Origin of the sequence: Claveliimonas monacensis (genome assembly GCF_014982975.1) — a bacterium.
GTDB classification, from domain to species: domain Bacteria; phylum Bacillota; class Clostridia; order Lachnospirales; family Lachnospiraceae; genus Claveliimonas; species Claveliimonas monacensis.
Genome location: NZ_JADCKL010000002.1, coordinates 339,238 through 396,432 on the forward strand (window position 1 = coordinate 339,238; position 57,195 = coordinate 396,432).

A 57,195-nucleotide genomic window follows, 5' to 3' on the forward strand; every position below is an offset into this window, starting at 1 on the left:
TTCACGGTTAAATAGGAAGCTCCAGATAGATATCCTTTCCTTCCTTGATAGAGATTACAACCTTACCGCTCTTGATGGTCGTAACTGCTCCCTGCACGCTGGCAGCTGCCTCCACTGCCGGTGCTGCTGACGTCCCTTCAGCTGTCTCCTCCTGCGGCGCTTCTTCCTCGCCGTTGTCATCCTTGTATCCTTCCACATTGTCAGGTGTAAGAGGACATAAGGAGTCGCTTGTCTTGGTCAGCTTTGCGCCAAGCACCTGTTTGATCTTCAGGCAGCCGTCCAGAGACAGCAGTCCGGAGTCAACCAGCTCATCAAAAATGGCGGGATCTTCAAGGTTGGCGGCCTCGATGGTGATTCCTGCCTCCGCCCTGCAGCAAAGCACTGCCGGATCATTTTCATGCTGTTTTGCGGTTTCCGCTGTAATTGACATTGCCATTACCTCCTAATGTTTTTTCTATCTTTAAGTATAGTAATTTCGGAGCGCAAAAGCCAATTGATTTTACAATTTTACTTATAGATGGTTTCTATCGCTCTGCCTGTCTGCCGCACAGTCTCTCCCTCATCTGATCTGCCTGGCGGGCGTCAAAATAGGGGAGCGCGTGGGTCATGTCCCCTGCCCCCGCCAGAAGGTGGAGCGTGCCCTTGCATATGCCGCAGGCCCGGGCGATGAAATTCTGCTCCAGGGTCACGTGCTGTACGTTCGCGTACCGCACCGCCACCACCCTGCGCCCAAAGCAGCCTGAGGCGGCCTTGACAAATCCATCGCTCATGACAAGGCCGGATGTGAGATAGCGAAGAGCCAGGGAGGCCGGGCCGGACAGTGCGAGAAGGATGAGGCCGGACAGCGCCGCCGGGTGATACAGCTGCAGGTGCTCCGCCGGCACATAGGCCGGCAACCAGAGGAGAGCCAGCGCTCCCGCCGCTGCCACGCATACCTCATACAGGAGGAGGGGCCAGAGCCAGGCAGCCCAGGCGGAACGGGGCTGCCTTTGCACCTGCCGGGCCGCGATAGCAGCAAACTCCGGTAAAATGACCCGCAGCCTCTCACACACCTCCTTCTCCGAACCATAGAGGATGAGGAAGGAGTTCTTCTCCCCCTTGTCGTCCCCCATGCCCACATTGACGATCTCCGCCATGTATTTCCCCAGCAGGCGGGCGATCAGCGTCTGGCGCAGCTTCAGTGCCTGTATCATGTCCACGGGGATGGTGTACTCCACCTTCTTCAGCACGCCGTAGCGGATACAGATCCGGTCCCGCTGCCGCTTCACCCGGAAATCCAGATACCGCACAAAGTCCTTCACAATGTCCCACACAGCGGACAGGATGATGGCGATGGCTGCCAGGAAGCTCACCGCGGACCGGAGGAGGGAGTCCAGGGCGTTCTCCCCTTCCAGGGCCTCCGCTGCCATGACCACAGCGCCCACAAGGCCCAGGATCACGACCAGGATGGGCAGCACGCTCATGGAGCAGACGCCGTGTCGGATAATGTCCCCGGAGCCGGCCCGGAAATCATAGGTCTCCTCCCGGCTTTCCTGCGGCGCAGCTGCAGCATCTGCCTCCTCCCCCTCCCCTCTCAGAAGGGACTCCACCCTGGCCTTAAATGCCTCCGCCTTCGCCCTTTTCAGGACAATGGTCACATCTGTGCTGTTGGCTGTGGAGAGGCTCCCTGTGTCCATCTTGACCTTGCAGGTTCCCATGAGCATCTCAAAGAGGTTCTGCTCCAGGTTGATGTTGGAGATATTTTTGATGCCAATGACATGCTCCGAGCCGTTGATCGTATGCTTCTCAATGACAATGGCCTGGTCCTGGACGGAGATCCATGTCTTTGACCAGGTCCACCAGGTCTTTCCAATGCTGAAAAGCAGAAGGCCGAGACAGATGAGGAGACCCAGCAGGACCCGTCTGTCCGCCAGAAGGGAGCCGCTCACCTCCAGCAGCTCGTCCGCGTTCTGGATAAAGATGCCCGCCAGCACTGCCAGCAGGGCGTAGGTCCCAGTCCCCACCCGCTCCGCCACCACGGATACATGATTTCTGAACTTTTTATTCTCTTCCATGGTCCATCTCCCGCCTCTCTTCTCTCTGCTCTGCCGCGATCGCGTTGATCCGCTTCCTGAGAGTGTCCGCAATCCTCTCCGCCCGCTCCGTGTCCAGGAAGGCGATGGTCACGTCCCCTCCCGCTGTGGTGACGATCACCTTTGCCACCCCGAAGGCCCGGTCCAGGGGGCCGGTCCGCATCTCCAGCTTGTGAAGCCTCTCGATGGGCACGATATGCCGTTTCACGAAGAGGTATCCCTCCTGGATGTCGATGCACTCCTCATTGATGCCGTACCGGTAGCGGCAGAAGCGGAACCAGGGGCTGACGCACACATCCGCCAGGATAAAGAGGGCCGCCCCGAGGGAGATCCATTTCCCTATGACAATATCCTCCGGAAATACCCAGAAATAATCCACAGCCCCGATGACAGCCAGCAGGATGACCCCTGTGACCGCCCCCGCCGCGTACATGCAGCGCAGGGCATTTTTTGACAGCTTCTCGTATACCATTTTCCTTCCTCCCTCTGTATTGTTTTTGTTGCTTTATACTATCACAATAATACAGACAGGTCAATCCATTCTCATTTCTTAAAAAAAATGTTAGAATTATGAAGAAAAAAACTCATATCCATCTGCTATACTGCATTTGAAAACAAAAACGGAGGGGATTTTCGATGGAACAATACAGCATTTTAGTGGTGGACGACGACCGGGAGATCGTCCGCTCCCTGGGCAGGCTCCTGGAGCTGGAGGGCTACCGGGTGCTGACGGCCTTTAACGGCATGGAGGCCCTGGACCGGCTGGAGACTGACACGGTCCACCTGATCCTCCTGGACGTGATGATGCCGCAGCTCAACGGGCTCTCCGCCCTCATGCGCATCCGCCAGAAGCACAACATCCCTGTCATCATCCTGTCCGCCAAGACAGAGGAGAGCGACAAGGTCTCCGGCCTCACCATGGGGGCTGACGACTATGTGACAAAGCCCTACAACACGGCGGAGCTGATGGCCCGGGTGCGGTCCCAGCTGAGAAGGTATTTCTCTCTGGGCTCGGCGGCAGGGGATGGCAATGTCTCCGGCAATGTGCTGAAAAACGGCGGTCTCCTGCTGGACCGGAACGCAAAGCAGCTCACCGTGGACGGGGAGCCGGTCCGGCTGACAGCCACAGAGTACAAGATACTGGAGCTCCTCATGGAGCACCCGGGCTACGTCTTCTCGGCAGAGCAGATTTACAGCCGGGTGTGGCAGGAGGACGCCTACGCCGGCGAGAAGACGGTGATGGTCCACATACGCAGGATACGGGAGAAGATCGAGATCACTCCGAAAAACCCAAAATATTTAAAGGTGGTGTGGGGAATTGGCTACAAGATTGAAAAATATGATTAAATCCGCAGCAGAAAAACTAAAATCTGTCTCTGTCTGGGCGAAGACTGCCTTTGTGCTCTGGCTGCTGGGCGGCGCTGTGTCCGCCTTCGCGGCGTACAGGTTTATCTACCAGCACAATTTTTACATCAGGTGGTACAGCATCTCCTACTCGTCCCCCCTCTGGGCGACATACGCCCTGAGCCTTGGACTCCTGGCGGGAGCGGCGCTGGCCGCTTATCTCTACCTGCATTTTTTCCGCTCCAGAGCGGATGGCTGGAAAAAGCTGAAGGTGCGGGCCCTGGACCAGCTCAACGCTGAGCTCTTGCTGGCCGCGGCCATCCTCACAGGATTTCTTTGGGTGGGGGAGCTAAGGTCCGTGGTCTTTCAGTCCGAGTCCCTGGCAGGCTTTTTCGTCTTTTACGGTCTGGAGAGCCTGACACTTGGCTGCGCGCTCCTCTTCTTCCCCCTGGCCCTCCTCTTTCTCGGCTGCCTCATCCTGCTGATACGGCGCCGTCTCCTGGGCATATGGGGGGACACCTCCTGGATATGCAGGCTGTACCGGAGGTGGCAGAAGTCCACTCCCTTTGAGAAGCAGCTGCGCACAAAATATCTCCTGTCCTTCACCCTGATGGCAGGGGGCATCCTCCTTGGCATCGTGTGCTTCTATCTTCTCTCCACCTGGTATGGCGCAGACGAGCTGATCATCCTGGGTCTTATCAGCGAGTTCCTCACCTTTCTGGCAGCCGCATGGGCCTTAAACAACCGGCTCTACACAGATCTGGGGCAGCTCCTCGGGCAGATAGGGGCCATGGCAGGCGGGGACCTGTCTGTCCGCACCTCCCTGGATGCCAGGTCGGACCTGTATCCCGCCTCCTGCCAGCTGGGAGAGATAAGCGAAAGCCTGCAGACCATCCTGGATAAGCAAATGCGGGCGGAGCGGATGAAGATCGACCTTATCACCAATGTGTCCCACGACCTGAAGACCCCCCTGACCTCCATGATCGGGTACGTGGACCTCTTAAAGCAGGAGCCCTTGAGCGACGCAGCACAGGATTACGTGGAAGTGCTGTCCTCCCGGATGGAGAGCTTAAAGGACATGATACAGGACATCTTTGACCTGTCCAAGTCCACCAGCGGCACCGCGGAGCTCCACCTGGAGACGCTGGACATGAAAAAGCTACTGGAGCAGACGCTGGGGGACATGGAGGACGCCATAAAGAGCAGCGACATGGTCATCCGTGAGGCTATGCCTGAGATGCCCCTCAAGTTCACAGGGGACGGCAAAAAAATGTACCGGGTGCTCCAGAACCTGATCGGGAACGCCCTGAAATACTCCCTTGCCGGGACCCGCATCTACATCATCGCGGAGCGGCGGGCCTCCCAGGTCCAGGTCACCATCAAGAACACCGCTGCCTACGAGATGGATTTTACCTCGGAAGAAATTATGGAGCGGTTCGCCAGGGGAGATAAATCCAGGAACACGGAGGGACACGGCCTGGGCCTTGCCATAGCGGAGAGCTTTGTAAAGAACATGAAAGGCGGGCTGCAGGTCACCGTGGACGGCGACCAGTTCAAGGTACAGCTCACCTTTCCTGTCGTGGAGGAGACGAGGGTGATAGCGTAGCGGAGGCTATGGCCTTCGCTTCACCCTGCTCGCCCTACTGCTTCTCCCATCCTTCTTTTATCATCTTTCTGAGCTCCTCAAAGGACCGGAGTCCCCCGAGAGCGTCATAGGCCTCCACACAGCTTGCCCCTGTGGCCGCTGCCAGATGGAGGCTTTCTTCGATGGAGCACCCGTCAAGCTGCGCCTTCAGGAAAGCCGCAATGCTTGTGTCGCCTGCCCCTGTGCCGGAGAGCACCTTCGCAGGCTTGTAGCTCCTCTCAAAGATCTCCCTGCTGCCGTCCGTGTAGTACATGCCCGGCGCGCCGCACTTGATGAGAAGGCTCCTGGCCCCCATGGCAAGCACTTTCTGCGCCAGGGGCCGGATGTCCGCCTCCACGCCGATGACAGAGGTCACATCCGCCCCGGCCGCCCGGGTCATCCACTCCTCATAGCGGGGCCTGTCCGCCATGAAGCAGAGCTCCTCCACACTGGGCACAAAGTAGTCCACACAGGGGAGGACGCGGCGCAGGATCTTCTCCCAGTCCGCCCGTCCCGCATCCGAGTCGGGGTCCACGGCCGCCATGTCGAGGGAGGTGGTAAGTCCCAGCTCCTTCACCCTCCGGAAGATCTCCTCCAGCTGTGCTCCCTCCGCCTCGTACATGTGCCGCATGATGGGCGGGTAGCCGAAGTGGAAGTGGGACGCCCCCGCGATCCGGTCAAGATCCAGATCCTCCGCACGGAAGGTGTCGTTGGCCCCCGGGTTGTGGAGGAAGATCCGGTCCGTGCCCGGCGGCGCGATGACGATGGAGTAGGAGGTACCGCTGTCCTCTGAGACGATCATGCCCTCCTCTGCCCCGTATCTTTTCAGGCGGTCCAGGACGATCTGCCCGAACTCGTCGTCCCCCACCTTGCCCATCAGCTCCACGTCCGCGCCGAGCACCTTCAGCGCCAGCCCTGTGTTGGCCACGGCGCCGCCGGTGCTGATGTTCACATCCTTCATCTGGACCAGTTTCCCGGGGATCAGGACGCTGGAGAGAGGCTGGGCCTTCTCCGAGGAGAACACAGGGGTGATATCCAGGCAGATGTGCCCTGCCACAATGATCTTTCCCGCCATAGGCTCACCTACCCTCTTCCCGCGCTTCCGAAGACGCGCATCTTCTTCATGGTCTCCTGCTTCACAGCCTCGGTGATCTGGTTCTGGATATCCGTAAGGCCAAATCCCTCCTTATACCCGTCGTGGGCCGCCTTTGCGGCCGCGCAGTTGATGTCCGTGAAGATGTTGACCTTGCTGATGCCGTTTGCCACGCAGTTCCGGAAATCCTCATCCGTCAGGCCGCTGCCGCCGTGGAGCACCAGGGGGGCGGGGACGATCTGCGCGATCCGGGCCAGCCGGCTGATGTCCAGCTTCGGCTTCTCCTTGTAGGCGCCGTGGGCTGTGCCGATGGCCACCGCCAGGGCGTCCACGCCGGTGCGCTGCGCAAAGTCCAGCGCCTGCTCCGGCTCGGTGTAGATGCTGTCGTCGCCGGCGCCCTCGTCGTTGGCCCCCACATGTCCCAGCTCCGCCTCCACGGACACGCCCAGGAGGTGGGCCGTCTTCGTCATCTGAGCCACCCGGGCAATGTTGTTCTCATAGGTGTCTGTGGAGCAGTCGTACATGATGGAGGAAAAGCCAAGACGCAGGGCCTCCCCGATCTTCTCCTCCGTCAGGCCGTGGTCAAAGTGGAGCACCACCGGCACAGACGCCTTCCTGGCCATGGGCAGGAGGAAGTAAGAGAGCTCCTCCAGGCTGGCGTAGGGCAGGAGCACCTCCGCCGTGCCGATGATGACCGGGCTTTTCAGCTCCTCGGCCGCCGCAAGGACGCCCTTGGCCATCTCCAGGCTGACCGTGTTGAAAAGACCCACGCCGTATTTCTTCTCGCGGGCGTCTTTTAAAACTTCCCTTAATGTCACTAACATATCGTTTCCGCCCCCTGTCTACGCAAGTCCCATCAGCAGGTTCATGACATACATCTCCAGGGCCTCGAAGTCGCGGTTCTCCACGCATTTCTTCTGGAAGTCGTAGTCAAATCTCTCCACCTTCTCCTCCAGGGCCTTGAAGATGTTCAGGCTGTTCTCCAGGTGCTTGTAGCTGTCCTCGTCCTTTGTGGTGCGCATTGCCTTCACATCCAGGCCCACGTACTCGCCGTGGCTGCCGTAGCCGTTCTCCTTGAGCACTTTTACCTGGTTGAAGGCGGCCCGCAGGTTCTCCACGCCGAAGCTCTTGTCCTGGTCGTAGCGGATGCCGTTCTGGTCGTTGAGGTGCACGGTCATGAGCTTGCCCATGGCCATGGCGAACCCTATCTCGTGAGCCGGGTCAAGGCCTGCCAGGATGGCGTGGGCGCTCTCCAGGTTGCCGCCCACCCGGGAGGGATCGATGGTCGCGGCGGAGATGGCCATCACGTGTCCCATGGTGCCGCAGATGCTCCGGTCGATGGGCTCGTTTGGCTTGGGCTCGATGCAGACGCGGATCTTCGAGTCATACTCCAGCATCTTGTTGATGGCCTCGATGAGCATCTTCGTGGCCCACACAGGGGATTTGCTCTCCGCGCAGAGGGTGCCCTCCCTCGCCAGCCAGAGAACGATCATGTCCGTCCCCAGCTCGTTGGCGATGTCGATGGAGCGGTAAGCCCTCCACATGGCGTACTCCCTGTCCTCAGCGGAGGTGCTCATGAAGCCGCCGTCCATGGTGTGCTCGTCCATCCAGAGGCGGGGTGCCACGAACTCAGCCTTCAGGTTGTACTTGTCCAGCATCTTCTTCAGCTCTCTTGCCTTCTCCTTGATCTCCTCCTCTGTGTAGTCGTTGATGTTCGGCACCGCGTCGTCGTCGTGGAACTGCACGGCGGAGAAACCCAGCTCCGCGAATTTCTTAAATTTCTCCTCGATGGGAATGGTCTGTCTTGTAGCCGGGCCGTAGGAGTCTGCCCCCTCGTGCACGTTCCAGGGTCCTACGGAAAATTTGAATTTTGTCATTGTCTTTTTCGTCCTTTCTTTTTCATGATAAGGGCGTGTCTGTAGAAGGCACGCCCACTGTTCTTTTTGCGTTACGTTCTTCTTTCTAATCTGTATCTAATCTGTCTTCAGGGCGTCGTCAAAGGCCACGTCGGAGGGCGAAAAGTTGATCTGCTTCGTGAACTCGCAGGCCTCCGTGCCGCCGAAGACGCGCTCCATGCCGCTGTCCTCCCACTCGATGGACAGGGGGCCGTCGTAGCCGATCTGGTTCAGCACCCGGATGATGTTGTCAAAGTCTACATCCCCGTGTCCGGGAGAGACGAAATTCCAGCCTCTCCTCTGATCGCCGAAGGTGATGTGGGAGCCCAGGATGCCGTTGCGGCCGTTCAGGTTCAGCTTGGCGTCCTTGATATGTACATGGTACACGCGGTCCGCAAAGTCATAGAGGAACATAGCCGGGTCCAGGCCCTGCCAGATCAGGTGGCTGGGGTCAAAGTTGATGCCCAGGGTCGGCCTGTAGTCAAAGATCTCCAGCAACTTCTTCGTGCTCCAGTAGTCGTAGGCGATCTCCGTGGGGTGCACCTCCAGGGCCAGCTTCACGCCGCACTCGTCATAGACGTCCATGATGGGGGACCAGAGCTCCCTGATCCTCTGGTAGCCTGCCTCCACCTGCTCCTCGCTTGTCTGGGGGAAGGAGTACCACATCTTCCAGATGGGAGAACCCATGAAGAAGGTGACCGTGTCCACGCCCATGTTCTTCGCCGCCCGGGCCGCGTACTTCATCTGCTGTGTGCCCCAGGCGCGGATCTCCTCCGGCTTGCCGGCCAGGGCGGAGGGAGCGAAGTTGTCCAGCCTCGGGTCGTAAGCCCACTGCTCCGCGTCGCCCACGCACTGTCCCGGCAGGTGCATGCCGATGGCCCAGCAGCCCAGGTCATACTTCGCCAGCGTGTCTTTCAGCTCCTTCACATAGCTCTCGTCCTTTGCGGCCTTCTCCACGTCGATCTGTCCCCAGGACGCGATCTCCAGCCCCTCATATCCCATCTTCTGCGCAGTCTGGCACATCTCCTCCATCGGAAGGTCCGCCCACTGTCCTGTAAATATCGTTACCGGTCTTGCCATATCGTTTCTCTCCTTTCACGTCCGGGTCTACAGTTCCACCCAGATATTTCCCTTCTCATTGCTCTCCAGGCACGCCTCCACGTACCGAAGGCCGTTCACGCCGTCCTCCACCGTCGGGTAGTCGATCATATCTTCTGTAAAGCTGCCTGCCTTCTTCGCGGCCACGCACTCTGTAAAGCTGTCGTACAGGTTGCCCATGGCCTCGATCCAGCCCTCTGTGTGGCCTGCCGGAAGGCGTCCGTACTTCGCGGCTCCCGGCGTCACAGTCCCGTAGCCCCGCTTGATGGTGCGGGCGATGCCGTCCTCCCCGATCAGGGTCATCTCCTCCGGGTTCTCCTGGAACCAGAGGATCGTCCCCCTGGACCCGTAGATGCGCACCCGCAGGCTGTTGTCGCAGCCGATGGCGAACTGGGAGGTCCAGTTCACCCCTGTGGCGCCGCCCTCGTACTCCACCAGGATCTGGTCGTTGTCGTCCAGCTTTCTGCCCGGCACGACCACGTCCATCTTGGCCAGGACTCTCTTGATCTTCAGGCCTGTCATGGTCGCCACCGCGTTCTCCACATGGGTACCCAGATCACCCAGGCAGTTCACTCTGCCGGAACGGGCGGGATCGCATCTCCACTCGCCCTGCTTGCCGCCCCAGTCGTTCTCATTGTAGAGCCATCCCTGGGGATACTCGGCCATGACGGTGCGGACAGTGCCGATCTCTCCCGCCTTGATGAGATCCCGGATGTACTTGGCCGTCACGTGGCCCATGTAGGTGTAGGTCACCATGAAGAGAAGGCCCTTCTCCTCTGCCAGGTCCGCCAGCTCCCGGGCCTGGGCGCTGTCTGTGGCCAGGGGCTTGTCGCAGGCCACATGGATGCCCGCCTCCAGGAAGGCTTTGCAGATCTCGTAGTGGGTGGCGTTCGGCGTCACCACGACCACAAAGTCAATGCCGTCCTCCCTCTGGCTCTCCGCCGCTGCCATCTCCTTATAGTCCGCGTAGCATCTTGCCGGCTCCAGGCCCAGCGCCTCGCCCTGCGCCTTCGTCTTCTCCGGGCTTCTGGAGAAGCATCCCGCCACAAGCTTGGCGGAGCTGTCCACTGCGATCGCTTTCCTGTGGGCGTCCCCGATAAACGCGCCGGGGCCTCCGCCCACCATACCGTAGGTTAATGTACTGCTCATGCTGTCAACCTCCTTTTTCATTCTGTCTTCACTATAGGACAACCGGCGCGTCCCGGCCCTGACAAGTTCAGGTTCAGACTATGACAAATTAGCTTTTTTATTTACAGGCTCCCGTCTGTCTTATATACTGGAAACGAGGTGAAACTGCGATGAGAGATGAATTTGAAATGATTTCCCACGAGGCGGGAAACTATAAAATGTTTGTTGTCAACATGCTGTACCGGACGCCCCACGTGCACAAGGACTTTGAGGTCTGCCTCCTGCTGGACGGGAGCCTCTCCCTCCTGTCCAGGGGGCGCACATTCACTTATAAAAAAGGGGACATGTGGGTGGTCAACCCCTTCGAGAGCCATGAGCTGGCGGCCTCCCGGCCGGCCCTCATCCTCTCCCTGCAGATCTCCCCCTCCTTTTTCGCGCCCGTATTCCCGCAGATGGAAAATCTGGAGTTTTCCCTGGAACCCCCGGCGGATCCCCGGGCGCTTCGCTCCTCCCTCCTGGAGATCGCGTCCGCCTACTTCCAAAAAGAGGGGGAGGACGCTCCCCTGCGGCTTGCCGGTCTTATTTTCCTTTTCTTCGACCGGCTCCTGTCCTCCATCCCCCATGTCCGCCTGCCGGAGAAGGAGCGGCAGATGACCGCCACCAAGGCGCGCCGGATCCGGATCATCAGCGACTACATCGACGCGCACTATTCGGAGAAACTGCTCCTCACGGACATTGCGGGCGAGCTGGGGCTGACCATGAGCTGGCTGTCCCACTTCTTCAAGGACGCCTTCGGCATGTCCTTCCAGGCCTACCTGATGAAGATCCGGTGCGAAAAAGCCCGCCAGCTTCTCCTGCTGACGGACTTCACGCTTCTGGATATCAGCATCGCCTGCGGCTTCTCTGACATCAAATATTTAAATAAAGGGTTTGCGCGGCAGTTCGGCTGCTCGCCGCGGCAGTACCGGCTGCACTTTGAGAGCGAGGATCTGGCCCTGCAGCAGCGGTCCATGCTCTCCACCCAGGAGGTGCTCTCAGCCTCCACGAGCCGGATCATACTGGAGGGCTATCTGGAATAACCTTACTTCTTCACCTGTTCCAGGGCAGCCAGGATCGTCTTCATCCCGCTTTTCTGGTCGATGCCTCTGGTTGTGAGCGTATTGTTGACAAGAGACAGCTTCAGCTTAACGCCCTCCGCCTTCAGTTTGATGATCCTCTGGGACGGCATCAGTCCATGTCCGATCTTCAGCTCCCGGATCTGGTCAAAGGGCAGACAGACTTTCCCGTAGATATGGGAGATGTCAAAGGTCTCCAGGATCGCGATCACCAGCGATCTCTCCGTGACGCCCACATAGCAGTACACATTGCTCAGGGCTCCCAAAGCCAGGATCTCCACCGCGCCTCCCATGATCGTCCCCCAGGCTTTTCCCGTGTAGGTCTCCCCTTCCGGACGGATCTCCTCAAGCATCCGGTCCATATCAGCCGCATTCATCAGCAGTGCCATAACCATTCCTCCCTTCCAAGAACTGAAATTCCCTGTTTCTGCTTTTATCTTAGCGCATGCCGGGACGATGGTTCCACCGCATCTGTGGTACATTTGTGTTAATTCCATGTAAAATGATCTACCCTTCCCTCCGGCACCAGCTCACTCCCGCCAGCACCGCAAGGAGGATACACTCCGCTGCCGCCGCCCCCAGCATCAGGTACGGGAGCCAGATGGCCGCGTTTTCCAGATAGGCAAAGCCCGTGTCCATGGCCGCGTAGGTAAAGCTGTTCATGAGCCCCACGCCGCCGGAGGGCAGCAGGCAGCGGACCCAGTTCCCTATATTTCCACCAAGGATCATGTACACCACCATGGGCAGGATGAGGAAGGCGAAGGCAGCGATGCTGGCTGAGGCCACTGTCTTCATTCTTCCCGACAGGAAGAGGGTGAAGGCGGCCGTAGCCAGCAGAGAGAGAAAGCCCGCCGCCCCGATGAGCAGCTCCATCTGTCCCACAGTCAGGGGCAGGAACACAGACACCGACACCAGAAGCTGCAGGGAGGTATCAAGCCCCCGGAAGTCAAAGGATGCGTTGAGGAGCAGAAGGAACAGGGCCATGCAGACCACATACAGGACGCCCGCAAGGAGGAGTCCCGCAAGGATCCGGCTCACGGCCAGACGCCCCCGCCCGTCCCTGGCGCACCGCAGGATCTGGTCCGCCCTGGTCTGGCAGTCGCTGGCAAAGACCGGCACCAGGATAAAGGTGCAGATCAGCACCAGCAGGAACACATAGATGCCCACGTACTCGATGGCATTGGCCGTCAGGCCGGGCTCGTAGATAAAGGGCATCTCCGCCTGGTCGTAAAGGGCCAGCGCCTGCCGGACGGCGCTGTTCGTGCGGGCACTCTGCCCTCCGCCCTCCAGATAGATGAGATCCTTTATGTGCTGCCTGCACTGGTCGTAAAAACCTGTCACCTGCTCCTCTGTCAGGTCGTCCCGCCCGGGGGCTATGCCTGTATCCGGGTCCGCCCATGCCTCACATATCCGGTTCAGGATCCCGCTCACATTGGATACATTTTCACAGTAATCGCTGGCCGTCACCCGCTCGTCGTAGATGCCGTCGGGCAGTCCGCCCTCATAGTTTGCAGTGAAATCCTTCCATCGCTGAACCGATGCCAGCAGCTTCTCTTCCGTAATCTCCCCCTGGAACTGTCCCTGGTTCTTCGCCTCTCTGTCAAGAGCCTCCCGGCCCTTCACTGTCACTTCCTGACCGCTTTCGTCCCGGTAGGTCCATGTCTCAAAGGAGACCGGGAAATACGCCAGAACCGGCGCCAACAGAATGGCTGTCAGCATCAGGATGAGGACCGACCTGGTCTTCAGAAGCCTTTTGATCTCCGCTGTAAATACTCTCATCTCACGCACCTTCCTTTCCGCCTGTATGCTCCTGTGGAAAGAGCCAGAGGTACAGATCCTCCAGCCGGGGCTCCTTTGGCCGGGAGTCCGGAACCGCGGGCGCGTCCGCCAGATACCGGATGGACACGGCCCCTCTCTCCTCGTTCCGGATGCTCACCACCCGGACCTTCTGCTCGTATCTGTGGAGATCCCGCTCCTCGATCAGGGCGGACCACACCTTCCCCTCCATCTCCCAGAGCAGCTCGTCCGTAGTCCCCTGGGCGATGATCCGCCCCTCCTTCATAACCGCATTCCTAGAAGCAATGTACTCCACGTCGGACACAATGTGGGTGGAGATCAGCACGATCCGGTCTGCGGCAAACTCGGACAGAAGGTTACGGAAACGCACTCTCTCCCCCGGATCCAGACCGCTGGTGGGTTCATCCAGGATCAGCACCTCCGGGTCATTAAGAAGAGCCTGGGCAATGCCCACCCTGCGCTTCATGCCGCCGGAAAGCTTTGTGATCTTCTTGCGCCTCACATCCGCCAGGGAAAAAGTCTCCAGCAACCTGTCGATCTTCCCTTTTGCATCCTTCCTTGAAAGCCCTTTTAAAGCCGCCACATAGTCCAGGTAATCATACACAGTAAACTCCGGGTAGAACCCGAACTCCTGGGGCAGATACCCGAAAATATCCCTGTACCCTTTCCCCAGCACATCTATGGGAACGCCGTCGTATTTCACCGTTCCTTCTGTAGGCGTCATAAGCCCTGCCGCCATACGCATGAGGGTTGTCTTGCCGGCGCCGTTGGCTCCCAGCAGTCCCCACACCCCCGGTGTGATAGTCAGGCTGGCGTGATCCACGGCCCGTTTATCTTTAAATTGTTTAGTCAGATTTTCTATACATAACTCCATCTTTCCATCTCCTTTCTGCCCTGCTTCCATATCTGGAATGCCCAGAGAAGCAGTGCTGCCCCGCACAGAAGCCATCCTCCATCTGCAAACGCCAGGAAATCCCCGGGGCTTCCGGCCGCTCTGCTGACATATCTCCACACAAGTGCAAACACAGCGAACCCGGCCGCCAGTCCTGCGCTGCACCAGGGAGTAAACCTCCCTTTCGTCCTGTCAAGAAGGAAGAGCATGCAGTTCCAGGCCAGAAGAAAGGGGAGGAACAGCCAGGCCGCCAGCGCTTCCAGGTTAACCTGCCAGAGCGTCCCTGCTGCCGCAGCCACGGCCAGTTCCATAATAAGCGCGCTGCTTCCTGCGATCAGAAGCCGGGCTGCCCTAAGCCGGGACGGCTGACAGCCTGCTGCCTCCACCTCCGCCATCTTCCATCTGACAGCTCTGTCAAAGAAGGGAACGCAGCTCCAGGCCGACAGGATCCCTGCCCCGCACAGAAGCACCGGGATCCTCCGGTACAGGAACATAAGGAAATAGGGATCCGTAAGGCTTCCTCTGTCGCCGGTCTGCTCAAAGGCGGAGACAATAAGAAGCAGCAGAAGGATCTGCCAGATCCAGATCTGTTTTCCTGTATATCTGACCTGCCGGAGCACAAAGGCCGGAAAGCGCATTTTGTTTCTCCGGGGCGCTGCCGCCTTGTACGCGTTCTGCGCGAGGGCAGCGGTCATTGCCCTGTGTCTTTCGTCCGGCCGGATGGCTTCTTTCTCCTGCTGTGCCAGACATCTCAGCTTTTCATTCACCTGGCTCCTCTTCATGGTTCCTCTCTCCTTTCCAGTTCCTGCTTTAAAAGGTTCAGCGCTTTTCTGAGTCTGGACTGCACAGTCCGCATGGGAAGTCCTGTCACCCTGGCGATCTCACGCAGCTTCAGCTCCTGGGAAAATCTCAGGATGACGATCTCACGCAGCTCCTCCGGAAGGAGCTCCACAAGCCTTCGAAAATCCTCCCTGTCCTCCTCTTCCTTCAGCCCTTTCTCCTCAAAGGGAACCTGCTTAGGCATAGGCTCCCATGTTTTCTTTCTGCAGATATCGATACATACATTTGCAGCCACTTTGTAGAGGAAAGCCCGGAAGTTTCCCCTGTGGGTGTAGCCGTCAAAATAGCGGAACACCCGCAGAAACGTCTCCTGCACAGCGTCCTGTGCCAGAGACCGGTCCGGCACATGGAACAGACAGTATCTGAGTATATCGCCGTAGTAGAGCTCTGCCAGCTCCCCCGCCGCAGCCGGGTCGCCTTTGTTCAGTTTTTCAAAAATTTCATCTTCCTGCGTCAAGTCTGTCCCCCCTGACCTGTGTGCCATCCTGGTCCTTTTAAGCAGCTGCCTATATGTTATAACGCTGCGGGGCTGTAAAAGGATTACGATTTTTAAAATATTTTAAAAAGGCCGCGCACATGCAGCCTTTTCTCTTTCATCTGATTTTATCTGATATCTTTTGTCCTGTATCTGATCCACCCAGCCAGGATACCTGCCCCTCCATAGCAAAGACCCAGCAGGATCAGCGTCCCATCCAGGATGCACTCCGGCAAGATCTTTGCGGCGTCTGCGTAGGCGTAGGGTGTGATATACTTGACCGTCTCCGCCTTTTCCGTGATATTTCCCAGAAGCCCCAGGAAATACAGAAAAGCCGCCACGCCGATGCCGGCGCTGATGCTCCCTCTTCTTAAGAAAGCTGAAATCCCCAGGCAGATGCCTCCGATCTCCAGCTGCATAAGAACCTGGGCCAGATGAAACAGGCACAGCCCTTCCCAGTCCGGGCTCTCGCCAATCCAGCGGATGGAGATCCAGGCCAGCAGAATGACCACCAGGTTCATCAGAAAGATCTGGACTGCCATGGCTGCTGCCTTCTGCCAGAACACAGATGTGCGCGTCACCGGGTGGGTGAGGAGAAAGTCTGCCGTGTGGTCTTTTTCTTCTTTTGCCAGAAGACCTGTTCCCAGGATAGCGGCGTAGAAGATCCCGCCGATCCCCAGCATGCTTCCCGCGTAAATACCGTAAAACCCGGTGATATCACCGTAGTTCAGCCGGTCCATCCCAAAGGCAGCCCCAAAACCGCCCATATCACTCATGGCATCCACCATGTCCCCCAGCTCCTTTTTCAGCTCCGGGAACAGGAAGACGCACAGCATGATGGTCCCGCCGATGATAAGCCCCCAGATCAGTGTGGATCGCAGAGACCTTTTCAGTTCATGTCCAAATATGTTCATCCCTTTTCCTCCTTACTGCCGCCCCTCTTTACCTGGCAGCCTTCCCCTCTGCATAAAAATGAAGAAATGTCTCTTCCAGATCCGGTTCCGTGATAGTAAGATCCGTCACAGGAAGCGGGGCCAGCGCCTCCAGAAGCCGCTTTGCCTCTCCTCTGTATAAAAATGTGACGCCATCCTCCAGCACACGCAGGTCTGTCAGCGGCAGCCCCGGAACACCCGAAATGCCCCGCACAGTCACCCGCTTTGCCGCTGAGCCGCAGATATGCTCCATGGTATCCTCCATGACAATGCCTCCGTCCCGGATCACTGCCGCCCGGTGGCAGTATTTTTCCACCTCCCCCAGGACATGGGAGGATAGGAAGATGGTCGCCCCCTTCTCATTCTTCTCTTTAAGGAGCCTGAAAAATTCCCGCTGCATCAGAGGGTCCAGTCCGCTGGTAGGCTCATCCAGCACGTAGAGATCCGCGCCATGCTGCAAAGCACACACAATGCTCACTTTTTTGCGGTTTCCAAGGGACAGCTCGTCCACTTTTTTCTTTACATCCAGCTTCAGCCTCTCGCAGAGCTGTCCTCTCTCCTCCCGGCAGTCCTTCCTGTAAAAATCCGCCGAGAATTTCAGAACGTCCGACACTTTCATACCGCTGTAAAAGAAAGCCTCTGACGGCATGTAGCCGATCCTGGAGAGCATCTCCTTTTTCTCACGCTCTGTCTCCGGCCTCTCCCCAAAGATCTCCACCGTCCCACCATCCTCCTTAAGCAGTCCCAGCATGGTGCGGATGGTTGTGCTCTTCCCTGCCCCGTTGGGGCCGATAAATCCGTAAATCTCCTGCCGGTTTACAGACAGGGTGAGATGTTCTACTCCTTTATGCTTCCCGTAATATTTTGTAAGATCACGGATGTCTATGACCTTTTCCATGTATCATTCCTCCTCATACTGCTTTCTCAAGTCTCCGGCTGATCTTTCAGATAGAAGACCCGGAAACGCCCTGCGGCGAAAACATAGCTTTTCTTCTTTTCTCTATGTCTTCTCCCCGCAGGGCGTCCTGCATGTCTACTTCCGTGATGTATCCTGCAGCTCCTTAAGCTGCTGTTTTAACCGGTCGATCTCCTGATCCCGCTTATCCAGTTCTGAATTCTTTTCATTCAGTATCGTATCTTTATCCGAAAGCTCCCGCTTCATCCCATCGATCTCTTCCTGCATCTCATCGATCATATACTGGACTGTATTACGGTCCAGCTCCCTCAGCTCCTTTGAGAACATCTCCATCACCTTCTCCACGTTGCGGCACAGCTCGTAGATCTCTTCGTACAGCGCCCTAAATTCCGGGTAAGACTCCAGAAGCACTTCCATCTCACCAGGATCATCTGTACTGAAAAACAAAAGCCATGCTTCCAGCTTGTTTCTGATACCTTTATTCTGCACAATTCCAAGAAATATGTCAAGTGCGATAAAGCAGTATTCCTGGAGAAGATTGACTGCAAGCCCTGTGTCGGAACTCTGGGAAAAATGGTGGATATAGTCATCCGGGAAATTTTGAAATTCGCCAGGGCTCTTCTCATATAAAACAACGGTGTACACCTTCTGTATATCCCGGTAGCTGAAGCCTTTTCCCCGCTCGCCTCTTACTCTCTTATACTGCCGCAGGAGAAGATCCGCGGAATAACAGGCGCTTCTTTGTCCTGGAAAACGGTAGCCCATCTTCTGCACTTCTACATTGGCTATACTGTGATCCTCCATCTCCACCACAATGTCCATCACCACCAGGGAGCTCTCGTCCGCGATCCTGGCAGAGTCGTTGGGGATAACCTTCAAAATTTTCACCTGCTGCCCCAGCACAAGTGACAGAAATTCCTCCAGTCTCTGCTCTTCGCTCCATCCCAGATACACGTCAGAGAGCCTCTCATCCTCAAAAATCACTTCCAGCATCTCTCTGCGCGTGCGTATCATGGGAAAATACTTCTGTAAAATACCAGCCATCCATTTCCCTCCATACTTTTCTTCTGTGCTTCATTTTCAGTTCCATTCATTTACGGGTACAGTTTCCGATGTGGAAATTCCGAAAATGAGAAAGCCTCTGGGGCTTTTAGATCGTCTCCCTTCCAGGAGAGCTGTTCTGGCAGAAGACATCCGCCGATGTAATATATAAGATAACATAAAAATCGGGAGATAACAACCATTTTGGTAAAATCGCTGTCATCTCCCGGATTGTCCGTGCTTTTTATCCTGCTTTCTGTTTCCTTCTCTTAATCACCTTCAGCCTTGTGAATTCTTCCCTCTCCTTCTCCTCCAGTGCGTTGGTGATATCATGCACAAGGGTGGTGTACATGGGAATGGTGATATTCTGAAGAGCATTGGCCCTCTTCTGGGTCTTCTTGATATTGCTGGCAAGACGGTAGGCTGCATTCTCCACCATGGAAAGCTTCACCGTCAGATCTTTTACCCTCCGGAAAGCCTCCACTGCCCGGTCTACCGACTCCCTTGTAGTGCTAAAGGCGTAAGTAGGCACCGGCGTCTGAGGCGTGTATTTAACGTGAGGGATCTCTGTCCCCATGATACTTCTCGTCTGGATCACAATGGAGTCCTCGATAGGCACTGTGTAGGCGATCTGGGAGACCAGACTGATCCCGTTCTCGATATTGGCTTTCTGCAGACACTGATAGGCATACGTGAACGTGCTGTCAATCTCCTCCTGGATGCTGCGGGCCTGGTCGATCAGATCCATCAGTTCCCGGATGAGAATGTTGCGCTTTTTATCCATGAGCTCATAGCCCTGCCGGGCAAGAGCCAGGGAATTTTTTGCCAGCATTAAATTTCCTTTTGTCGGAAATGTGCGGGGATCCATGAAATTCCTCCCTTCCTGGTTTATAGATGCGGCCTTAGCATGCATAATGACCTTACAATACTGCCAGGTACAGCAATGCCAGCCGCAGGGGCGGTACTGTCGCCAGGTACAGCAATGCCAGCCAGGGGAACGCCCTCCAGCCGTTCCCTCGGCTGATGGCGTGCGCCATATGCAAGGCACTGGAAAACGTGCGGACAAATAAATTTGTCCTCCCCTTTTCCCGCACCTTGCGCATTGCTTGACTGCTGTCACATATTTGCGATGGACCCGGGGCTGGCGCTTGTGGTGACGCCTTCATCCCGCTTTGTGGGATGATAGTATTTGTCCAGTATCTTTGTATCCACACGGTCCAGCTCCTCTTTCGGGAGACGGCCTAAAAGTTCCCATCCAAGGTTCAGTGTCTCCTCGATGGTCCGGTTTTCCTCGTGCCCCTGGCCGATGTACTTCTCTTCAAATTCTTTTCCAAAGGCCAGATACTCCTTGTCAATGGGGGACAGCTCATCCTCGCCGATGACAGAGGCCAGGTTGCGGGCATCTCCTACTTTTGCGTAGGCGGAAAAGAGCTGGTTCGCCAGATCCTGGTGGTCCTCCCTTGTAAAGCCTGCTCCGATGCCGTCTTTCATAAGACGGGACAGTGAGGGCAGCACACTGATGGGCGGATAGATGGACTGGCCGTTTAAGTTCCGGTCCAGCACAATCTGCCCCTCTGTGATGTAGCCGGTCAGATCCGGGATAGGATGGGTAATATCATCGTTTGGCATGGTCAGGATAGGGATCTGGGTCACAGATCCGTTCACTCCCTGTACAATCCCCGCCCGCTCGTATATGGAGGCAAGCTCGCTGTACAGATAGCCGGGATACCCTTTTCTGCTGGGGATCTCTCCCTTGGAGGAGGAGACCTCACGCATGGCCTCTGCAAAGGAGGTCATATCCGTCAGTATGACAAGGATGTGCATATTCTGCTCAAAGGCCAGGTACTCGGCCACGGTGAGCGCCACCTTTGGCGTGATGAGACGCTCCACCACCGGGTCGTTGGCAAGATTGAGGAACATGGCCACGTGGTCCGCCACGCCGCTCTCCTCAAAGGTCCTGCGGAAGAAATCCGCCACATCATGTTTTACGCCCATGGCGGCAAACACGATGGCAAATTCTTCGTCAGAGTCCTCCCCCAGAGAGGCCTGCTTCACGATCTGCGCCGCAAGCTGGTCGTGGGGAAGACCGTTGCCGGAAAAAATAGGCAGCTTCTGTCCCCGGATCAGAGTGGTCAGCCCATCGATGGCGGAAATGCCGGTGCGGATATAGTTCCTCGGGTACTCTCTTTTTACCGGGTTGAGGGGCAGGCCGTTTACATCCCGCTTCAGTTTTGAGACAATGGGCCCCAGATCGTCAACGGGCTGCCCGATGCCATTGAAGGTACGTCCCAGCATGTCTTTTGACAGGGCGATCTCCATGGGATGGCCGGTGAGGCGGGTATGGGTGTTTTTAAGGGACATATTCTCCGATCCCTCAAACACCTGGATTACTGCCTTGTCCTCGTACAATTCAATGATGCGGCCGATGCGCCGCTCATTTCCATTTATGACAAACTCCACGATCTCGTCAAAGAAGGCGTCCTGCAGTCCCTCCAGCGCGATCAGAGGGCCGTTGATACTGCTAAGTCCAAGATATTCTATTGGCATACTTCTCTCCTCCCTCTTCTACGCATTTTTCTCCAGCACACGCTGATAGAAACTGTCGATGTCACGTTTATACTGTGCAAACATTTCCAGTCGGTCATTGGGTACATCGTACTTGATGGCAATGACCCGCTCAAAGATATTTTCTGACTTCAGCACAGACATGGGATGTCCCATAGTCACAAGGGCTCTTGCCTGCTTGTAAAGATACAGGATCGTGTCCATCATGAGGAACTGCTTTTCCATGGACACGCAGGTGTCATCCTTGTGGAATGCGTTCTGCTGCAGGAAGCCCAGACGGATGACCCGGGCAATCTCCAGGATCAGTTTCTGATCGTCCGGCAGCACATCGCTTCCGATGAGCTTCACGATCTCCATAAGACTGCTCTCCTGGTTGAGAAGAGCCATGATCCTGTTCCTGTAGTCAATAAATTTGGGCGACACATTGTCCTGGTACCAGGGGGCCAGGTCTGTCAGATACTCACTGTAGCTGGACAGCCAGTGGATAGCCGGGAAATGCCGGGCGTAGGCCAGGCTCTTGTCCAGTCCCCAGAAACACCTTACGAAACGCTTTGTATTCTGTGTCACAGGCTCGGAGAAATCGCCTCCCTGGGGAGACACAGCGCCGATAATGCTGACCGATCCGTCTGTGCCGTTTAAGTTGTGCATCATGCCCGCTCTCTCGTAGAAGGCAGAGAGGCGGGACGCCAGATAGGCCGGGAAACCTTCCTCGGCCGGCATCTCCTCCAGACGTCCGGAGAGCTCACGCAGAGCTTCCGCCCACCTGGATGTGGAGTCCGCCATGATAGCCACATCATATCCCATATCCCGGTAGTATTCCGCCAGGGTAAGACCTGTGTAAATGCTGGCCTCACGGGCAGCCACCGGCATATTGGATGTGTTGGCAATGAGGGTGGTCCGGTCCATCAGAGGATTGCCGGTCCTTGGGTCCGTCAGTTCCCCGAACTCTTCCAGAACCTGGGTCATCTCATTTCCACGCTCACCGCAGCCGATGTATATGATAATATCCGCGTTGGACCACTTGGCGATCTGATGCTGGGTCATGGTCTTCCCTGTCCCGAAACCGCCGGGAATGGCAGCCGTGCCTCCCTTGGCGATAGGAAACATGGTATCTATGATCCGCTGGCCGGTGACAAGAGGCTCCGAAGCCGCAAATCTCTGGCTCACAGGCCGGGCCTTCCGGATGGGCCACTTCTGGGCCATGGGGATCTGCGTCTCTTTACCGTTTCCGCTGCGCAGCGCGATCAATGGTTCCTCTATCGTGTAGCTGCCGTCACTGACAACCGACACAACAGTCCCCTCCAGATCCGGGGGCACCATGCACTTGTGGACAATGGCCCTTGTCTCCGGCACCTCCGCAAAAATATCCCCGCCGTGGAGATAGTCTCCTTCTTTTACTGTTATGTGGGTATCCCACTTTTTCTCCCTGTCCAGGAAATCCACAGCCGCTCCTTTTGTGATAAAGGCGCCGCCGCTCTCCGCGATCTTCTCCAGAGGTCTCTCGATCCCGTCAAATATATTGTTCAGAATACCGGGAGCCAGAGTGACGGACACAGCTCCCCCGGATGCGGTGACCTCCTCACCCGGCCGCAGGCCTCCTGTCTCCTCATACACCTGGACGGTGGTCTGGTCCTTGTCAAGGGCGATCACTTCCCCCACAAGCCTTTCCCGGCCTACATAGACCATCTCCGACATGGAAAAGCCCGTGTTTCCCTTCAGATAAATGACCGGTCCGTTGATGCCGTATATTTTTCCTGTCTTAACCAATGTCATCACCTCCCGAGAATATAAACTGGTCATACTCATTTTCAAGGGATGCCTTAAAGGAGTGGTCGATGAGAATATTTCTTCCACGGAGCACAGCCCGCACTCCTCCCATGAAGTCCTCTGCACTGACGGTCAGGACAGCTCCTGTCTTCTCCTCCAGTTTCTCCTTTTTGTCCCTGTCGGAAGGATTGATATAAATGGTCATCTCCTCCCCGGAGGCAAACTCCAGAGCGCTCTCGATACACTTTACCAAAAAGGCATCATAGTCCGGCGTCTTCATGAAATCCCGGACAAGATCCGCCACCTCCGCAAAAAGTTTGTTTTTCAGCTCCTGCTGCACTTTCCCCTGCTGCCTTTTCAGATCCAGCTGGGCTTTTGCCATGGCCTGGTTCTTCTGCTGCCTGGCATTGGTAGACTCCGCCCGCACCCGCGTCTGGGACTGACGGACAGCCTCCTTCTTATGATCTTCAAACACTTTCTCAAGGGCGGTCTTGTAGGCGCTGATGATCTCGTTTCCCTCCGCCCTTGCCTCCTCCATGGAGATTGACTGTATATGAGCGATTTTTTCTTCTAATGTCAAGAGGTATCCCTCCTTTATTTATAGTTTCAGCCCGATGGCTTCCGTAATGTAGGAAGTGATAAAGTCCTTGCTCCGGCCGGTTCCGTGCCTGTCGGGTATCTCCACGAGCAGGGGCATCTTCCGCTCCAGGCGAAACTGATCGATCATGTCCGGGAACTCCCGCCCCAGCTTCTCCGTAAGGAGTACTATGCCCACTGTCTTGTCCTGCAGCGCGTCCTGGAGGGCCTGGTACAGCTCCTCCCTCTCGTGCACCACCACGCCGTCCACGCCGGCAAGACGCATACCCGTGTAGGTATCCACATTATCACTGATGAGATACATTTTCATACTACAGCTGCCCCAGGATCATGAAGGAGATGATCAGCCCATACAGGCAGACACCTTCCGCAAGACCTACGAAGATCAGCGACTTGCCAAGCACGCTGGAGTCTTCGCTGATGGCTCCAAGAGCTGCGCTGGCAGCGCTGGCAACGGCGATACCGCCGCCGATACAGGATAAACCGGTAACCAGTGCGGCTGCGATATAGCCAAGTCCTGTGGCGTTGGACGCTGCCGCCTCAGCGGCGGCGTCCGCAGCCTGCACGTCTGCTCCCTGGAACATCATGATGCTGCCGATGATACAGGCGCCAAAGAAGAAAAATATATTGACTGCAAGGGCCGCCTTATAGCGCCCTTTCTTTTTCTCCCCCAGAAGATAGTACCCGAAGGGGATGATGATACTTAAGATCAGTGCTGCAATGAGAATGAGTCTGGATGCAAGAGTCATAATTAAGCTCCTCCTTTATTTTTATTCTTTTTCGTCTTGGTATATGGATCAAACGCCCGGCCGCTTCCCTTGTAGAAACGGCTGAACATTTCATAGTACTCCAGACGGAGAACCTGGATCCCTACTACCAGGCCTTCCATCAGACACACAAACAGGTTGCCCAGAACGATGACCACCCAGTTGGGGCTTCCCGCCTCCGCGCCGGCCAGCATCAGCACCACCTCCATCATGGCGGCGTGGCTGACTGCAAAAGCGCCGATACGTACAAAAGACAGTGTGTTGGAAAAATAGCTCAGCAGTGTCTCGAACAGTTCAAAAAATCCTTCCACGAAAAACATGGCTTTGCTTTCTTCCATTTTCTTTGCCTTCTTCTTGATCCTGTTTGTCAGCGGCTCCTTGAAAAGGATCAGAAGCAGCGGCACACCGAACATCACTGCCATGACAATGCCTGCGGGCATGCCATGTCCCGTCATAAAAAGGACGATCACAGCCACCACCGAGGCGTAGAACACAAGTCCCGCCACGCCGTTGGCGTCAAACCAGGCCCCCGCTGTGTCGTGATCCCGCAGGGCGTTTATGATGTGCAGGATCATGGCCACAATAATGAGAGCCATACCAAAGGCCACCGCCACAATGAACACAGTGTTCAGCTTGCCCACAAAGGGGAGGGTGGTCATATGGTCAATGGGCCGCAGCCACAGTGGTTCTATAATATCTTCAAATCCGAAGACGCTTCCAAACATAAATCCGAAGATGGTGGAGAAGATCCCCGCTGTGGCAATGATCCCAGCCAGAGGGGCCTTCTTGAAATGATAGATCAGCGCTCCCGCAATGACAAGGAGCAACCCCTGCCCCACATCCCCGAACATGGCTCCGAAGATAAAGGAATAGGTGATCCCCACAAACACGGTGGGATCCATCTCGCCGTGGGCCGGAAGTCCGTACATCCGCACAAACATTTCAAAAGGTTTGAAAAGCTTCGGATTTTCCAGCTTGGTTGGGGGCTCTCCAAAATAGCTGTCATGGTCGTCTTCCACCACGATGAAGATCTTGTCATCGTCCTTTGACTCCTCCATGAATTTCTCCACGTCATCGTCCGCCATCCAGCCGCACAGGATATAGTAATCTTCCTTTTTATCCGCCACCCGGGCTGCCATTTTCCGCACGTCAAAATTATGAGCAAGCTCTTCCAGCCTGTCTCTTGCCGCCACAAGGCGGGGCGCTTTCTCCCCCAGCATCGCGGCAGCTTCCTTATCTATATCGTCCATCTCTTTCTGGATGTCATAGATCTGCTGCGCCAGCTCACGGCTGGCCTGCTCTGGAGTTCCTCTGTACTCTGCCGGAATATCGATCCTCTCAAAATGCAGGGAACGGAACACAGCATCCACCTTCTGTGCCTCCCCGGGGGACACGAAGTAAGCGCCGTACACGCTTGTCGCATCCTGCTGCCCTTTGACGAAAATGGCTCCCAGGTCGTTCATCAGATATTTTTCCATCTTCTGGTACTGTTCCGCCGGCAGTTTCCCGAACCGGCAGGTAATGTACCGGAAAGAAAGGATCCTGCCAAGGTCCCCATCCATAGGGCGGAAGGGCTCGATGACCTTCTGCTTTGCCTGCAGTTCATCCTGCTTTCTTTTCAGCACATCTTTCCTGGCCTGGAAGGTAAGGTACTCCTCATTTGTGGCCCGGATCAGCTCAAAGATGTCATCCAGTCCCATGGATGTGTCCGGAGCAATCTTCTCCGGCTCATTCAGATAGCTCACATACTGCTGGGCCTTTAAAAGAGCGTCCCGGTAAGGATTGATCTCCACAAAAGGTCTTAAGTTCTCCACAGTTTTCAGCTCCGTAAGAGCTGACTCAAGCTGGATCTCATACCTGGACAGATACAGATCCATCACCCGGTCAATGTCATCCCGCGGCCCCGATATATTGATAAATTTCATTTTTACGATCATAGCTTGCGACCTCCCACATACTGCAGCGTCTCATCGGGAGAGACTCCGTAGCGGACGCACTCCATAGCTGTCGTCAGCTTCTCCAGTTCCTGCTCCTTCATAAAAAGATAGGTGTTGATGCAGGCAATGGAGTATGGATTGCTCCTCCTGTCCGTTATATAGAGATAATAGAGACAGTCCGCATACATCTTTTCTATCGTCAGCTGGTCCGTGAAGTGATAATGTCTCGCATAGGACGTCTTCGACACAGCGCGCTCAAAATCTTCCATCGTTTCCGCCTCCACCATCTCCTGCACCAGCTCTGTCCGCAGCTTATAATGGATGGGGATGAGCAGTGCATATATATCCGCCGGTTCCAGGCTGAAATATTTCTTGGCCCGGTAGATCCACTGGATATTCAGAAGATTGATCTTGGATCCGCAGTCTCTCGTAAATATCTCCAGTTCCTTGTTCTTCAGCACCTTTTTCCTGCTCTTCCACATGGATGTGAAGTAGTACAGGTTCAGGGCCAGGTCATAGTCAAAGAGAGTCACTGCCTGTCCGTCCCGGAGCTTTTTCAGTGTTCCGTAATACTCCGTATCCCTCAGGTTCTCGATGACCTCATCCGTTGTCCTGGAATGGATCAGCTTTTCAATGGAGATTTGAGAATATTTGTCGAAAAACGGCTTCTTGTAATTCAGATCAAAAGGCTCCTTGTAATGGTTGATGACAATCCGCAGGCAGTAGTTGATCAGAGCAACCTCGTACCGCTTCAGATACAGCCGCAGGAATTTTCTCTGCTCCAGACTGCAGAAACGGTAGATCTTCGTATAGTCATGATATAGGGACAGCTCCAGAAGCTTTTCAATATTCCCTCTGTGGATCAGCCCCGGATCCAGGTTCTCCAGAACCTCTTTGTAAGTGGAATTCTGGATCAGCCAGGAAACTACCTCCGGCACACTCTTCATGGCTGCGATCTTTTCAAAATCCTCTTTCCAGAGAAGCTTCGCCTCCATGGCCCTGACCTTTGTGGCGATCCCGCTGTAAGCAAGTAAATTCCCCATAAGCTACACCTCTGTCATACGGGCCAGTATCTCCTTGGCATATCTGGTATGATTTGCCTCATACTCCTGTTTAAGGAGAGCTATGGAGCCCTGGCTTCCCTCCATCTGTCCGCCAAGAAGCCTCTTCTTTTCCTCCTCCAGCTCGTCCCGGATGGCCTGCAGTTTCTTCTCTGTCTCCTCCTCCAGTTGCCTGTCAAAGGCTTTTTTTCTGTCTTCATACTCTCTGTCCAGCTCTGCCTTCTGCTCCTGAGCATGAGCCACAATGGCAGAGGCTGCATCCTCGATTTCCGTTAATCTGCCGATAACTGAGTCCATAGAAAGCCTCCTTTTTGTACGAAATGCCAATTTACTCTAATGATACACCTTTTGAAGAAAAAATCAATCACTTTCAGCAATATTTCAGCATATGAAAATAGCACTGATCTCATGTCTGAAATCAGTGCCTTTTCCCTATAAATATACTTTCAGATCCTTTGAAAATTGTTCTTCCAGCTTCACCAGCTTCTCCGCCAGGGAACGGCTCTCCCTGGATGCCTCCTTGTACCTGTTCTGTGCCTCTGTAATCCCCTGGATCCCCATATTGCAGCCGTCCATAAGAAGCTTTGCGATCTGGCTGCCGCTCTCGTCTATCAGAAGTTTGACATTGGTAGTGATCCAGGACATGGCCGAGACGGCCAGCCCGGCCTGGGGCTCCTCTTCACCTTCCTCCGCCAGAAGCCTGTCCGCTTCCCTTTCCAGATCCCTGTGCTTTTTCCTGTATCCGCTGACCAGCTCCTGCATCTTCCTGTCCTTTATATGCTCCCGTATCTGATCAATACTTTCTGCAGCCATCTTGCAGCCTTTGCTGCATTCTTCCAAAAGTTTCCTTGTCTGCTCACCCATGCGTCCTTGGCCCCTTCCTGGTATATTTGCTTTTACTGCTGCAGATAGTATGGGTTACAATTCGTATTTGTATACTCTGTAAATAAAACTTTCTTTTTCCATAGTAAAGGATCGGATCAGATTGTTCTCACTGTCATACTCTCCCCAGATGCCCTGCATGCCGCTGTCAGCCACCACATTGTCACCGATCTCCTGCACGCTGCTGACGTAGCCGGAGTAGGGAAGCTCGAAGCTTTCCACCAGCTCATAGCTGCCCGACGTCTCATCCACCAGATATTTATAATAGTAGGATGTCGTGCCGTCCACAGCTTCACTCTGGATACCGTCTATAACGCTCCAGTCAAAATCAGGCCGGGTCTCGCTGACGCCGATATTGTTGTTGAACATATAAAGGTAATACTGTCCTTCCGGCAGGCTCTCGTCTTTCACATAGGTGATAGAGTGCTGCCCGCCCTGGCTGGCGAAATCCCCGCTCTTTTCAAGCACCAGATCCGCCCATTCCGTGTCTGCCCAGACAGCGGGATCGCTGATCATATACTCCACAGCAGGCGTGCTGTAGAGATCTTTGATCTTAATGATAGAGGAGGTCTCCCTGGAGCTGAAAAGCACCTGTCCGTCTCCCATCCACTGGATCGTGTTGATGTGCATCCAGTCCAGATCTCCGTCGCTGTTCTCCACGCAGGTCTCCTTGTATGCGCCGAACAGGTCCCCCAGATCCAGCACTTCATCCACAGTTCCGTCTGTGACATTCAGCCGGACCACCACATCCTCCACACTGTTCCCTTCCTCTGTCTCCAGCTGCACTTCCTCCTGTCCCATCAGGCTTCCCATCTCGTAGGTGATAGTCTGTTCTTCCGTCTGCCCGTCTGTCCCTGTCAGTGCAAAGGTAATCTCGTTTTCCATGTCCGGCACCAGCCCGATCACCTGGTACTCATGCTCCAGCAGATAACTGCTGTCCTCTGTCAGCTGCTGTGTGTAGTCCGGGATACTTTCGTCCTCCACATGGACGGTGCAGCTCACGCTCACCGGCACATCTGTCTGAAAATAGACATACAGCGACTGGGTATTGGTCCCGAATGGATTGTACTCCACCAGCATGTCGTCAGAGGTGTATGCTTTCTCCCTTTTTTCAGCATCCAGCCCCTCTCTGATCGCGCTCTGGCTCTCCACATCGTAAATTCCCCGGATCCGGTCTCCCTCCTCCTCCAGCTCCTCCTCTGTCATCTCTTGTCCCTGTCCGGCGCTCTCCTGTTCCTGTCCTTCCTGCGCTCCGCATCCGGCGAAGCATACCGCCAAAGTCAGGACAATGCCTGTAAATACTGTTTTTCTCCGCACATTAAAATCCTCACTTTCCGATCTCTATTATACAACCGGAAACGTGAGGATTTTTTGTTCAGTCTGTGTAAATTTTATGATTTTTCTATGTCTTCCACCTGCTCTGGCGGCTCTTTCCGTTCTTCTTCTATCGCTTCCTCCTCTATGGCCTTCTCAAGATAATCGCATTCTGCCTTCTTGGGCCTTGGGATCAGCCTGGAGGCAAACTTCCCCTGCCCTCTCTTCTTTACGTAGAAATAGCCTATGAAAGAGAAGATCACAGCTCCCACAAAGTTGACGAAGAGATCCTCCATGGTGTCATTGAGGCCGATATCCAGATACCCGCCAAGGCCCAGACTTTCCCCGTTCACCGCCGCATCCGTGATATCCCGGATAATGACCGTGTGGTTGCCTCCTGTGGGGTCCAGCATGACCGTACTGATGGTGTGCAGCACGGTGTCCTTCTGCATATCCAGCAGAAAGAACTTATCCATGGCAAACTCAAAAAACTCCCACACAACGCCGATGGTCATGGAAAAACAGAAAGCCACAATGGACACAAAGACCGGCGAGAGCTGGATGGAAAATCTCTTATTCCGGTTCAGTATGTCCACAAGGGAAAATCCGATGGCTGCCATCAGAAACCCGTTCATAGTGTGAAGGATGGCATCCCACTGGGGAATACGTATGTAATAGGCCTGGATCTCACCTAAGATCTCCGCCGCAAATATAAATAGCAGCAGGATGATCTCCAGTCCGGTGGGCAGCTCGATCTTCAGATTGACCTGTATGAAGCTTGGCACAATGAGAAGCGCCAGCGTCAGCGCACACAGGAACACATTCTCAAAATTTCGGTTAAATATCTGCAGGATCATCATGACAATGACCAATGCTCTCAGGATCACATAGACTATAAAAGAACTCTTATGCTCCCGTATCTCCATGTGAAGAGCCTTTCCCATGACTCTCCAGCGTTTCTTCCACCGTTTTTCCTTTTTCATATCTATCTTCTCTTTCTGCCGCTTTTAAAGCTTTATCTCCGGTATGGCCCAGCCGTGATCCATGGGGCCGCTTCCCTTTCCAAGATCCAGTCCCGCCCGCAGAGCGCCGGAAATATAGGCCTTGGCCCTGCGGATACTCTCCTCCATGGAGTACCCTTTTGCCAGGTTGCTGGCAATGGCTGAGGACAGGGTGCATCCTGTCCCGTGTGTATTGGGATTGTCAATCCTCTCCCCCCGAAACCAGGTTGTTTCTCCTTTATAATACAGAAGATCATTGGCATCGCTGATCTGGTGGCCGCCTTTGATCAGCACCCCGCCCTGGTAGAGTTCTCCAAGACGCCTGGCCGCATCTTCCATCTCCTTCTCCCCGCTGATCTGCTGATCTGTCAGAGCCTCCGCCTCCGGAATGTTGGGCGTGATCACCGATGCAAGGGGAAGAAGCCGTTCCTTGAGGGCCTCCTGGGCCTCTTCCTCAAGGAGCCTGCTGCCGCTTGTGGAAACCATCACCGGGTCCACCACAATGTTGCGGGCCTTCCACTTCACAAGGCTGTCCGCGATCACCTCAATGAGCCGTGCCGAGGACACCATGCCGATCTTCACCGCATCCGGAAAAATATCCTCAAATATACAGTTCAGCTGATTTTCCAGAAATTCCGGCGAGGCCTCCATGATCCCATAAACGCCTGTGGTATTCTGGGCTGTCAGAGCTGTGACAGCGCTCATGGCGTAGACGCCGTTGGCCTGCATTGTCTTCATGTCCGCCTGGATGCCCGCGCCGCCGCTACAGTCACTCCCGGCTATGGTGAGTACACATTTCATTTTTCGATCTCCTTCATCTCTCTATAATCTGTGATATACACATCTGCCGCTGCCCGGATCTGCTCCATCTCCTCCGCGGCGGACGCATCTTCCATGGCAACAGTGTAAAATCCCGCCTCCCTGGCATTCTGTATCCCCTTCAGGATATCCTCAAATACGATGCTGCTGCCTGGCTTCGTTCCCAGCCGCTCTGCCGCCAGACAGTACACCTCCGGCGTGTCTTTGCCGTGGGGCGTCTCCGAGGACAGGGCAAAAGCGTGAAAATAATCATAAATGCCGTTATGTTTCAAGGCCGCCTCAAAGAGAACCGGCTCCGAGGATGTTGCGGCGGCGATCTTCACTCCCACTCTGTGGAGATATTCCAGGTACTCCGCCGCGTGAGGCTTAAGCCCGATCTCCCGCTCGTACATTCCTTTTGCCAGGGCAAACCACTCCTCCATGATGGCCGCCTCGCTCTCCTCCATGGCATACCGCTTCTTTGTGTAGGCAGCTGCCTGGGGGAAATTCATATTGGTCAGTGCCTTCAGATAACTCTCCTCAATGGGAAGCCCGTGCCGGGTCAGGAACCTGCCATCCACGCTCTCCCAGATCCACATGGAGTCCAGGATGGTTCCGTCCAGGTCAAACACCGCGCCCTCCCACATTTTCCCGTTGTATTTTATCATCTTCCGGTTCCTCTCCTGTCCTTCTCTTTTCAGCTGCGGAAACCTTCCGACAGCTCCCGGGCTGCCGCCTCTATGTCCTTCGCCGCGATCACAGCGGACACCACGGCCAGGCCGTCGATGCCGATGCCTTTAAAGTTCTGATAGGTCTGCTGGTTGATGCCGCCGATAACCACAATAGGAAGGTCAACACTCTCCCGTATCTTAAGGAGCTCCTCCCGGGAAGTCACATCTGCGTCCTCCTTCGTGCTGGTGGCGTACATGGCTCCCACGCCCAGGTAGTCCGCCCCGTCCGCAGACGCCCGGACAGCCTCCTCCACGCAGCCGGCGGAGACGCCTACGATCTTGTCCGGCCCCAGTATCCTTCTGACTTCCCCGGCCGGCAGATCGTCCTGTCCCACGTGGACACCGTCTGCGTCCACCGCCAGGGCAATATCCACCCGGTCGTTGATGATAAGGGGCACCTGGTACTTGTCAGTGATCTCCTTGATCCTCTTTGCCGTCTCATAAAACTCCAGGGACGTACAGTCCTTCTCCCGCAGCTGCACCACCGTACAGCCGCCTCTGACTGCCTGTTCCACCGCTTCCTCCAGGGTGTCCGTGCTCATAAGCCCCCGGTCCGTGCATAGATACAATGTATAGTCAATCTTATCTTTCTTCAATCTTCGCTCTCTCCCTTATGATTTTTTCATTCAGATTTCCCACAGCGTCAAGAAGCGCCATGTGAAAGCTGCCGCAGCCTATGTGTCCCGCTTTCTCAAAAGCCAGTTCCCCGGCAATACCCATGGCAGCCAGGGCCGCGCTGACTGCTGTGAGCGGATCTTTTCCTGCACCGGCAAAGGCGCCGGAAAGGACGCTGGTCATGCAGCCGGTCCCGGTGACTCTGGCCATCAGAGGGGTGCCTCCATGGATCCGGATCACCCGGCTTCCGTCTGTCACCACATCCACCGAGCCTGTGACAGCCACTGTGCAGCCCAGTCTCTCCGCCGCAGCCAGAGCCGCCTCTGTCCTGTCCCTTCCCTGGTCCGCCTCGGACACGTCTACTCCCTTTTCGCAAAAGTCCAGCCCTGCCGCAAAAGAGATCTCCGACACATTGCCCCGCAGGATGTCCACCTTGACTTCTCTGATGATCTGCGCCGCCATCTCTCTTCGGAGGCAGGATGCGCCGGCTCCCACCGGGTCCAGGATCACAGGAATCCCCGCTTCATTGGCGCTCTTCCCGGCCCGGACCATGGCCTCCAGCTTTCTCCTGGAAGGCGTACCCATATTAAGGACAAGGGCAGATGCGGACGCAGCGATCTCCCCTGTCTCCTCCGGGTCATCGGCCATGATGGGGGACGCTCCGATGGCAAGGAGGATATTGGCACAGTCATTAGCTGTCACATAGTTGGTGATGCAGTGGACAAGGGGCCGTTTCCTCTGCAGCTCTTCCACCAGAAGAGCCGCACGGACGGCCATGGTCTCTGCCTTATTTTCCCGTTTCTTGTCCTTCTCTGTCATAGTCCCGCGCATCCTGCTCTCCTCTCCGCTTTCATCCTGCTTTTCCTTTTTTACACTAATTCAGGAAGGCCTCCACGATCACGCCCTCGGCCTCCTCCTCCGTCATACCAAAGGTCCTGAGCTTGATGAGCTGCTCGTTGTTGATCCTTCCGATGGCCGCCTCATGGATGATGGCTGCGTCCAGATGGCGGGCATCGATCTCCGGAATGGAGCGCACCTGCGCTTCGTCCATAATGATGGAATCGCACTGGATGTGGGCGTGGCATTTGGCCTCTCCCACGGCCCTGGGATGGAAGACCTGTGTGGAATTTCCCTTTGCCACAGATCTGGAAATGATCTGAGCAGAGCTGTCCTCACCTCTCATGTACACGGCCATATTGGACTCTGCCTTCTGCCTGTCATGGGTCATCAGCTTCTCCACCACATAGAGCTTTGCGCCTGCCCCCATGGTCACCTCGGTCTCCCGGACTGTGGAGTCCACGCCTCTGATCTGAGCTGTGTCCAGTGTAAATACGGATTCATCCTCCATATAGATCCTGGTCACCGGGTTCAGAACGCGGGCTCCTGTTCCTTCGCCCTCCCCGTAGTGTTTTTCTTCGTAGCGCACATTGGCGCCTTTCCCTACATGGAAGGCATGGATGCCGTCATGCCGGCTCTCATTGCAACCGCTGTTATGGATACCGCATCCTGCCACGATGGTGACATCCGCGCCATCCGCAATGTAAAAATCATTGTAGACAATGTCCGTCATTCCGGAAGTACTCACTACCACAGGAATGTGTACCTGCTCTCCTTTTGTATTTCCGTCAATGTACACATCGATTCCCGGCTTGTCTTCCTTTTTCTTGATCTTGATGTGCTCCGTGCTTCCATGGCACAGGGAAACTCCGTTCTGCCTGAGATTGAAGGCGCCTTCCTGCTTGAAACCGGAGCCGCTGTCTATCTGTCTTAACACCTGTTCTGTGATCTTGTCCAATAATGCTGGCATCTGTCATCTTCTCCTCTCTTTATGCTTCTCGCTCTGCTGCCGGCTTACTGCCGGTCCATGCATGTGCAGGACGGCTCTTCCCTCAGAAGTGAGGGGAGCACTTCCTCCCTGGGGCCGATATTCTTGATCCGGCCGTCGTCGATGACCATGATCCTGTCCGCCATGCGGATGATCCGCTCCTGGTGGGAGATCAGGATCAGCATCTGGTCTTTCTTTTCATGGATCCGCTCAAACTGCTGTATGAGCATGGAAAAGCTCCACAGGTCGATCCCCGCCTCCGGCTCGTCAAAAATGCACAGCTTGTGGCTCTTGGCAAGTACTGTGGCGATCTCGATCCTCTTCATCTCGCCCCCGGACAGGGTACCATCGATCTCCCGTTTCAGGTACTCTTTGGCACACAGCCCCACGGCGCTCAGCATCCGGCAGGCCACCTGCTCCGGAAGCTGCTCTCCCGCTGCCAGGCAGAGCAGACGCTCCACGGTCATGCCCTTGAACCGTGGCGGCTGCTGAAAGGCAAAACCGATCCCTGCCTTGGCCCGGTGATCTATGTCATAATCGGATATGTCCTCTCCGTCCAGGATGATCTGTCCTGCATCCGCCTTCTCGATCCCCATAAGCACCTTTGCCAGAGTGGATTTACCGCCCCCGTTAGGCCCTGTGATGACCAGCATTTCTCCGTTCTCCACGGTAAAGCTGATATCTTTTACGATACTTCTCTCCACCCCGTTTTCGTTCACTTTAAAAGTCAGGTTCTTCACTTCAAGCATGTTCCTGATCTCCTTTCTTTTGCTGCATATTCAAGTACAGTCCTTCCGCTTCCCCTGCCTCGCGCACCAGTTCCCGGTATTTTCCCGGCGAAACGCCGGCGCTCTCCCGAAACCGCTTCACAAAGTAGCTCATATTGTTGAACCCACAGGAAAAACAGATCGCTGTGATACTGTCATCCGTTGTTTCCAGCTGCCGCATGGCCTGTCTGATCCGATAGCTGTTCAGATAACTCTTCGGGCTCTGCCCTGTGATCTTCTGAAAGCACCTGAAACACTCTGTCCTGCTGATATGCACCTGTGCTGCTACATCCTCCACCGTGATATCTTCGCTGTAGTGTTCCTGTATAAACTGCAGAATCTTCCGGGCTCTCTCCTCATAGACGATCTCGCGGGATGTCTTTTCCTCTGCATCCTGCTCTCTGGCACAGTTTCTGATGAAAATCTCCCACGCCTGGGAAAGCTGGTTTCTGAGAGTCATCTCTGTCAGCCATCCGTCCTCCCTGCTCAGGCAGTAGATCCTGCGCAGACAGACCAGCAGCTCCTCCTGCCAACCGCCGGTGCGGCGCAGCGGCTCCCCGCGCATCCTGGCATCTTCCATGACCGGTTCAATGAATTTGCGGAAGATCAAGTTCTCCGTCCCCCCGGAAAGGAACTGGGGAAGAAAGACAATGGATATGCTCTCACTGTCCTCACATTTTCCCAGAACCCGGTACATGTGGAGCACACCAGAGTTGATAAAAATCCCCTCCCCTGCTCCGATCCTGTACCTCTTTTCATTCAGCCCGCACTCCAAAGATCCCTTGAGGGCCACCGTAAACTCCATCTCAGCGTGGCAGTGCCAGTCCTCAAGATGATCCCGAAAATGAGAGAAATCATTATAATATACCTGAAAAGGGAACTCTCTGGTCCCGTGCTCCTGTATCTCACACATCTTCTGATCCACCAGGATCTGGCCCTGGCTGCGCAGATAGCTCACGTACGTCCCCTCCTTCATCAGTTTTGGTACAAATGTTATATGAAATACTCTGATTCTGACAAACACTGGATAATTCCGGCACTATAATTATATAGGATGTGTCCGGCATGTCAAGTGACCCCGGGGAATTGCACAGTACTGTACCAAAAAAGCAGCGCCGCTACAGCGCTGCCTTTCTGTAAGTCTCTCCTGTCTCCACATCTTTCCAGAAAAAGACACCATCCTCAAGCACCATGTAACTGTGAGCACTGTTCTCCTTCGGGATCGACACAGAGCCCGGATTGATATAGTATTTCCCGTCAAACTCCTCCAGTACCGGCACGTGGGTGTGACCGTGCAGGAGCACATCTCCCTGTTTCAGCATCGGCGGATTGGCTGTGTTGTGCTGGTGCCCGTGAGTCGCAAAGATCATCCGATTCCCTGCGTACAAAATGCAGTAATCTGCCAGGATCGGAAATTCCAGTACCATCTGGTCCACTTCCGTGTCACAATTGCCGCGGACACACAGGATCTCCTCCTTCATCTCATTGAGCATGGCCAGCACCTCTTTCGGCGCGTACTCACGGGGCAGGTCGTTCCTTGGGCCGTGATAGAGGATGTCTCCCAAAAGCAGCAGCTTATCCGGCTTCTCCTCCCTGTATCTCTCCAGGAGGCTCCGACAGTAATAGGCGCTCCCGTGTATGTCTGATGCGATCAGTATCTTCATTTCCTGTTCTCTCCTTCTTTCAGCTTGTCATATATTTTGTCTACGTCATAATCCGGGGCATAGTCCGCGGCGGCTTCGCAGATGAGACGTATCTTTTCCTCCGGCTCTTCCAGTGCCTCAGAAATCTCAGACACCCCTTTGTTTTTTCCCAGCTTCTTGCACACAACAGAAATAATCTGCTTCTCCGCCCCGGCTGCAAGTCCTTTTTCTTCCGACTCCCGGAGTTCATCTGCAAACAACTCTCTCAGCGCTTCGCACATATTTTTCTCCTCCTTTACGTTCTCCCAGTTGGCCCTGATAATGAGGTCCATGGCAGCCTGATACCACCTGGAATGGCTGTGCTCTTCATAGCGTTTCATCAGTTCCTCAATCTCGTTTCCCCTTTTCAGATTTCCTCTTAAATGCTGCATCCAGTAGTTATTCTCCGGTGACAATCGGGGCGGGATCAGAAGCTGCATGGGAACGGGATCCCCCTCCAAATAGTAGATCCCCTCCTCTATCCTTCTTACCTTGATTTTCCGGACCTCTTCCAGCTCGATACGCAGGGCAGCGGCAAATGCCGGAGAGTAACCGGCGTTCTTCTTTGACACGGCAGACGCCGCATGAGAATATGAGAAAAATAATGCCTGCAAACAGAATAACATACTTCCCCTGCCGCCGCAAGAATATGTGACATAAAATTTTCTCATTAAAAAGAGCAGGGCGCTGTCCGCGCCCCGCCCGCTTATCCTATATCTTATGTCTTAGTCAACCGGCTTTGTCTCGTCCGCGATATACTCGAAGAAATCAAAGTCCGCACAGTGCTGATGTTTCACTCTGTCCGCGCAGGTCAGGCCCACCATAGTGCCTGTGAACTCCCCGTACTGACAGTACTCATCAGAGAATTTTGCCGTGTCAAAGATCCGGCCGATCTTTGTGTACGTCTCCCCGTCATAGCTCCACTCGAACCAGGATTTTCTTCCCTGGATCCAGAGACGCAGGTAGATGGGACGGTCCTCCACCGGGATCCTTGTGTTCAGAAACTCTGTCTTCACGCCGTTTTCCAGGTGGATGATAGACAGGGCGCTGCCTCCCAGAGTCTCGCTGTAATATTTGCGCAGGTTAATGTAGTTCATATTGTCGTAGTAGAGGATAAGTCCCGCGCTGTGCTGGTGCACTTCCGGCTGGAATTCCATCTTTGTGGTGATCCGTGCGTAGACGCTGGTCAGCTTTCTGGCAAGGATGCTAACTTTGTTAAGGGATGTCCTGGACTCCTGGCCGCGGAGACGCACCCAGCCCGGACGGGCCTTCACATCTGCAAAGCGCCAGGGCATGATCCGGGGCGCATAGTACCAGTTGCCCAGCTCGCCGCTGTCGAAATCGTCAAAGTCGGGCACTTTTGGAAGCGGGCACTGCGGCAGAGAGCTCTCCTGTGTCTCCTCCTGGGCCAGGTTGCTGCCACTGTCCGTCCTAAGCCATCCATCATCGGTCCACTTCATCTTCTGGATAGCTGTCTCACGCCCCAGCGTGCAGCACAGTTCCGGCACAAAGGGCCTGGAAGTATGGTACACCATGTACACCTCTCCGTCCGGTGTCTCCACGTAGCTGCCATGTCCGGCTTTCTGCAGGACAGAGTCGGGATTGTAGTATTTAGGCTTCAGATGATCCGGGTTGTGCCTCTCATAGGACTCTCCCGGCACGGAGGTGAGAATGGGATTTGTGGGATCCTTCACATAGGGGCCCCACACGTTTTCTGACCGTCCCATGGTGACACAGTGATTGTAGCCCGTGCCGCCCTCCGCGCACATAATATAGTAATAACCGTTCCGCTTCGTCAGATGAGGCGCCTCGATGCAGCCTCTGTCCGTGCCGCCGTTCCAGATCCGCTTCGGATAGCCTATGATCTCTTTCTTCTGCGGATCATATTCCACCATACAGATGGCGCCCGGCTTTTCGTATCCTTCCCTTGTCTCCCACTCCAGGGCCACCACATATTTGCGGCCGTCATCATCATGGAAAAGGGATGCGTCAAATCCCGAAGAATGGAGGTACACAGGCTCGCTCCACGGACCTCTGATATCCTTTGCTGTGATGAGGAAATTATCCACATCAAAGTATCTGGCGTTCATGGAGTTCATGACGCCGTACACCACATAGAAAAGATCTTCCTCCTCACAGTAGGTCAGACAGGGTGCCCACAGGCCTTTTGCGGAGGGGAGTTTCTTCAGATCCACCTTCTCGTCGTCGGTGATCACATGAGTGTAAAGCTCCCAGTGTTTCAGATCGCGGGAATGATAGACGGGAAGCCCCGGCATCCACTCGAACGTGGATACTACGAGATAGTAGTCCTCCCCTTTTCTGCATATACACGGATCCGGATTAAATCCGGGAATGATTGGATTTGTTATCATGTCTTTCTTCTCCTTCTACGCTTCTTTTTCCTTTTTTCCGCTGTTTTTTATCACACAGCTTGCGATGGCTCTGGGCTCCAGGGAAATGCGGCAGAGTTCTCCCTCCATGCGGATCACTGCCGGCAGCTTTTCGTCCGACTTATTCATAAAAATGCAGACGATATCACCGGAAGGATTTCTCCAGGCTGTCACATCCAGCTTCTCTGTGTATCTGGTGTGGGCGATGCGGACGGCCCCGGCCTCGATAAAGTGGGCGAAATGCCAGTAGTAACGGCAGATCCTCCGCTCCTCCAGCCGTTTCTCATCCTCGTGGTAAAGGTAGGGTGAGTCGCAGAAATTATTCTGGTGGTTGGGGCCGCCTTCCCCGTCCAGCAGGATATTCCAGTCATAGAAAGCCTGCATGCCGTGATTCAGATTTCCGATCATATCGTGGGAGAGGCGAATGGCGTTCTCTGTCTCCATGTCCTTGTCGTACTTGCCAAACTCCAGGCAGCTCTCAGACAGGATCAGCTTCTTGTCCGGGTACATCTGGCGCACCAGATCCAGGGCCTCAAAGTGGTCCCCGCTGTACCAGTGGAATGCAAGGCCTGTGATCATGTCATCTGTCTCCTTATCGATCAGTCCGCTGGCACGCTCAAAGAGCCTCTCTTTGTTGTGGTCCCAGCCGAAAATCTCCACATGTTCCAGCCCTCTTTTTTTCATCTCCGGGCAGAGGTGGTCTCTTAAAAATTCTTTTTCCTCCTCCACTGTGTAGACGCAGGAGTCCCATGTCTGCACAGCGGCGGGCTCATTCTGGAGGGACATGCGCTCCACTTCATATCCTCTCTTTTCAAACTCTTCTATATACCGGCAGAGATACTTTGCCCATCTGCTGTAGTATTCCTTTTTCAGCGATCCCCCGCCAATGCGGCTTCCGTTTGTCTTCATAAATTCCGGCGGGGACCAGGCGGAAAGCATCACCTTCAGCTTCTTTCCCGCTCTCTGCTGCGCCGCCTCAAGAAGAGGGATCATATATTTTTCCGTGTGGGCAAAGGAAAATGTATCCAGGTTCTCGTCCTCTTCATCCTCCACAGCCGAATAGAGCCGGGTGGAAAAATCACAACTGTCCATATGAAGGCGCACCCGGTTGTAGTGCATGCCCTCCTCCCCGAAATACATATCCAGCAGTTCTTCCTTCTGGTCTTTGTCCATCATGGAAAAAACATAGCCGGCGGCATCTGTAACGGCTCCGCCAAAGCCTTCCATGGTCTGGTATGTGAGGCCGGGATACAGGTTCACCACTTCATTTTCCGTCCCGTCCTCCGGGACAAAATCATATACTTCCATCTTTTTGTCCGGATAGATCTTCTCCGGGCTTTCTGTCATATATAAACGCACGTTTGTCTCCTCCGCTATTTTTCTCTCAGGATCAGTACATCCCAGTCTTTCAGATGTATGCGGTCATCCCGCCGGTAGCTCTTTCCTGTCAGAACATCCTCTGCCAGATCCCAGGGGCATGTAATGTCCCGCTCCTCCTGGCTGTAGTGCAGTACGTAATGCAGGTCTGCTCCTTCTTTTGTCCTGCCGCTTCTTATGGTCACAGGCCACGTGTACGCCGGAAGGGGGATTTTTGCATCTTTTGCCGCCTTCTGGTACACCTCTTTGAGAAGCTCTTTTTCTGTAAAGCATCCCACATACCAGGCTGCTCCGTTTCCGTAAGCATTTCTTGTGATCCCTGCGTACTCTCCCCAGTAGGGATGCTCATAGCCGGCTTCCCGGCCTGCGCTTTCCGGCTTCATAAGCTCCATAAAGTACTGGATCTTCTCTCCTTTGATCATGGCCCTGCCGGGTTCCGTGAACTGGTTGTAGGTCATGCCGAAGCAGTCTGTCAGACCGTGGGGCTGGGCATCCGGGTACACGCTGGCCTGCTCATCTGACACGAAGGAACGAAAAGAGCTGACAAGAACGCCGCCCCGTTTTACAAAGGCGTCCAGACGCCGGATGAGGTCCTCTCCGGCGCAGTAGAGAGCCGGGGTAACGATCATATCGTACCGGTCTTCCTTCAGCGCGTGCACATCCACTACGTCGCACTCCAGGTTCATCTCGTAAAGGCTGTCGTACATCCACCGCACCACATCGTTGTAGCTTAAGTCCCTGTCAATGGGGAACCATTTGAGGGCTGTGAGGGAGCGGTTGTCCACCAGCAGGGCGATCCTGTTTTTCTTTGTGAAGCCTGCCAGTTCTTCCGCGTGCTCCTTCCACTCCCGGCCAATGACGCAGGCTTCCCGGTAGGTGGGATTGGACTGAAGGTCGTGGCTTAAAAGTCCCCGCCAGTATGTCTCATAGCCGTTGTGGATGGAGTGCCAGTTCCAGTACATCTCCCCTGCCGCCCCGCTGGCCAGATGGCTGTAGGCGTGGAGGCGGAGCTGTCCCGGGTAGGGCGTCCAGTATTTAAAGGCCTGTGCCTGGCACTCCAGCACCAGGTAATTTTTATCCTGGAGGCTGCGGATGGAGTCCCCGCCAAAAGCGATCTCTGCTCCAGTCAGATCGTCCTGGGTGGGGTGGTAGATGTCCGTCCCCGCAATGTCCAGGCACCGGGATGCCTCCTGGTGGTTCAGATCCGGCTGCACCCCGTAGGAGTAGCCGTCCTGGGCAATGTCCGCCCCGAACTTCTTCCACTCAAAATCCAGATTGTGGGTGATGAACTGGTCCTCTCTTTTATACTCCCGCACAAGGTCCGCCTGCCAGGCGAGGAAGCGGGCCGCCACGGTCCTCTTGAAGGCCTCGTACTCTCCCACCAAACCGCCGTTGACGCAGCCTCTCATATCCGGCAGATCGTCCCAGCTGTGGATGGAATTGCTCCAGTAGGACAGATAGAAGGTTCTGTTAAATGTATCTGTATCTTTGTATTTCTCTTGCAGATGTTCCCGGAAAAGACGCTGCATCTCCTCCCCGTCATTTCCGTAGTGCTTTGTCTCATTGTCGATCTGAAATCCGATCACAGAAGGATGAAAAGCTGTGTGCTCCAGAAGCCTCCGGATCACTCTCTCCCCGTAATGCAGGTATGTGGGATTGAGTATATCGAAGATCTGCCGGTGCCCGTAGGCGGCTTTTCCCTCTTTTGTGGTGACCATGATATCCGGGTCTTTTTTTACAAGCCAGGAGGGGACCGCGTAGGTAGGGGTGCCGATGATCACCTTCATGCCTGTCTCCTCTGCCTTCTTTAAGACCTTATCAATATAAGAGAAATCGAAGACGCCGTCTTCCTTCTCCAGAGTGCTCCAAGTAGACTCCGCAATGCGCACCACGTTCATCCCGGCCTTTTCCATCATGTCAAAATCTTCATCTATTCTGTCCCAGGGCATATACTCCGGGTAATACGCTGTCCCAAAAAGCAGTTCTTTCCTCTCCATAATCCCTCCATATTGCAGACAAAGGATGCCGCGTGAACGCCATCCTTTGCCAAATTGCCAGATTTATTTTCTGCCGCCTGTCAGAAGGCCGCTTTATATTTTTTAGTTGTCTCCTCTGTGCTTTCCTGCTTCCAGATCTGCCACAACCTGCCCGTAATACTTGTCCAGGTTGAACATAGCCATGCAGATGACACAGATCACGGATGTGATAACCGGTACCCATGCAAATGCCACAGTGATGGATGAAAGTGCAGATGCACTCTGTACTTCCAGGGCGGCGTCAAATCCGCCTGCATCCAGGATCCATCCAAGAGCAGCCGTACCGATACCAGATCCCACCTTCATACAGAAGGAAGAAGCAGCATTTCCCATGCCGGCTGTGCCGTATCCATTATACCACTCGCCGTAGGTAATTGCATCCTGCAGGCATCCGAACATAGTCGCTCCGCCGCATCCGAAGCCGATACCTTTGATGACAGATGATGCACAGATGATGCTGTAGTCTGTGGAGATACCGGAGATGACAAATCCAACTGTTGCGATGGCCATACCTGCCATGAACAGGTTTCTCTTGCTCACCTTCTTCATAAGGAACGGTGTAATGAACAGAGTAATGATCTGCGCGATGGAGAGCAGGTTGGATACCATTGCGTAGTATCCGTCGTTGCCCATGTTGTACATAGTAAAGTAAACGGCTGATCCGAAGAATGTGGACATCATAAAGTACATGGCAAACACGCTGATGACCATTAAGATCCAGTATTTATTTTTCACAAGTCCCTTCAGACCTTTGATAAAGGAGACTGTCTCACCTTTTCCGTCTGCTCCGCCTTCTACGACTCTCTCTTTACAGGTAAAGAACATAAACATATTGAGGATGACAAAGACGATCATCAGAACCACAAAAGTCAGTGTCCAGCCTCTCTGTGTGTAGGCATCCCCGCCGCCGAAGAAACCTGTCATCTTCAGAACCACTGTGTTGATGGTCATGGTTCCGGCTGTGGCCAGAAGGTTACGGAAGTTTCCGAGAAGACCTCTCTCGTACTGGTCTCTTGTCATCAGTCCCTGCATGGTAGCGTAGGGAACATTGATTCCTGTATAGAAAATGGTGGAAACAAGGTTGTATGTAAGGAACATGTATGCGATCTGTACAGGGCCCGCAAAGCTGGAGGGCACGCTGAACATCAGCACGGTACATACAGCAAGAGGGATGCACAGTCTTGCGATCCAGGGACGGGCCTTGCCCCATTTACTGTGGGTATGGTCAACGATATATCCCATAGCAAGGTCTGAAAGACCATCCAGGATCTTGGAGACAGCGATGATGGAGGCTGCCGCCGCTGCGCTGGCTCCCACTACATTTGTATAATATACAAGGAGAAATGCACTGATGGCAGAATATACCAGGTTTCCTGCATAGTCTCCGATACCGTAGGCAAACCTTTCAAGAAATGAAAGCTTTGCGTTGGGGTTCATATCTGTTGTCTTGTTCATTGTTCTCTCTTCCTTTCACTTTACTCTCTTATGCTTCCTCAACCGGGAACCATCCGAAGTCCACGCAGCGTCCCAGATCCCAGCTGTCCCAGCCAACCCAGCCAGGTGTGTTCACTGTGTCTGTGAGAAGCTTCCAGCTCCAGTAGAAGTAACCGTTTCCGGCCTTCCATGCCTCAAGCTGCGCTTTTGCCACTGCGTTGTAGATCTCTTTCTTTCTCTCGTCGCTTACCACTTCCTGATCCAGACCTTCCACGCCGTTTAAGACAGTCTGTCCCCCCTTGGTATCCTGTCCCACTGCAAGAGAGTTGAAGAGGCACCACTCACCGCAGATCACCGGGAAATACTCCTTCATCTCCTCGATGTCCTTCTGCAGGTTCTTCACATAGCCGACGTAGCTTTCCACAGTCTGCTCACAGCCGTACAGCTCCGCCATCATGAGGTACTGGTGGGTATCCAGGACCACGCCCCTGTATTTATCCTCACGCATGAAATCCTTCCATGCTTTCAGGCGAAACGCGTCGTGGAACACCACATATTTATCTTCCGGCATATGTTTCCGGATCCTATCGTAGGCATCCAGGTAGAACTGACGGATGAACTCGATGGTGTTGGGCTTTGACCTTGCGCCCCTCTCCGCATCCACTGCCGGGTAGCGCTCCTGCACATGCATGCCTTCCCACATGTCCTCGAGCACCGGCTCGTTGATGATCTCAATGCCCCACAGCCCTTTTCTCTGGCCGTAGCGCTCTGCCAGTCTCTCCAGCACGCTGAGCTCAAACTCCACCTCGTCCGGCTGCTGTGACCAGATGCACACGCCGCTCTCGCCGCCGTTGTCAAAGCCGTTCTGGCTGCCCGGCGCCGTATGGAGGTCGATGAGGATCTGAAGTCCGTACCGCTCTGCCCAGTTGAAGGCATTGTCCAGCTCTCCGATGCAGCCGATGAAGGGCTCTCTGTCCCCGAAGATAAAATAGGGAACCGGGATGCGGACCGTGTCCAGTCCCAGGCTCTTGATCCTTGTAAAGTCTCTCTCTGTAATGTACTCAGATCTGTGCATCTTAATGCGGGCCTCGTACACCTCCTTCGGCAGCTGGAGCGGGAGATTGTGCTCGTCCTCAGCTGTTGTTCCCTCGAATAATCCGGGGCTCATCCATTTCTCCAGGACAAGCCAGTTTCCAAGATTCACGCCTTTTACCTGCATGTCTTTCACTTTCCTTTCTTTCATGTTTTCTGAGCAAGCCTTTATCTGTCTCTTTCTGTTGGTTATTTTAGTCTCACGCGGAGTCATTTTATATTATCATTCTCAGTTTTTTATCACTTTTCACGGAAAAACTTTTGTGATATGATCATACTGTCACGAAGTGCGTAAGTACCGCTCAGAAAGGAGATGGCAGATGAATACAGAATATCTGATGCAGTATATATCTTACGGCCTCCACACCATGGTGAAAATGTGGAACCGCTCCCCGGGGGACGGCCCTTCCCCGAAAGTCTTTTGCGCAAGAAAAGATCTCCAGGATATCTATCTGACAGACGATGCGCTTTTCCGTTTCCTGGACAGCCACGAGCAAGGCGGCTCCTACCGCTCCCTGCCTGTGCTCTTCTCCATAAACAGGGAAATATACTACGCTTTTTCCCCCTCCTCGGACCTGGATTTTCTCATAGGCCCGGTCCGCTTCTCCTCCCCGGTCCGAATGAACCGGGACCTGGAGGCTCTGCCCCTGTCTGAGGAGGATGTGGCCGCCGCGCCGGAGTGTGAGTTCTCTGATTTCGCCTCGCATGTCCTCCTTGTCTACAATCTTCTGCACACCAGCTTCCTCTCCCTGGACGACCTGGTGACCGCCAACTGCATGGACAGTTCCATGGACGACGCCATCATGGAGGACTTTTCCTCCCTGGTCTTTGACCGGAGGGAGCAGGAGCAGCCCCACAATCCTTACGACCAGGAGCTGCGGGAATTTTCCAGCATCGAGCACGGGGATATAGAAATGCTGCGAAGGAGCCTGCAGGAGGACTACACAGGCAAGATCGGGACACTGGCCAAAGACGAGGTCCGCCACATGCGCAACCGGGGCATTGTGGTGGTCACGCTGGCAAGCCGGGCGGCCATCAGAGGCGGCCTGCTGCCGGAGGTGTCCTTCTCCATGAGCGACGTCTTCATCCAGCGCCTGGAGGAGGAGTCGGACACGGCTGTCCTGCTGAACATGATGCACCAGTTTGAGTTCAAATATGCGGAGATGGTGGCGGAACTAAATTCCCAGAAGGCGGGCCGGCCAAGGAAAGACCAGAACCCCCGGGTGGACCAGTGCAAGGACTATATATTCAAGCATCTCCATGAAAAAATCCGCATCCAGGACATTGCCGACGAGCTGTACCTGAACGCGAATTATCTGTCCGAGATCTTCCGCCAGTATGAGGGCCTCACCATCACGGAGTTCATCCTCCAGGAAAAGGTAGGGCTGACAAAAAACCTGCTCTCCTACTCCCCCTACTCCTACAGTGAGATCGCCGCCTACCTGGGCTTTTCTTCCCAGAGCCACCTGGGAAAGATCTTCAAGAAGCACACCGGCATGACGCTGAAGCAGTACAGGGATCAGTACGGCGTGCGGGAATTCTGAGTTTCCCTCCCATGGAAAAGGCAGGCTTAAGAAAGCCTGCCTTTAAAATCCTCATAGCCGAACCGGCGCACCAGCTCCCTGCTTCCGTCCTCCCGCTCAAGGACGATGTCCGGAAGGGCCATGCCGTTGAATGTATTGTTTTTTACCATGGAGTAGATGGCCATATCCTGGAACTCCAGCACATCCCCGGTCTCCAAGGGGCGGTCAAAGGAGTAGTCTCCGATCACATCCCCCGCCAGACAGGTGGGGCCTGCCAGGCGGTATGTGAAAGGTTTCTCCCCTGGAAGGCCTGCCCCGGAAAGGGGCGGGCGGTAGGGCATCTCCAGCACGTCCGGCATGTGGCAGGCGGCAGAGGCGTCCAGGATGGCTGTCTGCACGCCGTTTTCCGTGATCTCCAGCACACTGGTCCGAAGCGTCCCGGCCTGCAGCGCCACCGCCTCCCCGGGCTCCAGATAGACTGTCCCTCCGCAGAGCTTCTGCACCCGGCGGATGCACTGCTTCAGCGTCTCCATGTGGTACCCCGGGCGGGTGATATGATGTCCTCCGCCCAGGTTCACCCACTTCATCTTCGTCATATACACGCCGAACTTTTCCACCACTGCATCCAGGGTAACTGCAAGGGCGTCCGCGTCCTGCTCGCACAGAGTGTGGAAATGCAGCCCCTCTATCCCCTCCAGAAGGTCCGGCGTGTCCGCAAGGGCCCTCTCAAGCTGGGAGAGGGTAGTCCCCAGCCGGGAGCCGGGGGCGCAGGGGTCGTAGATGGCGTGGCCCTCCTGGGTGGAGCACTCCGGGTTGACCCGCAGTCCCACGCTTCTGCCCGCCGCCAGGATCTTCCTCTTGTATCTCCGTATCTGCTGGGGGGAGTTGAGGACTACGTGTCCGCAAAGGGAGAGGATTTCGCCCATCTCCTCCTCCCGGTAGGCGGGGGAGAAGATGTGGTTCTCCTTCCCCATGCACTCCGCCCCCAGCCTGGCCTCGTAGAGGCCGCTGGCTGTGGTCCCTGCCAGATAGTTTCCTATGAGGGGGTAGACCCGGAACATGGAGAAGGCCTTCTGAGCCAGCAGGATCCGGCATCCCGTCTCCCGGGCCAGGCCGGCAAGCTGCTCCAGATTTTCCTTAAGCGCCCGCTCCTGCACGATGTAGCAGGGCGTATGTATCTTGCTTTCTCTCATCTTTCTCTCCTAGTCCACCAGCTCCGGGTCCTCGCTGACCTTCCAGGGAAGTCCCCACTTGTTCAGCGCTTCCATGAACGGATCCGGGTCAAACTCTTCCATATTATACACGCCCGGCTTCTTCCATGTGCCGTTTAAGATCATCATAGCGCCGATCATGGCCGGCACGCCTGTGGTGTAGGCCACTGCCTGGGAGCCCACCTCTTTGTAGCACTCCTGGTGATCGCAGGTATTGTAGATGTAGATCTTCTTCTCTTTTCCATCCTTCTTTCCCACAAAGATGCAGCCGATGTTTGTCTTGCCCTTTGTCCGCGGTCCCAGGGAGGAGGGATCCGGCAGCACGGCTTTTAAGAACTGCAGGGGCACAATCTCTTTCCCCTCAAACATAATGGGTTCAATGGAGGTCATCCCCACATTCTCCAGGCACCGCAGGTGAGTGAGATAGCTCTCCCCGAATGTCATAAAGAAGCGGATCCTCTTGATGCCAGGGATATTGAGAGCCAGCGACTCGATCTCCTCGTGGTGGAGAAGATACATATCCTTCGGGCCGATCTCCGGGAAGTTGTAGACCCGCTTGATCTCCATGGGCTCTGTCTCCACCCAGTGTCCGTCCTCCCAGTAGGAGCCTTTGGCGGACACCTCCCGGATGTTGATCTCCGGGTTGAAGTTGGTGGCAAAGGGATAGCCGTGGTCTCCCGCATTGCAGTCCAGGATGTCGATATAGTTGATCTCGTCAAAATAGTGCTTCAGCGCGTAGGCGGAGAACACACTGGTCACTCCCGGATCAAAACCGCTTCCAAGAAGGGCTGTAAGGCCTGCCTTCTCGTAGGCGTCCCGGTAGGCCCACTGCCATTTGTACTCAAATTTTGCCGTATCCTCGGGCTCGTAGTTGGCCGTGTCCACATAGTGTACGCCGCAGGCCAGGCAGGCGTCCATGATATGAAGATCCTGGTAGGGAAGAGCCAGGTTCAGCACCACCTCCGGCTCCACTTTTCTGATGAGAGCCTTCAGCTCCTCCACATTGTCCGCATCCACCTGGGCAGTGGTGATCTTTGTCTTTGTAGTGCCCTCCAGCTTCTCCTTCAGCGCGTCACACTTGGACACGGTGCGGCTGGCGATGCAGATCTCTGAAAACACCTCGCTGTTCTGGCAGCATTTCTGGATAGCCACGCTGGCCACTCCTCCGCATCCGATGATCAGTACTTTTCCCATTTCTAATATCCTCCTTTTCTTCTCTCTTTTCTATTTTGTTCCAAGGGCGATGAGCATCTCCCTTATGATCTTGCATGCCGCGGCCGTGGAAGCCCCTGTGGGGTCAAAAGGCGGGCTCAGCTCTGTCACGTCGCACCCGATGACCTCTGCCTTCCGGCACACTTCCGTCACGGCTCTCTGCAGCTCCATATAACTTACGCCTCCCGGCTCCGGCGTCCCTGTCCCGGGAAAGACGGACGGGTCCATCACATCCAGGTCCACCGTGAAGTACACCGGGACGCCCTTCAGTTTCTCCAGCGTCTCCCCCAGTCCCTCCAGGGTGAAAGGATGAAGATCCGTGTGTCCCTCCCGGGCCCAGCCAAACTCCGCCCTCTCCCCGGAGCGGATGCCGAACTGGTGGATACGGCCATCCCCCAGCAGCTCCCAGCACCGCCGAAGGACGCAGGCGTGGGACAGCTCCACCCCCAGGTAATCCTCCCGCAGGTCCGTGTGGGCGTCCAGATGTATGATGTGGAGACCGGGATATTTCCGTGCCGCCGCCCGGACACTTCCCAGGGTCACCAGGTGCTCTCCTCCGATGAGGAAGGGCAGCTTCCCGTCCCGGAAGATCTCCCCGGCCGTCTCCTCGATCTGATCCAGCACCTTCTTCGAACTTCCGATGGCCAGCTCCAGATCTCCCATGTCAAAGACCCGGCACTCCTCCAGGCTTCTGTCCTGGTACGGACTGTACAGCTCCAGCCCGTAGGAGTCCGTCCGGATGGCGCCACCGGCAAAGCGGGTCCCCGGCCGGAAGGAGGTGGTGGAGTCAAAAGGCGCCCCGTAAAGGACAATGTCCGCCTCCTCGTATGTACAGTCACATCCCATGTAATCTACAATATTTTTATTCAACATCTTCCAGCAGCTCCTCCACATAGACAGGCAGTGCAAACACCCCTGCGTGCAGTCTTGGTTCATAGTATCTTGTGCGGATGCCTTTCAGCTTCCAGGCCACAGCGTTTAAATCCTCCAGGGGGTGGTACTTCTTTGACGCAAAGCCAAAGAGCCAGTGCCCCGACGGGTAGGAGGGCAGGTGGGCCTGGTACACCCGGCAGATGGGAAAGGTCTCCACGATCCGCTTGTGCATCCGCTGGCACTGGAAAGCCTCCTCCGTGTAAAAAGGACTCTCATTCTGGTTGACCATGATGCCGTCCTCCCGGAGGGCATTATAGCAGTTCCCGTAAAACTCTTTTGTGAACAGTCCCTCCCCGGGTCCGAAGGGGTTGGGGGAGTCGATGATGATGAGGTCATACCGGTCCGTCTGGGAACGGATGAACCGCAGGCCGTCCTCGTGGAAGATCTCCACCCTCTCATCGTTGAGACTGCAGGCGATCTCCGGGATATATTTCCGGCAGACCTCCACAAGAAGGGGATCCATCTCCACCACATCGATGTGGCGGATCTCCTCGTACTTGATCAGCTCCCGGACCACACCGCCATCGCCCCCGCCGATGACAAGCACGTCCTCCACATGGGGGTGCACCGCCATGGGCACGTGGGTGATCATCTCGTGGTAAATGAATTCATCCTTCTCTGTCAGCATCAGGTCCCCGTCCGCCACAAGGATCCGGCCGAACTCCCGGGAGTCCAGCACATCGATCCGCTGGAACTCGCTCTGGGCGCTGAAAAGCTGTTCCTTGATGCGGATGGACAGCTTCACGTCCTCTGTGTGTTCATCTGAAAACCACATTTCCATGGTCTACACGCCTCCCTTCTTCTCTGTGACAACATTGAGCTTCTCGATCTTCTCATCCTCCGGCCCGGTCATTGAGCAGCCTTTCTCCTTGGCGTAGAGGATGTACTCGATGATCTCGTCCGTGATCTCCTCCCCCGGCGCCAGGATGGGAATCCCCGGCGGATAGCACATGACGAACTCACTGCAGATCCGCCCCTCCGCCTCCTGGATGGGGAGCTGTTCCTTGGGCGCGTAGAAGGACTCCTGGGGCGTCATCACCACCCGGGGCGGTATGTACTCCTGGGAGAGCATGCCTGTCTTGTCCTTCTGGTAACGCCGCTTGATGTCCGCCAGGGCGCTGACCAGGCGCTCCACCTCCTGCTTCCTGTCGCCGATGGACAGGTAAGCCAGCATGTTTCCCAGATCCCCGAACTCAATCTGGATGTCGTACTCATCCCGCAGGATGTCGTACACCTCGATGCCGGCCAGGCCAATGTCCAGGGTGTGGACAGACAGCTTTGTGGGGTCGAAGGCATAGACGCTGTCCCGGTTCACCAGCTCATCGCCAAAAGCGTAGTAGCCGCCGATCCGGTTGATCTCCTCCCGCGCGTACTCTGCCAGCTCCGCTACCTTCGCGAAGGCCTCCCTCCCCCGCAGGGCCAGATTTCTCCTGGAGATGTCCAGGCTGGAAAGCAGCAGGTAGGAGGCGCTGGTCGTCTGGGTCAGATTGATGATCTGCCGCACATAGCCGGGGTGCATGTCCTTCCCCACAAGGAGGAGGGAGCTCTGGGTCAGGCTCCCGCCGGACTTGTGCATGCTCACCGACGCCATATCCGCCCCTGCGGCCATGGCTGTCACAGGGAAGTTTTCCCCGAAGTAAAAGTGGGTGCCGTGGGCCTCGTCCACCAGCACCTTCATGCCGTGGCTGTGGGCCGCCTCCACAATGGTCCGAAGATCGGAGCAGATGCCGTAGTATGTGGGGTTGTTCACAAACACGGCCACCGCGTCCGGGTTGTCGCGGATGGCCTGCTCCACCTGCTCCACTTTCATGCCAAGGGAGATCCCCAGATGCCGGTCCACATCCGGGTTCACATACACCGGCCTTGCGCCGCACAGGACAAGGGCATTGATAATGCTCCTGTGGACATTCCTCGGCATGATGATCTTATCCCCCTTTTTACAGCAGGCCAGGGCCATGCTCTGGACCGCCGATGTGGTGCCGCCCACCATGAGAAAGGCGTGGGCCGCCCCGAAGGCCTCCGCCGCCAGCTCCTCCGCCGCCTTGATCACAGAGACCGGATGGCACAGATTGTCCAGCGGCTTCATGGAGTTTACATCGATATTGACGCACCTGTCCCCCAGAAGCTCTGAGAGCTCCGGGTTCCCTCTTCCCCTCTTGTGCCCCGGCACGTCAAAGGGCACGATCCGCATCCTCCGGAACTGCTCCAGCGCCTCGTAGATGGGGGCATCCTCCTGTACATATTTTTTCATGCTTCACTCACTCCTTCCTGCAGCGCCTGCGGTCCCGCCGGAGGACTCTTATCCTGCCCGGGCGTCCCAGGGACTTTCCGGCAGAACAAAAAAACGCAGGCAGAAGGGCACCTTCCACTTGCGTTTCATCACTCTATCACAAATATACATACAGACACACCCGCAGAAAAATCCTTTCGCGTTTCCTGGTGTCATGTTATGGACAGATATGGGACCTTTTAGAGTCTATATAGCAAATATTTTTACTTTTACTACTCTTATTGACCGTTTCACAAGTTTTGTATGCCTTTTTGCACACTGGTTATAAAGTAACCAACTTATAAAATTTGAGCTTCTAACTCAATCAATAAGGCAGCCTGTCTCTCTGCTGCCGAAAAAATATTTGCATGGAAGCCATATCTGTTTTCCATACGTGTTTACTTATATCACATTTTTTGTAAACATGCAAGAAATATTTTCAGAAAAAACCGGTCTAGGAATTTTTCATCACAACCTCTTCCACCACGTCCGCCACGTGCTCGCAGGCGTCCGCGCACTTCTCCAGGTAGGTGTAGATCTCTCTCCAGGCCAGGATCTCCAGCACATCTCCCCCCTCCGTATGGAGCGCCCTCATGCTGGCAAAATAGATCCTGTCCGCCTGCTCCTCCAGGGAGTTGATGCGGATGATACTCTCATTCAGCTTTTTGGAGCGGCGGAAATCCGGGAACTCCTTCACAAGGGCACACACCTCCTCCGTGCAGGCGATGACGATGTCCAGCATCCTGAGGGCGTCCGGACGGATGGTCTGCACATTGTTCATGTAGATGCGGATGAAGACCTCCTCCGCCTTGTCAGTCAGCTCATCGATATTGTAGCTTAAGGATATGATATCCTCCCTCTCAATGGGGGTGATGAAGGCCTTGGCCAGCCGGTCTGTGAGCTGATGCTTCTTTTCATCCGCCTCGTGCTCGATCCGGTGGATCTCCTCCATATTTTCCTCCATTTTCGCCGGGTCAAAGGCCGTCAGCTTCTCCTTCAGAAAATGGGTTGCTTTTCTTGCAAGCTCCGCACACGCGGCAAAATTATCATAATAAAACGCGTCCTGTTTTTTTGACATTGTTCTTTTCTCCTTTTCTCCTGTATTTTACCTAAAAGACAGCCATGAATATCTTGGCCATCACAAAGCTGATAATGCCGCACCCCGGGAATGTGAAGATCCAGGTGAGCATCATGTCCTTCACCACATTAAAATTAATGGCGGACAGCCGCTTCACCGCACCCACGCCCATGATGGCGCTGGTCTTTGTGTGGGTGGTGGATACAGGGATGCCGAACACGCTGGAGAGGAGCAGACAGAAGGCCCCTGCCAGGTCGGCAGAAAAGCCCTGGTAGCGCTCCAGCTTCACCATGTCCATGCCCACGGACTTGATGATCTTCTCTCCTCCCACGCTCGTCCCAAGCCCCATGACGATACTGCACAGGAGCATGAGCCACACCGGGATCTCCATGCCGCTGACCGAATTCTGGCCGTTGCAGAAGGCGATGCCAAGGAACAGCACGCCGATAAATTTCTGACCGTCCTGAGCCCCGTGCATGAAGCTCATGGCGGCGGCGCCCACGATCTGGGCTCCCCCGAAGAACCGGTCCGCCCTGCGCCTCTCCATGTTCTGACAAAGGACCGTAATGGCCCGGCAGATGACCCAGCCGGTGATAAATCCGAGAGCCAGGCTCAGCACAAGGCCGTAGATGACCTTGACCCACTCCGCCCCGTTGATGCCGCCCACGCCGCCCTGGATGGCGATGGCGGCGCCGGATATACCCGCAATGAGACTGTGGCTCTCACTGGTCGGAATGCCGAAGACCGAAGCGGCCACACTGTACACCACGATGGAGATGAGGGCCGCGCACAGGGCCACCAGAGCCTCCTGGGTATTGCTGCCGAAGTCCACCATGTTGCTTATGGTGGATGCCACGGAGCTGTTGATCTGGGTCATGACAAACACACCCAGAAAATTGAAGGCCGCACTCATCATGATAGCCGTGCGGGCCGGCAGACATCTCGTCGTCACGCAGGTGGCGATGGCGTTGGGCGCGTCCGTCCATCCGTTGACGAAGATCACGCCCAGCGTCAGGAGCAGCGTAATGACAAGGACCGGGCTGCCGGACATGGCATCCAGGAAATAACTTAACGAAACATCCATAAACCTTTTCCCTCCCGCCTGCTGTTTACAGGCTTTCCTCAAATGTATTGATATTGTCAGCCTTTCCGATGACTACGATGATGTCGCCGTCCTTAAGCTGGTAATCAGGCTGCACCTCTATGGTAGTCTCGCTGCCGCTCTCTATGGCAATGATGTTCAGGCCGTATTTCCGCCGGAGCTGGATCTGCTCCACGGTTTTTCCCACCATCCTCTCCGGGATGCGGATCTGTGTGATCTGCACGCTGTGGTCCAGGGGGATATAGTCCAGGAAATTCCCGGACAGAAGCCGGCGTCCCAGACGCAGTGCCATATCCCGCTCCGGGTAGACCACCTCGGCGCCCAGCTTTTTCAGCACAGCGCCCTGCTCCGGCGACAGCGCCTTGGCGATGACTCTGGGAACTCCCATCTCTATCACGCTCATGGTAGTCAGGACGCTGACATCCACCTTCTCGCCAATGCAGACGATGACCACGTCGCAGTTGTGGATACCCGCCTCCCTCAGCGCCTCCATGCTCAGGTCATTTGTCACAAAGGCATAGTCTGTATAATTTCGCATTTCCCGTATGGAGCTCTCCTCCCGGTCCATGACGATGACGTCATTGTCGGACTCTGCCAGCGTCACGGCAAGTGCCATGCCGAAGCGTCCCAGACCAATGACTCCGTATGTTAATTTCGATTTTTTCCTCATGATTTTTTCTCCTCTATCAGCCGATGGCAATATTCTCCTCTGAGTAGCGTATCTTCGGTTCCGGATGGCTGATCCAGATAGTGAGGAGCGTAAACGCTCCCAGCCTTCCGATAAACATGACAAAGATAATGACGATCTTGGCCGCCACACTTAAGCCAGGCGTGATGCCCGTGGAAAGTCCTACCGTTCCAAAAGCGGACACCACCTCAAAGAACACCTGGATAAACGTGCGGTCCGGCTCCAGCACACACAGAAGGAAGGTGGCCACGCACACCACCATCATGGACAGCACCGTGATCATGCTGGCTTTTGAAATATTCTGCCGGGAAATACTTCTCCGGAACGCGCAGACATTTTTCTTCACACATGCGCTCCTGGCCGCCTGGAACAGCACAAAGAAGGTGCTGGTCTTGATACCGCCTCCGGTGGATCCCGGCGAAGCGCCGATGAACATGAGCACGCACAGGACGAAAAGTCCGGCGTTCGTGAAATCTCCGATGGCATAGGTGGAAAATCCCGCCGTCCTGGCCGACACGCTCTGGAAAAACGCTCCCAGCCAGGAAATATCCTCCGTGGCCTTTAAAAGCAGCGTGCCCGCGATGATCAGCACAATGCTTGTGGAGATGACCACCTTGGAGTGGAAGGACAGCTTTTTAAAGCACCTTTTCTTTGCAATGTCCATAATGACCAGAAAGCCCAGGCCGCCGAATATGATCAGCCCGGCCGTGGTCAGGTTCAGAAGGACGCTGTCCTGGTAAATGGTCAGGTTCCGAAGGCCTCCCAGGATGTCAAATCCCGAGTTGTTGAAGGCCGCAATGGAGTGGAAAATGCTGATCCCCACCGCGTGGAGCGGCTCATGGTCCCGGCTGAACACAGGGTAGCTTAAGATAGCCCCGGCCGCCTCAAAGAGAAGCGTCATCAGGAGGACAGACCGTATGAGGCGCACCATCCCCTTGTAACTATCCACGTTCAGGGCTTCCTTCACGAGAAGCCTTGTCTTGATACTCACCCGCTTTCCTGCCGCCAGCATCAGTCCCACGCCCACCGAGGTCACTCCCAGGCCGCCGACCTGTATCAGCAGAGCCACCAGTCCCTGCCCGAAGGCCGTAAAATGGTCCGCCGTGTCGATGGCGATCAGCCCCGTCACACAGACAGCGCTTGTGGATGTAAACAGCGCGTCGATGAAGGACACATGCACTCCGTCCTTCACGGATACAGGCAGACACAAAAGCACGGCCCCCAGAAGGATCACTGAGGCAAAGCCTATCGCTATCAGCCGCCCGGCAGGCTGTCTCTTAAAAAATCCGATAAGTGTTATTCTGCTTTTCATTTTTTACTCCTGTTTTCTGCAAGTGATGTCACATTGTCAGCAAAACAGCTTCTCTCTTTTTTCCATCTTTCTGATACAGGATAAATAGATCGCACAGAAACCGTGCAGGAAGATATGGGTCCGGCTTCAGGAGCACCGCCTTTTTCCTCATGCGGGCGCACAGGAACAAAGCTGCCAGAGCAGGACAGCACAGCCACGTCAGCCACTGCCCTCTGCCAGCGCCATGCTTTGTACGCCCTGCCGCCGCGCTCACCAGGGTCCCCCCTGTCTTATGGAGGGCGCTGTCGTCCAGACACACGTCATACAGGCTCATCCCGCAGGAGTTGTCTATATGACAGATACCGGCGTGTGTGCCGGTGGGCGGTACATCTGAAGCCTCTCCTCTTAGAAAAAGGCTGGAAGGCGCGGCCACACAGATGATGGCCATTGCTATGATCAACATGACTGTTCTGAGTTTGCGGTGCATCTTTTACAGCCCTCTCTTACAAGAAATTTTACATTCATTTCACAGTAGCAAACAATACTTCTTATATCATTAATTTTCCCGGCTGTCAAGCACCAGAACAGAAGAACGGCCGGGCACCGCGTTCCGCAGCGTCCGACCGCTCAAAAAATAAATGCGGATGACAGGAATCGAACCTGCACACCGAAGTACCAGATCCTAAGTCTGGCGCGTCTGCCAGTTCCGCCACATCCGCAGGATGAAAAAACACGCAGCCTTTTTAGCTGCGTGTCAGTGAGCGTGCGGGGATTCGAACCCCGGACAACTTGATTAAAAGTCAAGTGCTCTACCACCTGAGCTACACGCCCATACATAAAACTGGGCTAGTTGGATTCGAACCAACGAATGCAGGAGTCAAAGTCCTGTGCCTTACCGCTTGGCGATAGCCCAATAGCCCTTTCGGGTAAAGGTGGATACAGGGATTCGAACCCTGGGCCTCCAGAGCCACAATCTGGCGCGCTAACC

General features: G+C 55.2%; 56 protein-coding genes and 4 tRNA genes (1 of these 60 only partly in view). 4 read left to right on the plus strand and 56 right to left on the minus strand.

Annotated elements, in window-relative coordinates; genetic code table 11:
* Positions 1-7: 7 nt before the first annotated feature.
* The 3 genes from INF30_RS04900 to INF30_RS04910 all read right to left on the minus strand — a co-directional run bounded on the left by INF30_RS04900 (position 8) and on the right by INF30_RS04910 (position 2,544).
* Positions 8-430 (minus strand): hypothetical protein, encoded by a 423-nt coding sequence (locus INF30_RS04900; protein WP_330601251.1) that lies wholly within the window; start codon positions 428-430, stop codon positions 8-10.
* A gap of 94 nt (positions 431-524) precedes the next feature.
* Positions 525-2,054, minus strand: coding sequence for a PH domain-containing protein (locus tag INF30_RS04905; protein ID WP_226394399.1), 1,530 nt, complete (start codon positions 2,052-2,054; stop codon positions 525-527).
* Positions 2,041-2,544, minus strand: coding sequence for a PH domain-containing protein (locus tag INF30_RS04910; RefSeq protein WP_226394400.1), 504 nt, complete (start codon positions 2,542-2,544; stop codon positions 2,041-2,043). The genes INF30_RS04905 and INF30_RS04910 overlap by 14 nt, the downstream gene beginning before the upstream one ends.
* Before the next feature lie 164 nt (positions 2,545-2,708).
* Here INF30_RS04910 and INF30_RS04915 point away from each other — a divergent pair, with 164 nt between their 5' ends.
* Together INF30_RS04915 and INF30_RS04920 are read left to right on the plus strand one after the other, a co-directional pair.
* Positions 2,709-3,419, plus strand: coding sequence for a response regulator transcription factor (locus INF30_RS04915; protein ID WP_226394401.1), 711 nt, complete (start codon positions 2,709-2,711; stop codon positions 3,417-3,419).
* Positions 3,391-5,022, plus strand: a complete 1,632-nt coding sequence (locus INF30_RS04920) for a sensor histidine kinase (protein ID WP_226394402.1) — start codon at positions 3,391-3,393, stop codon at positions 5,020-5,022. Before INF30_RS04915 ends, INF30_RS04920 begins: the two co-directional genes overlap by 29 nt.
* A 34-nt stretch (positions 5,023-5,056) precedes the next feature.
* On the opposite strand, the gene INF30_RS04925 is transcribed toward INF30_RS04920, so the two are convergent.
* From INF30_RS04925 to INF30_RS04945, 5 genes are all read right to left on the minus strand, one after another.
* Positions 5,057-6,115 carry a carbohydrate kinase family protein gene (locus INF30_RS04925; protein ID WP_226394403.1) on the minus strand — a complete coding sequence of 353 codons (1,059 nt, stop codon included), beginning with the start codon at positions 6,113-6,115 and terminating at the stop codon, positions 5,057-5,059.
* An 8-nt stretch (positions 6,116-6,123) separates the two neighbouring features.
* Positions 6,124-6,957, minus strand: a complete 834-nt coding sequence (locus INF30_RS04930) for a class II fructose-bisphosphate aldolase (RefSeq protein WP_226394404.1) — start codon at positions 6,955-6,957, stop codon at positions 6,124-6,126.
* Positions 6,958-6,975: 18 nt separating this feature from the next.
* Positions 6,976-8,010 carry a TIM barrel protein gene (locus tag INF30_RS04935; protein ID WP_226394405.1) on the minus strand — a complete coding sequence of 345 codons (1,035 nt, stop codon included), beginning with the start codon at positions 8,008-8,010 and terminating at the stop codon, positions 6,976-6,978.
* Positions 8,011-8,106: 96 nt separating this feature from the next.
* On the minus strand, positions 8,107-9,108 hold the full coding sequence (locus INF30_RS04940; protein ID WP_226394406.1) for a sugar phosphate isomerase/epimerase family protein: 1,002 nt from the start codon (positions 9,106-9,108) through the stop codon (positions 8,107-8,109).
* Positions 9,109-9,135: 27 nt separating this feature from the next.
* Positions 9,136-10,275 (minus strand): Gfo/Idh/MocA family protein, encoded by a 1,140-nt coding sequence (locus tag INF30_RS04945; RefSeq protein ID WP_226394407.1) that lies wholly within the window; start codon positions 10,273-10,275, stop codon positions 9,136-9,138.
* A gap of 149 nt (positions 10,276-10,424) precedes the next feature.
* On the opposite strand from INF30_RS04945, the gene INF30_RS04950 reads away from it, so the two are divergent.
* Complete coding sequence (locus tag INF30_RS04950; protein WP_226394408.1) at positions 10,425-11,333, plus strand: helix-turn-helix transcriptional regulator; 909 nt, start codon at positions 10,425-10,427, stop codon at positions 11,331-11,333.
* Between the two features lie 2 nt (positions 11,334-11,335).
* Here INF30_RS04950 and INF30_RS04955 read toward each other — a convergent pair whose 3' ends face one another.
* The 34 genes from INF30_RS04955 to INF30_RS05120 form a co-directional block, all read right to left on the minus strand.
* Complete coding sequence (locus INF30_RS04955; protein WP_226394409.1) at positions 11,336-11,758, minus strand: hypothetical protein; 423 nt, start codon at positions 11,756-11,758, stop codon at positions 11,336-11,338.
* A 118-nt stretch (positions 11,759-11,876) separates the two neighbouring features.
* Entirely contained in the window at positions 11,877-13,148 is a 1,272-nt protein-coding gene (locus INF30_RS04960; RefSeq protein ID WP_226394410.1) for an ABC transporter permease, read from the minus strand.
* 1 nt (position 13,149) lies between these two features.
* Positions 13,150-14,040: an ABC transporter ATP-binding protein gene (locus INF30_RS04965; RefSeq protein ID WP_226394411.1), complete on the minus strand. Its 891-nt coding sequence runs from the start codon at positions 14,038-14,040 to the stop codon at positions 13,150-13,152.
* Positions 14,025-14,840 (minus strand): hypothetical protein, encoded by an 816-nt coding sequence (locus INF30_RS04970; RefSeq protein ID WP_226394412.1) that lies wholly within the window; start codon positions 14,838-14,840, stop codon positions 14,025-14,027. Before INF30_RS04970 ends, INF30_RS04965 begins: the two co-directional genes overlap by 16 nt.
* Entirely contained in the window at positions 14,837-15,355 is a 519-nt protein-coding gene (locus INF30_RS04975) for an RNA polymerase sigma factor (protein WP_226394413.1), read from the minus strand. The genes INF30_RS04970 and INF30_RS04975 overlap by 4 nt, the downstream gene beginning before the upstream one ends.
* A gap of 146 nt (positions 15,356-15,501) precedes the next feature.
* Entirely contained in the window at positions 15,502-16,287 is a 786-nt protein-coding gene (locus tag INF30_RS04980) for an ABC transporter permease subunit (protein WP_087174827.1), read from the minus strand.
* A 28-nt stretch (positions 16,288-16,315) separates the two neighbouring features.
* Complete coding sequence (locus INF30_RS04985) at positions 16,316-17,203, minus strand: ABC transporter ATP-binding protein (RefSeq protein WP_087174826.1); 888 nt, start codon at positions 17,201-17,203, stop codon at positions 16,316-16,318.
* Positions 17,204-17,338: 135 nt separating this feature from the next.
* Complete coding sequence (locus tag INF30_RS04990; RefSeq protein WP_226394414.1) at positions 17,339-18,265, minus strand: PD-(D/E)XK nuclease family transposase; 927 nt, start codon at positions 18,263-18,265, stop codon at positions 17,339-17,341.
* Positions 18,266-18,506: 241 nt separating this feature from the next.
* Positions 18,507-19,130: a V-type ATP synthase subunit D gene (locus INF30_RS04995; RefSeq protein WP_076780457.1), complete on the minus strand. Its 624-nt coding sequence runs from the start codon at positions 19,128-19,130 to the stop codon at positions 18,507-18,509.
* A 248-nt stretch (positions 19,131-19,378) separates the two neighbouring features.
* Positions 19,379-20,809, minus strand: a complete 1,431-nt coding sequence (locus INF30_RS05000; RefSeq protein WP_226394415.1) for a V-type ATP synthase subunit B — start codon at positions 20,807-20,809, stop codon at positions 19,379-19,381.
* An 18-nt stretch (positions 20,810-20,827) separates the two neighbouring features.
* Positions 20,828-22,594, minus strand: coding sequence for a V-type ATP synthase subunit A (locus INF30_RS05005; protein WP_076780453.1), 1,767 nt, complete (start codon positions 22,592-22,594; stop codon positions 20,828-20,830).
* The gene (locus tag INF30_RS05010) at positions 22,587-23,174 is read right to left on the minus strand and encodes a V-type ATP synthase subunit E (protein ID WP_226394416.1); all 588 of its coding nucleotides are present in this window, start codon (positions 23,172-23,174) and stop codon (positions 22,587-22,589) included. The genes INF30_RS05005 and INF30_RS05010 overlap by 8 nt, the downstream gene beginning before the upstream one ends.
* Before the next feature lie 18 nt (positions 23,175-23,192).
* Complete coding sequence (locus tag INF30_RS05015; protein WP_076780452.1) at positions 23,193-23,501, minus strand: V-type ATP synthase subunit F; 309 nt, start codon at positions 23,499-23,501, stop codon at positions 23,193-23,195.
* 1 nt (position 23,502) lies between these two features.
* Entirely contained in the window at positions 23,503-23,940 is a 438-nt protein-coding gene (locus INF30_RS05020; protein WP_076780450.1) for an ATP synthase subunit C, read from the minus strand.
* A gap of 2 nt (positions 23,941-23,942) precedes the next feature.
* On the minus strand, positions 23,943-25,895 hold the full coding sequence (locus tag INF30_RS05025) for a V-type ATP synthase subunit I (protein WP_076780449.1): 1,953 nt from the start codon (positions 25,893-25,895) through the stop codon (positions 23,943-23,945).
* Positions 25,892-26,938: a V0D/AC39 family V-type ATPase subunit gene (locus INF30_RS05030; RefSeq protein WP_087174821.1), complete on the minus strand. Its 1,047-nt coding sequence runs from the start codon at positions 26,936-26,938 to the stop codon at positions 25,892-25,894. The genes INF30_RS05025 and INF30_RS05030 overlap by 4 nt, the downstream gene beginning before the upstream one ends.
* A gap of 3 nt (positions 26,939-26,941) precedes the next feature.
* Positions 26,942-27,253, minus strand: coding sequence for a hypothetical protein (locus tag INF30_RS05035; protein ID WP_076780445.1), 312 nt, complete (start codon positions 27,251-27,253; stop codon positions 26,942-26,944).
* Positions 27,254-27,388: 135 nt separating this feature from the next.
* Positions 27,389-27,820, minus strand: a complete 432-nt coding sequence (locus INF30_RS05040; protein WP_076780443.1) for a hypothetical protein — start codon at positions 27,818-27,820, stop codon at positions 27,389-27,391.
* 54 nt (positions 27,821-27,874) lie between these two features.
* Positions 27,875-29,155, minus strand: a complete 1,281-nt coding sequence (locus INF30_RS05045; protein WP_226394417.1) for an aryl-sulfate sulfotransferase — start codon at positions 29,153-29,155, stop codon at positions 27,875-27,877.
* Positions 29,156-29,229: 74 nt separating this feature from the next.
* Positions 29,230-30,135, minus strand: a complete 906-nt coding sequence (locus INF30_RS05050) for a hypothetical protein (protein WP_226394418.1) — start codon at positions 30,133-30,135, stop codon at positions 29,230-29,232.
* Positions 30,136-30,159: 24 nt separating this feature from the next.
* Positions 30,160-30,954, minus strand: a complete 795-nt coding sequence (thiD, locus tag INF30_RS05055) for a bifunctional hydroxymethylpyrimidine kinase/phosphomethylpyrimidine kinase (RefSeq protein WP_226394419.1) — start codon at positions 30,952-30,954, stop codon at positions 30,160-30,162.
* Positions 30,951-31,619 (minus strand): HAD family hydrolase, encoded by a 669-nt coding sequence (locus INF30_RS05060; protein WP_226394420.1) that lies wholly within the window; start codon positions 31,617-31,619, stop codon positions 30,951-30,953. The genes thiD and INF30_RS05060 overlap by 4 nt, the downstream gene beginning before the upstream one ends.
* A 29-nt stretch (positions 31,620-31,648) precedes the next feature.
* Complete coding sequence (gene thiE / locus INF30_RS05065) at positions 31,649-32,278, minus strand: thiamine phosphate synthase (protein ID WP_226394421.1); 630 nt, start codon at positions 32,276-32,278, stop codon at positions 31,649-31,651.
* A complete protein-coding gene (gene thiM / locus INF30_RS05070; RefSeq protein WP_330391223.1) occupies positions 32,265-33,116 on the minus strand; it encodes a hydroxyethylthiazole kinase in 852 nt (283 codons plus the stop codon). Before thiM ends, thiE begins: the two co-directional genes overlap by 14 nt.
* 55 nt (positions 33,117-33,171) lie before the next feature.
* Positions 33,172-34,104 carry a SufB/SufD family protein gene (locus INF30_RS05075; protein ID WP_076780435.1) on the minus strand — a complete coding sequence of 311 codons (933 nt, stop codon included), beginning with the start codon at positions 34,102-34,104 and terminating at the stop codon, positions 33,172-33,174.
* 44 nt (positions 34,105-34,148) lie between these two features.
* Positions 34,149-34,871, minus strand: coding sequence for an ABC transporter ATP-binding protein (locus tag INF30_RS05080; RefSeq protein ID WP_076780433.1), 723 nt, complete (start codon positions 34,869-34,871; stop codon positions 34,149-34,151).
* Positions 34,864-35,847, minus strand: a complete 984-nt coding sequence (locus tag INF30_RS05085; RefSeq protein WP_076780431.1) for an AraC family transcriptional regulator — start codon at positions 35,845-35,847, stop codon at positions 34,864-34,866. Before INF30_RS05085 ends, INF30_RS05080 begins: the two co-directional genes overlap by 8 nt.
* Positions 35,848-36,007: 160 nt before the next feature.
* Complete coding sequence (yfcE, locus tag INF30_RS05090; protein ID WP_226394422.1) at positions 36,008-36,553, minus strand: phosphodiesterase; 546 nt, start codon at positions 36,551-36,553, stop codon at positions 36,008-36,010.
* Positions 36,550-37,143, minus strand: a complete 594-nt coding sequence (locus INF30_RS05095; protein ID WP_226394423.1) for a hypothetical protein — start codon at positions 37,141-37,143, stop codon at positions 36,550-36,552. The genes yfcE and INF30_RS05095 overlap by 4 nt, the downstream gene beginning before the upstream one ends.
* A 153-nt stretch (positions 37,144-37,296) precedes the next feature.
* Positions 37,297-38,943 carry a glycoside hydrolase family 43 protein gene (locus tag INF30_RS05100; protein WP_076780425.1) on the minus strand — a complete coding sequence of 549 codons (1,647 nt, stop codon included), beginning with the start codon at positions 38,941-38,943 and terminating at the stop codon, positions 37,297-37,299.
* A 15-nt stretch (positions 38,944-38,958) separates the two neighbouring features.
* The gene (locus tag INF30_RS05105) at positions 38,959-40,320 is read right to left on the minus strand and encodes a glycoside hydrolase family 30 protein (RefSeq protein WP_226394424.1); all 1,362 of its coding nucleotides are present in this window, start codon (positions 40,318-40,320) and stop codon (positions 38,959-38,961) included.
* A 14-nt stretch (positions 40,321-40,334) separates the two neighbouring features.
* Positions 40,335-42,335: a beta-galactosidase gene (locus INF30_RS05110; RefSeq protein ID WP_226394425.1), complete on the minus strand. Its 2,001-nt coding sequence runs from the start codon at positions 42,333-42,335 to the stop codon at positions 40,335-40,337.
* Positions 42,336-42,437: 102 nt separating this feature from the next.
* Entirely contained in the window at positions 42,438-43,829 is a 1,392-nt protein-coding gene (locus tag INF30_RS05115) for an MFS transporter (RefSeq protein ID WP_226394426.1), read from the minus strand.
* A gap of 28 nt (positions 43,830-43,857) precedes the next feature.
* Entirely contained in the window at positions 43,858-45,027 is a 1,170-nt protein-coding gene (locus INF30_RS05120) for a glycoside hydrolase family 5 protein (protein WP_226394427.1), read from the minus strand.
* Between the two features lie 193 nt (positions 45,028-45,220).
* On the opposite strand from INF30_RS05120, the gene INF30_RS05125 reads away from it, so the two are divergent.
* Positions 45,221-46,444 (plus strand): AraC family transcriptional regulator, encoded by a 1,224-nt coding sequence (locus tag INF30_RS05125; protein WP_226394428.1) that lies wholly within the window; start codon positions 45,221-45,223, stop codon positions 46,442-46,444.
* Between the two features lie 26 nt (positions 46,445-46,470).
* Here the strand turns inward: INF30_RS05125 and nspC are convergent, their stop codons facing one another.
* The 14 genes from nspC to INF30_RS05195 all read right to left on the minus strand — a co-directional run.
* Positions 46,471-47,616 (minus strand): carboxynorspermidine decarboxylase, encoded by a 1,146-nt coding sequence (gene nspC / locus INF30_RS05130; protein ID WP_226394429.1) that lies wholly within the window; start codon positions 47,614-47,616, stop codon positions 46,471-46,473.
* Between the two features lie 9 nt (positions 47,617-47,625).
* On the minus strand, positions 47,626-48,828 hold the full coding sequence (locus INF30_RS05135) for a saccharopine dehydrogenase family protein (protein WP_033124703.1): 1,203 nt from the start codon (positions 48,826-48,828) through the stop codon (positions 47,626-47,628).
* Between the two features lie 30 nt (positions 48,829-48,858).
* A complete protein-coding gene (speB, locus tag INF30_RS05140) occupies positions 48,859-49,719 on the minus strand; it encodes an agmatinase (protein WP_226394430.1) in 861 nt (286 codons plus the stop codon).
* Complete coding sequence (gene speE, locus INF30_RS05145) at positions 49,709-50,560, minus strand: polyamine aminopropyltransferase (RefSeq protein WP_033124701.1); 852 nt, start codon at positions 50,558-50,560, stop codon at positions 49,709-49,711. Before speE ends, speB begins: the two co-directional genes overlap by 11 nt.
* A 3-nt stretch (positions 50,561-50,563) precedes the next feature.
* Positions 50,564-52,030 (minus strand): aminotransferase class I/II-fold pyridoxal phosphate-dependent enzyme, encoded by a 1,467-nt coding sequence (locus INF30_RS05150; RefSeq protein ID WP_087174807.1) that lies wholly within the window; start codon positions 52,028-52,030, stop codon positions 50,564-50,566.
* Between the two features lie 472 nt (positions 52,031-52,502).
* Positions 52,503-53,126: a DUF47 domain-containing protein gene (locus INF30_RS05155; protein WP_087174806.1), complete on the minus strand. Its 624-nt coding sequence runs from the start codon at positions 53,124-53,126 to the stop codon at positions 52,503-52,505.
* 31 nt (positions 53,127-53,157) lie between these two features.
* Positions 53,158-54,210 (minus strand): inorganic phosphate transporter, encoded by a 1,053-nt coding sequence (locus tag INF30_RS05160; protein ID WP_076780411.1) that lies wholly within the window; start codon positions 54,208-54,210, stop codon positions 53,158-53,160.
* Between the two features lie 25 nt (positions 54,211-54,235).
* Positions 54,236-54,898, minus strand: coding sequence for a potassium channel family protein (locus INF30_RS05165; protein WP_033124697.1), 663 nt, complete (start codon positions 54,896-54,898; stop codon positions 54,236-54,238).
* 16 nt (positions 54,899-54,914) lie between these two features.
* A complete protein-coding gene (locus tag INF30_RS05170) occupies positions 54,915-56,228 on the minus strand; it encodes a TrkH family potassium uptake protein (protein ID WP_226394431.1) in 1,314 nt (437 codons plus the stop codon).
* Between the two features lie 28 nt (positions 56,229-56,256).
* Positions 56,257-56,694 carry a hypothetical protein gene (locus INF30_RS05175; RefSeq protein ID WP_226394432.1) on the minus strand — a complete coding sequence of 146 codons (438 nt, stop codon included), beginning with the start codon at positions 56,692-56,694 and terminating at the stop codon, positions 56,257-56,259.
* A 152-nt stretch (positions 56,695-56,846) separates the two neighbouring features.
* Positions 56,847-56,926, minus strand: a tRNA-Leu gene (locus INF30_RS05180).
* Positions 56,927-56,965: 39 nt separating this feature from the next.
* Positions 56,966-57,038 (minus strand) — tRNA-Lys (locus INF30_RS05185).
* Between the two features lie 10 nt (positions 57,039-57,048).
* Positions 57,049-57,120, minus strand: a tRNA-Gln gene (locus tag INF30_RS05190).
* Between the two features lie 18 nt (positions 57,121-57,138).
* Positions 57,139-57,195, minus strand: a tRNA-His gene (locus INF30_RS05195) (it continues 17 nt past the right edge of the window).

What these genes read in the sequence shown, in the direction of transcription:
- INF30_RS04900 (WP_330601251.1), bottom strand. Translation starts at nt 430, where the DNA reads ATGTCAATTACAGCGGAAACCGCAAAACAGCATGAAAATGATCCGGCA.
- INF30_RS04905 (WP_226394399.1), bottom strand. Translation starts at nt 2,054, where the DNA reads ATGGAAGAGAATAAAAAGTTCAGAAATCATGTATCCGTGGTGGCGGAG.
- INF30_RS04910 (WP_226394400.1), bottom strand. Translation starts at nt 2,544, where the DNA reads ATGGTATACGAGAAGCTGTCAAAAAATGCCCTGCGCTGCATGTACGCG.
- INF30_RS04915 (WP_226394401.1), top strand. Translation starts at nt 2,709, where the DNA reads ATGGAACAATACAGCATTTTAGTGGTGGACGACGACCGGGAGATCGTC.
- INF30_RS04925 (WP_226394403.1), bottom strand. Translation starts at nt 6,115, where the DNA reads ATGGCGGGAAAGATCATTGTGGCAGGGCACATCTGCCTGGATATCACC.
- INF30_RS04930 (WP_226394404.1), bottom strand. Translation starts at nt 6,957, where the DNA reads ATGTTAGTGACATTAAGGGAAGTTTTAAAAGACGCCCGCGAGAAGAAA.
- INF30_RS04935 (WP_226394405.1), bottom strand. Translation starts at nt 8,010, where the DNA reads ATGACAAAATTCAAATTTTCCGTAGGACCCTGGAACGTGCACGAGGGG.
- INF30_RS04940 (WP_226394406.1), bottom strand. Translation starts at nt 9,108, where the DNA reads ATGGCAAGACCGGTAACGATATTTACAGGACAGTGGGCGGACCTTCCG.
- INF30_RS04945 (WP_226394407.1), bottom strand. Translation starts at nt 10,275, where the DNA reads ATGAGCAGTACATTAACCTACGGTATGGTGGGCGGAGGCCCCGGCGCG.
- INF30_RS04950 (WP_226394408.1), top strand. Translation starts at nt 10,425, where the DNA reads ATGAGAGATGAATTTGAAATGATTTCCCACGAGGCGGGAAACTATAAA.
- INF30_RS04955 (WP_226394409.1), bottom strand. Translation starts at nt 11,758, where the DNA reads ATGGCACTGCTGATGAATGCGGCTGATATGGACCGGATGCTTGAGGAG.
- INF30_RS04960 (WP_226394410.1), bottom strand. Translation starts at nt 13,148, where the DNA reads ATGAGAGTATTTACAGCGGAGATCAAAAGGCTTCTGAAGACCAGGTCG.
- INF30_RS04965 (WP_226394411.1), bottom strand. Translation starts at nt 14,040, where the DNA reads ATGGAGTTATGTATAGAAAATCTGACTAAACAATTTAAAGATAAACGG.
- INF30_RS04970 (WP_226394412.1), bottom strand. Translation starts at nt 14,840, where the DNA reads ATGAAGAGGAGCCAGGTGAATGAAAAGCTGAGATGTCTGGCACAGCAG.
- INF30_RS04980 (WP_087174827.1), bottom strand. Translation starts at nt 16,287, where the DNA reads ATGAACATATTTGGACATGAACTGAAAAGGTCTCTGCGATCCACACTG.
- INF30_RS04985 (WP_087174826.1), bottom strand. Translation starts at nt 17,203, where the DNA reads ATGGAAAAGGTCATAGACATCCGTGATCTTACAAAATATTACGGGAAG.
- INF30_RS04990 (WP_226394414.1), bottom strand. Translation starts at nt 18,265, where the DNA reads ATGGCTGGTATTTTACAGAAGTATTTTCCCATGATACGCACGCGCAGA.
- INF30_RS04995 (WP_076780457.1), bottom strand. Translation starts at nt 19,130, where the DNA reads ATGGATCCCCGCACATTTCCGACAAAAGGAAATTTAATGCTGGCAAAA.
- INF30_RS05000 (WP_226394415.1), bottom strand. Translation starts at nt 20,809, where the DNA reads ATGCCAATAGAATATCTTGGACTTAGCAGTATCAACGGCCCTCTGATC.
- INF30_RS05015 (WP_076780452.1), bottom strand. Translation starts at nt 23,501, where the DNA reads ATGAAAATGTATCTCATCAGTGATAATGTGGATACCTACACGGGTATG.
- INF30_RS05020 (WP_076780450.1), bottom strand. Translation starts at nt 23,940, where the DNA reads ATGACTCTTGCATCCAGACTCATTCTCATTGCAGCACTGATCTTAAGT.
- INF30_RS05025 (WP_076780449.1), bottom strand. Translation starts at nt 25,895, where the DNA reads ATGATCGTAAAAATGAAATTTATCAATATATCGGGGCCGCGGGATGAC.
- INF30_RS05030 (WP_087174821.1), bottom strand. Translation starts at nt 26,938, where the DNA reads ATGGGGAATTTACTTGCTTACAGCGGGATCGCCACAAAGGTCAGGGCC.
- INF30_RS05035 (WP_076780445.1), bottom strand. Translation starts at nt 27,253, where the DNA reads ATGGACTCAGTTATCGGCAGATTAACGGAAATCGAGGATGCAGCCTCT.
- INF30_RS05040 (WP_076780443.1), bottom strand. Translation starts at nt 27,820, where the DNA reads ATGGGTGAGCAGACAAGGAAACTTTTGGAAGAATGCAGCAAAGGCTGC.
- INF30_RS05050 (WP_226394418.1), bottom strand. Translation starts at nt 30,135, where the DNA reads ATGAAAAAGGAAAAACGGTGGAAGAAACGCTGGAGAGTCATGGGAAAG.
- thiD (WP_226394419.1), bottom strand. Translation starts at nt 30,954, where the DNA reads ATGAAATGTGTACTCACCATAGCCGGGAGTGACTGTAGCGGCGGCGCG.
- INF30_RS05060 (WP_226394420.1), bottom strand. Translation starts at nt 31,619, where the DNA reads ATGATAAAATACAACGGGAAAATGTGGGAGGGCGCGGTGTTTGACCTG.
- thiM (WP_330391223.1), bottom strand. Translation starts at nt 33,116, where the DNA reads ATGACAGAGAAGGACAAGAAACGGGAAAATAAGGCAGAGACCATGGCC.
- INF30_RS05075 (WP_076780435.1), bottom strand. Translation starts at nt 34,104, where the DNA reads ATGCCAGCATTATTGGACAAGATCACAGAACAGGTGTTAAGACAGATA.
- INF30_RS05080 (WP_076780433.1), bottom strand. Translation starts at nt 34,871, where the DNA reads ATGCTTGAAGTGAAGAACCTGACTTTTAAAGTGAACGAAAACGGGGTG.
- yfcE (WP_226394422.1), bottom strand. Translation starts at nt 36,553, where the DNA reads ATGAAGATACTGATCGCATCAGACATACACGGGAGCGCCTATTACTGT.
- INF30_RS05100 (WP_076780425.1), bottom strand. Translation starts at nt 38,943, where the DNA reads ATGATAACAAATCCAATCATTCCCGGATTTAATCCGGATCCGTGTATA.
- INF30_RS05110 (WP_226394425.1), bottom strand. Translation starts at nt 42,335, where the DNA reads ATGGAGAGGAAAGAACTGCTTTTTGGGACAGCGTATTACCCGGAGTAT.
- INF30_RS05115 (WP_226394426.1), bottom strand. Translation starts at nt 43,829, where the DNA reads ATGAACAAGACAACAGATATGAACCCCAACGCAAAGCTTTCATTTCTT.
- INF30_RS05120 (WP_226394427.1), bottom strand. Translation starts at nt 45,027, where the DNA reads ATGCAGGTAAAAGGCGTGAATCTTGGAAACTGGCTTGTCCTGGAGAAA.
- INF30_RS05125 (WP_226394428.1), top strand. Translation starts at nt 45,221, where the DNA reads ATGAATACAGAATATCTGATGCAGTATATATCTTACGGCCTCCACACC.
- nspC (WP_226394429.1), bottom strand. Translation starts at nt 47,616, where the DNA reads ATGAGAGAAAGCAAGATACATACGCCCTGCTACATCGTGCAGGAGCGG.
- INF30_RS05135 (WP_033124703.1), bottom strand. Translation starts at nt 48,828, where the DNA reads ATGGGAAAAGTACTGATCATCGGATGCGGAGGAGTGGCCAGCGTGGCT.
- speB (WP_226394430.1), bottom strand. Translation starts at nt 49,719, where the DNA reads ATGTTGAATAAAAATATTGTAGATTACATGGGATGTGACTGTACATAC.
- speE (WP_033124701.1), bottom strand. Translation starts at nt 50,560, where the DNA reads ATGGAAATGTGGTTTTCAGATGAACACACAGAGGACGTGAAGCTGTCC.
- INF30_RS05150 (WP_087174807.1), bottom strand. Translation starts at nt 52,030, where the DNA reads ATGAAAAAATATGTACAGGAGGATGCCCCCATCTACGAGGCGCTGGAG.
- INF30_RS05155 (WP_087174806.1), bottom strand. Translation starts at nt 53,126, where the DNA reads ATGTCAAAAAAACAGGACGCGTTTTATTATGATAATTTTGCCGCGTGT.
- INF30_RS05160 (WP_076780411.1), bottom strand. Translation starts at nt 54,210, where the DNA reads ATGGATGTTTCGTTAAGTTATTTCCTGGATGCCATGTCCGGCAGCCCG.
- INF30_RS05165 (WP_033124697.1), bottom strand. Translation starts at nt 54,898, where the DNA reads ATGAGGAAAAAATCGAAATTAACATACGGAGTCATTGGTCTGGGACGC.
- INF30_RS05170 (WP_226394431.1), bottom strand. Translation starts at nt 56,228, where the DNA reads ATGAAAAGCAGAATAACACTTATCGGATTTTTTAAGAGACAGCCTGCC.
- INF30_RS05175 (WP_226394432.1), bottom strand. Translation starts at nt 56,694, where the DNA reads ATGCACCGCAAACTCAGAACAGTCATGTTGATCATAGCAATGGCCATC.